Below are 55,964 nucleotides of genomic sequence, written 5' to 3'. Positions count from 1 at the left end.
ATCGTCGAGGCGGGGCCGGCCCACGAACTGCCCGAGCCGGCGTGGTTGCGCGAGCAGTACGCCCGCACCGGGAACCTGCTGCAGTCCGACGACCGGTCCTACCGGTTCGTCATCGGGGCGGTCATGGCGTGCTCCCGTGCGTTCTTCGCCGACGTCGGCGGCTTCGACGAGACGTTCAGCGCGTACGGCGGGGAGGACTGGGAGTGGACGCACCGCGCCTGGCAGGCGGGGGCGGTGCTCGCCCACGTGCCGGAGGCCGTCGCCTGGCATGACGGCCCCGACTGGTCGGGCCGCGACCTCGATCGCGTCCGCGAGGGCAATCGCCAGACGCTGCGTCTCGCCGCCGACATCTCCGTCACCGGATCCGCCGGGCGAGGGCTCCTCCCCGCGACGCCCGACCTCCTCGTGCACCTCGCCGGGGAACATCCCGAGGGCGCCGTCTTCCTCTGCGTGGATGCCGTGCTCGCGGCGTTCCCGCGGGCGCTCGTCGTCCTCGATGCGCCCCCGTCTGCGGCCGCGCTCGCCGCGGATCCGCGCGTGCGGTCGGGGGAGATCCCCGACGCACGGGTGGTGTGGCGAGTGGACCGGCCGGTGCTGGTGGGGGATGCCGAGCCCTTGGCCACCCGCCTTGCGGCCCTCGGCCAGGGCGCGGAGGGGCGGCTGCGGGTCAGGGCCGCCGACGGGACGCCCCTGGGCACCGCCGTCGCCCGTCGGGCCCGTCGCCGCGCCGAGCGGTGGGGCGTCGAGGGCGGGTTCGAGACCGGCGAGATCGTGGCATCCGGTGTTCACGTCCTCCGCGACGAGCCGCACCTCGAAGCGTGGGTGGGCGGCTGGGGCGGGCGCGACCGCTTCGTGTGACGCGGTGTCCAGCCGGTCCGATAAACGCGATCCGTTACGAGAAACGCCGTGGCACCGCGTGTTTCGAGAGGGATCGCGTTTATCGGTGACGGGCCGCGGCAGCGCCGGACGACGGAGCCCTGGGAGAATCGGGGGATGACCGCCACGCTCGTCGCCCAGGGACTCGCCGGGGGCTACGGCCACCGCACGCTGTTCGAGGCCGTCGACCTCACCGTCGCGCCGGGGGACGTCATCGGCGTCGTCGGTGCGAACGGCGCCGGCAAGTCGACGCTGCTGCGGCTTCTCGCGGGTGTCGACGAGCCGCTCGCGGGCACGATCGCGCTCGCCCCGGCCGACGCGTTCGTGGGCTGGCTGCCGCAGGAGCACGAGCGGGTCGGCGGCGAGACCGTCGCGCAGTACATCGCTCGGCGCACCGGCTGCGCCGAGGCGACGAGAGAGATGGATGCCACGGCCGCCGCCCTCAGCGACCCCACCGCCGTGGGAGCAGACGATGCCTACGCCACGGCCCTGGAGCGCTGGCTCGCCAGCGGTGCGGCCGACCTCGACGAGCGGATGCCGGTGGTCCTCGCCGACCTGGGCCTGGACCTGGGCCCCGACGCCCTCATGACGGGACTCTCGGGCGGACAGGCGGCACGCGTGGGCCTCGCGGCGCTCCTGCTGTCGCGCTTCGACATCGCGCTGCTCGACGAGCCCACGAACGACCTCGACCTCGACGGCCTCGAGCGCCTGGAATCCTTCGTCGCCGGCCTCCGCGGCGGGGTCGTGCTCGTGAGTCACGACCGGGAGTTCCTCGCGCGGTCGGTGACCCGTGTCCTCGAACTCGACCTCGCCCAGAACTCCCACCGCCTCTACGGCGGAGGCTACGACGCGTACCTCGAGGAGCGGGCGACCGTGCGGCGCCAGGCCCGCGAGAAGTACGAGGAGTTCGCCGACACCAAGGCCGACCTCGTCGCCCGCGCGCGGACCCAGCGCGAGTGGTCGAGCCAGGGCGTGCGCAACGCGATGAAGAAGTCGCCGGACAACGACAAGATCCGCCGCAAGGCCTCCATGGAGTCGAGCGAGAAGCAGGCGCAGAAGGTCCGGCAGATGGAGAGCCGCATCGCGCGGCTCGACGAGGTCGAGGAGCCGCGCAAGGAGTGGAAGCTCGAGTTCACGATCGGCTCCGCCCCGCGGTCGAGCTCCGTCGTCTCCACGCTGTCGGGTGCGGTGTTTCGGCAGGGGGCGTTCACGCTCGGGCCGGTCTCTCTGCAGGTGAACGCCGGCGAGCGGATCGGCATCACCGGCCCGAACGGTGCCGGGAAGACGACGCTGCTCCGTGGCATCCTGGGCCGTCAGACGCCCGATGAGGGGTCGGCCTCCCTCGGGTCCAGCGTCGCGATCGGCGAGATCGACCAGGCCCGGTCGTTGCTGGTCGGGGCGCGGCCGCTCGCCGAGACGTTCGAGGCGCTCGTGCCGGAGATGACCGCGGCGGACGTGCGCACGCTGCTGGCGAAGTTCGGCCTCAAGGCCGACCACGTCACGCGCCCCGTCGACGGGCTGTCACCGGGCGAGCGCACGCGCGCCGGACTGGCGTTGCTGCAGGCCCGCGGCGTCAACGTTCTGGTGCTCGACGAGCCGACGAACCACCTCGACCTGCCCGCGATCGAGCAGTTGGAACAGGCGCTGGAGTCCTACACCGGCACGCTGCTGCTCGTCACGCACGACCGCCGGATGCTGGATGCCGTCCAGACCGACCGCCACTGGCGCGTCGACGCCGGGCGGGTCGAGGAGCGGTAGCGCGGGGTGGGGGCCGCGATAAACGCTGTGCCTCGCGAGACACCCTGCGCCGCGGCGTTTCTGGGGACGAAGAGCGTTTATCGGTGCGGGGTCGATGCGGTCAGCGCCCCTGGCGCTTCTTGTACGGCTTGGGCTGGCCCTTGACGATCGGCGCCCGACCGGTTCCCTTGGATGCCTTGGCCTTCCCGCCCTGAGCCTTCGGGGCCGCGGTCATCTGCGGAGGGGCGTCGGCGATGCGCGCGTGGGCCTCATCGAGGAGCAGGACACCCGCCGGTGTCAGCGCCGTCGGCGGGGTGCGCGACACGAGCGGCTGTCCGACTTCCTCCTCGAGCTTGTCGATCGTGGTGTACAGCGACGCGAGGGGGATGCCGAGCTTCTCAGCCGCGCGCGGGAAGTGCAGCTCCTCCGCGAGGGCGGCGAACCGGACGAGGTGCGCGAGCTTCATGGCATCCATTCTCCCCTGTCGCGCGCTCTCGGCCCGCGCCAGCGCACACGTTCGGGTCGAGCGCACACCTTCGGGACGGCGCCCGCGTGTGTGTTCGACCCGAACGTGTGCTTTCGGCGGCTGGGCGGGGCGGCCGGCGGGGCGAGGCAGGGCGTTACGCGGCCGCCAGGAACCGGTCCGCGGTGCGCAGCGACAGCGCCATGATCGTCAGCGCGGGGTTCGCGGCCAGCGCCGAGGGGAAGACGCTGTTGTCGCAGATCCACAGGTTCGGGATCTCGTGCGAGCGGCCGTCGCCGTCGACCACGCCGTCGGCGGGGTCGCTCGACATCCGGGCCGTGCCGATCGTGTGGGCGCTCCGCGCGAGCACGAGCGTCTCGCGCGCGCCGGCCGCCTCCATCACCCGCAAGAGGAATGCGGTGGCGTGCGCGGTCATGGCCTTCTCGTTCGGCCCCGCGGTGAAGGTCACCCGGGCACGCGGGATGCCGAACTCGTCGGTCTCGTCGGAGAGCTCCAGCCGGTTGCCGTCCGACGGCAGGCAGTCGCCGTTGATGCCGATGCCCGCCATGTGCTGCGCCTGGTCGAGACGCTGCATGAGCTCGCGTCCCCACAGCCCGCCGCCGCGGGCGAGGGTCGTGGCGAAGGTGAGCGGCATCACGCCGAGGCTCTGCACGAGGTAGCCGCCGGCGAAGTCGGCGTCGTCGGGCCGCAGCATGTCCTCGGTGATGAGCGACGACGGGTAGCCGCGGTGCCCGCGCACCGGCTCGTCGAAGCGCCCCCACACCTGCGTCGCGCCGTGGGCCAGGAAGTTGCGGCCCACCTGCCCGCTGCCGTTCGCGACACCGGTGTGTAGCAGCAGGCGCGGCGTCTCCACGCCGCCTCCCGCGAGGACGAGCGACCGGCACCGCTGGCGCACGTCGACGCCGTCCTGCCGGTACACGACCGCGGCGACGTGTCCGCGCGCATCCAGCTCGATGTCGTGCACCATCGCGCCGGTGCGGATCTCCGCGCCGTGGGCCACGGCGACCGGGAGATAGGTGTTGGCGGTGGTGGCCTTGGCATCCACCCGGCACCCCTGGTGGCACGCACCGCAGTTGACGCACGCGCGGCGTTCGCCGTGATGGTCCTGCAGGCGGGCGCGGGTGAGCACCGCGGCCGGAGCGTCGGCCCACCGGATGCCGAGCGCCTCGCACCCGCGCGCGACGAGGGTCGCGGGCGCATTGCGTGCCGCCGGGCCGTAGGCGTATGCGCGGTCGGGATCCCACGGGTACGGCGTCTGGCCCGAAACGCCGATGTCGCCCTCGACGCGCGCGACGTACGACAGCAGCTCGGCGGGGTCGAGCGGCCAGTCGCGGCCCTCGCCGGTCTCGGTGCGCAGCCGCAGGTCGCGGGCGTCGGGCCGTGGCGTGAACGCGCCCCAGTGCAGGGTCGATCCGCCCACGCCGCGGCCGCTGTTGTTAGGGCCGAAGGCGGTGGCATCCGTCCCGCCGCTCAGCCGCTCGGACATCCAGTTGATCTCGACGGCCTCGGTCTCGTCGGGGGTGAGGTCGTCGAGGGCGAAGTTCCGGCCGGCTTCGAGGGCCACGACCGTCAGCCCGCGGCGCGCGAGCTCGGCCGTCAGGGGGGCTCCGCCGGCTCCGGTCCCGACCACGACGACGTCGACGATGTCGTCGGTCCCGTGCATGCGCATGCCGTCGAGGTTCATGCGGCGTCTCCCGTCGCGATCGTGCCGCCGACGTCGGCGGGCTCCCAGTCCTCGCGCCGCCCGAGGGTCACCTCGACGTAGCCTCGGATCGGCGCGCGGCCGCCCGTGGCGAAGCCGTCGAACCCGGTGCGCGCCATGCTCGCCGGGTGCGCGAGCCACTGCCGCACGAGGTCGACGCGGGCGTCTTCGAGCCAGGCGGCGAGGAGGTCGACGTCCAAGCGGCCGCCGGCGGGGCCGCGCCCCTCGATCGCCGCACCCAGCACCGCTTCGCGTTCGACGGGATCCGTGGGCCACGCGGGCGCCAGCGTGTCGAGCCCGCGGCGGTACGCCTCGGGGTCCGGCGGCAGGCCCTCGGGACGCCATCCGTCGCCCTCGCCACGGGCCAACTGCGCGTCGACGCGCGCGGCGACGTCGATCGCGGGGCCGTCCTGCGGCACGACGACGGCGGCGATCTCGCGAAGGAGCGTGAGCTGCGCGAGGTCGAGCACGCGCGGCGCGTATCCGCGGTCGTCGGGCACCGCCCGGCGGTTCAGGATGCCACGGACCCGGTCGTCCACCCGGTCGCCGGCGATGAGCCGAGCCCAGTCCTCGGGCACGACGGGACCGGCGAGCACCTCGTCGGCGACGAACGCGGCGATGACCTCCGCGGCCTCGGCCGGGCGCTCGAGCGGGATCATGTGTCCGGTATCGGCGAGGCTGTGGAACCGTGCGCGCGGGTACACGTCGGCGAGCAATCCGGGCTGCGCGGCGGCACCGAGGTCGGCATCGTCGTCGCCCGCGAGCACGAGCACCGGCAGGTCGAGCGTGCCCACCTCGGCGCGTGCGTCGACCCGGCTCCCATCCTCGAGCCACGCGCGCCACGCCGTCGGGGACGTGCGGCGGAGGTCGGTGAGCGCGAGGCTCTGCGCGCCGGGGTCGAGGGGCCGCGCCGTGTTCTGGTCGATGAAGGTGTCGGCATCCGGCTCCGTGATGGCTCCGCCCTCGACCCACGAGAGCATGAGCGCGCGCCGCTCCTCGTCCATCGGTTCGGGACGCGGTGGCGAGGGCGCCAGCAGCACCATCCCGGCGAGCCCGGTCAGGGGGGCCTCGCCGCCCAGGACCTTCGCCGCGACGAGCCCCGCGATCTTGCCGCCCATGCTGTGACCGCCCAGGATCCAGCGACCCCGCGCCTTCTCGTTCAGGATGCCGATGACGTGCGCGACCGTGGCCTCCAGCGACGTGTCCGATGCGGTGGTCTCGGAGCCGAAGCCCGGCAGGTCGATCCCCTGCACGTCCACCTGCCCGGCGAGCGCGTCGCCGAGCCGTCGGAACGACCCGGCGCTCGCCCCCAGGGCGTGCAGCACGTACAGGGTCGGGATGGCGTTCGGGCTCGGCATCCCCTCACGCTCCCTCACCCGGGTGGCGGCGATGGGCCGCTTGCGCCCCGAGACGTTTTGCGCAAGACGGCACCGGGCCGGGCACAACTCCTGCAGTTCGGGCAGCGCAGCCCGGTCGCGGGTGTGCAACGCGGCATCCGCCGGAGTTGTGCGGTTGGGTCAGCCCGGACACAACTCCGGCAGATCGCGCGGTGCTGCGTTCGCGGGGCGTGGGCGTGCGGCATCCGCCGGAGTCGTGCCGGACGGCGGATGCCACACGACGGTGTCCCCGCGGATGCCGCGCGACGGCGCTACGGCGTGACCATGCCGCCGTTGACGTTCAGGGTCTCGCCCGAGACGTAGCTGGCCTCCGCCGAGGCGAGGAACACGAACGCCGGTGCGATTTCCGCCGGCTGCCCCGCACGCTGGTGGGTGCTCTCGTCGTCGAACTGCTCCATCTGCTCGTCCGAGACGCCCTGGCTCACCTGCAGCGCCGACCACGTCGGCCCCGGCGCGACGACGTTGACCCGGATGCCGCGCGACGCGAGCTGCTGGGCGAGTCCCTTGGACAGGTTGTTGATCGCGGCCTTCGTCGCGGCGTAGTCCAGCCGGTCGGGGGCGGGGACGTACGCCTCGAGCGAGGCGGTGTTGATGATCGCGGCGCCCTCGGGGAGGTGCGGGAGAGCGGCCTTCGTGATCCAGAACGGCGCGAACACGTTGGTGCGGAAGGTCAGTTCGAACTGCTCGTCAGACAGGTCGTCGACCTTCTCGACCATCACCTGCTTGCCGGCGTTGTTCACCACGATGTCCAGGCCGCCGAGCGCCTCGACCGCCTCCGCGACGAGGGCGCGGCACGCGCCGGGGTCGGTGATGTCGGTCGCGATCGAGACGCCGGTGCGGCCGGCATCCCGGATCTGCTCCAGCACGTGATCGGCGTCGCGCTGCTCGGCGGGGAGATGCACGATGACCACGTCGGCCCCCTCGCGGGCGAAGGCGATCGCCACCGCTCCGCCGATTCCCGAATCGCCGCCCGTGATGAGGGCCTTGCGGCCGGTGAGGCGACCGAGTCCGCGGTAGGTCTTCTCGCCCAGGTCGGGCACCGGTGTCATGTCGGCCTGCACGCCGGGTTCCGGCTGGTGCTGCACAGGCGGTTCCACGCGGGAGTAGCGCGTGACGGGGTTGTCGAAGGTGAACTGGTCGCGATCGGTCATGGGCCCGACGTTAGGCACCCGATCACTCCGGGCGCCCTCCCTTGACGGCAGCGGGCGAAACCTTCAGCGCCCCGCGGCCAGGGAATCGAGCACGCGCGACACCCGCTCGGCCGACTCCCGCCACGAGAACCGGCGCGCGTTGCGGAGCCCCGCCTCGCGCAACCGCGCGCGGAGAGCATCGTCCGCGACGATCCGCGTCAGGGCACCCGCGATCTCGTCGATGTCGTACGGGTCGACGAACAGCGCGGAGTCGCCGAGCACCTCCGGAAGCGAGGCGGCCCGGGCGGCCACGACCGGGCACCCGCACTGCTGCGCCTCGAGCGGGGGGATGCCGAAGCCCTCGTACAGCGACGGGAAGACGAAAGCGAGAGCCCCGCGGTAGAGCGCGGCGAGTTCGTCGTCGTCGACCCGCCCGAGGAAGCGGACGCGCTCGCCGGCATCCGCGTACTCCTGGCGGGCGAACGCGCGCGTCTGGCTGCCGACGACGCGCAACTCGACGTCGGGGTGCGCGGCGGAGAACCGCGCGAAGGCCGCCAGCATCCGCGCGAAGTTCTTGTGCGCGTTGGGTGACGACACGGCCAGCAGGAAGCGGCCGGATGCCACGGGGCCGACGGGCCCGAAGTGCGCGGCGGCGGCGTTCGGAACGACCGTGAATCTCTCGGGCGATGCCGCGAAGTGCGCGGCGATCTCGCCCCGCGAGAAGGCGCTGACGGTGAGCAGTCGGTCGCTCCGGGCGATCAGCCGCGGGACGACGAGGGAGTAGACCGCGCGGAACCGCCGGTTGAAACTCTCCGGATGCCGGAGCCACGTGATGTCGTGGTGGGTCGACACCTGCGGTCGGTACCAGATCGGGCCGGTGCTCGTGAGGTCGAGAAGCACCGCGCCCCGGCCGCGGGCGAACAGGGGCAGGTCGATCTGCTCCCACGCGTGGCCGCGCAGACGCCCGACCCGGACGATGCGGCGCGGGTCCAGCCCCGCCGTGTCGGTGGCATCGCGGGGCGCCGCCAGCACGACATCCGAGCGCAGGGCGAGCAGCTCCCGCGTGATCTCGGCCGCGAAACGTTGGATGCCGGTGACGCTCTGCGTCAGGAACCGGGCGTTGACGACGATCACGGCGTCCGCGTCGCTTCCGCGACGACCGCGAGGCGGTAGAGCGCGAGAGAGTCGCGGCCGAGGGCGTCGTCCGTGAGCGCCCGCCGCGCCCACCCGAGGGCAGCCGCCGACATCCGCTCGCGCAGTCGCGGGTCGTCCAGGAGGCGCGCGGTCGCGGCGATCAGCGCGTCGTCGTCGGTGCACACGAAGCCGGTGACGCCGTCCTCGACGCTGTCGCGGTTGCCCACCACGTCGGACACGACGGCCGGGATGCCCTGCGCCTGCGCCTGGATGAGCGAGAGCGACATCCCTTCCCACAGCGAGGGGAACAGCAGCACGTCCATGCCGTCGATGAGGGCGGTCAGCTCCTCCGGCGACACCCACCCGGTCACGCGTACCGGGGCGTCGCCGAACCAGCGGCGCTCGTCGTCGGCGGACCCGCCGCCGATCCACACGAAGTCGGCGCGCTCGGCGAGAGCCCGCGCGGCAGCGGCGAAGCGCCACGGCGCCTTCTGGTGCACGACCCGCCCGATCATCCCGACCACCGGCCGCCGATCCGCGTCGGCGACCCGCGGTTCGCTCGAAACGGATGCGGAGGGGATGCCGGTCTGCACGAGGTGGGCGCGAGCGGGGCGCAGCGCGCGCTCGGCGATCGCGATCTCCGACGGCGACGTCAGGATGAGGGTCGATCGTCGAGCCAGGAACCTCTCGAGCAGACGGATGCCGCCCCGCGCGGGGGCGGGAAGGTCGAGGCGGAGGAACGCGAACCCGTGGGGAGAGAAGAAGACGCGCTCCGCGCCGAGTCGTCGCCGTAGCGCCAGCCGGACCACGGCCCCGGCGATACTCGAGTGCGCGTGCACCGCATCGACCCGATCCGCCGCGGCGACGGCGGCGCGCCACAGCGCGCGAAGATCACCGAGGCGACTCCCCGTCGACACCCTCCGCAGCACCACGCGGTCGTCGAAGCGCGCACGCAGCGCCTCGTCGCTCGGGGTCTCGGGGCGGGCGGCGAAGACCACCTCGACGTCGGCGCCCTCCGCCGCCTGACGGCGGCTGATGCTGTCGACGAGGCTCAGGACACCGCTTCCCATGGACTCCGTCACGTGCAGAACTCGCGTCATGGGGTCGTCATCCTCGTCCAGGTGTCGGCGATCCCATCGGCGAGGGACAGATCGCGGTCGGGACCGTACTCGCGGTGGAACCGGTCGACGTCGAGCACCACGTGATCGACGAACGTGGCCGGTTGCGGCATCCGGACGACATCGAAGTCCTGCCCGACGACGGCGCGGATGGTGGAGAAGACCTCCGCGACGGAGTGGCCCCTCCCGCTGCCGAGGTTGTAAGCCCGGTGCTCGGGCACCCTCTCGACCATGCGCAGGATCCGGGCGACCAGATCCTCGACGTGGATGTAGTCGCGGATCATCGATCCGTCGCCGACCTGCACCGCGGGCTCACCGCGGCGGATCCGGTCGAGCGTGATCGGGATGATGCCCTGGCCCTTCGCGGGCGTCGCACGCGGGCCGTACGGGTTGGAGATGCGCAGACTGACCGACGCAAGACCGGCGGTGGTGGCGTAGTAGTCGAGGTATCTCTCGATCGTGAGCTTGCCGATCCCGTAGGGCGAGACGGGCAGGAGCGGCGTGTCCTCGGCGAACGTCCGTCGGGCCTGGGGGCCGTAGATGGCACCGCCGCTCGAAGCGAAGAACACCCGCCGCACCCCGGCCGCCGCGCACAGCGAGAGCAGTTCGACGCTGGCGCTGACGTTCGTGCGCAGATCGACGGTCGGCTCTCGGTCGGCGCTGGCCGGGGTCGTGGTCGAGAGGAAGTGGAACACGTAGTCGGCCTCCGCGACCGCCGCCGCGACGTCGCGCGGGTCGAGGAAATCGCCGATCAGCGGCACGACGTCGGGGGATGAGAACGCACGGATGCCGTGGCTGTAACGGTCGAATCCGACGACGTCGTGACCGGCGCCCGCGAGCGCGTCGCAGAGCCGCGAGCCGAGGAAGCCGTTCGCACCGATGACGAGGCATCGCACCATCAGTCACCGCCGGGGGATCGAGGCGTGCGCGGCATGGGATCTTCTCGTCGGATCGGGGGCGGGCGGCTCACCGTCGGCGTACGGCGCCCCACAGGGAGCGGAGGTCGCGGCGCGCCACCAGGGCGAGCGCCGCGCTCACGACGATCGCCCACACGCCACCGGTCGCGAGCAGCTGGGCGAGCGGGTCGAGCGGGGTGAAGAACGACAGATCGATGAGGGATGCCACGCCCGCCGCGATCGCGAAGACGGTGACGGGGCGCCCCGAGGCGGAGAGCAGCGCGACGGAGGACACGCCGGCACGCGGGAGCAGGAGGAAGGCGGCGCCCCAGAGGACGACCTGCCCGATCGACATCGCGACGGTGATCGCGAACGGTCCGAGCCCGGCGGCGGTCACGACGAGCACGATCATGAGAATCCGCCCCGTGGCCTCGCACCACAGCAGCAGGTCGGATCGGCCCGTGGCGACGAACGCCCAGTACTGCGGGTACCCGAGCGTCTGGAAGACGGCTCCGACCGCGAGCACGGGAACGTAGATCGCGGCGTCGTCCCAGCGCCCGCCGAACACGACGTGGATCGCCGGCTCCGCGGTCACGGCGAAGAGGCTGAGATACGCCAGCACGGGGTAGCTCAGCACGGTCTGATACTTGGTCAGTCGCTGCTGGAGCGGTGCGCCGGTGGCATCCACCAGCGACGGGATCACGACTCGCGTGAGCGGCGTGATGAGCTGATCGATCGGGAGATTCACCAGCTGGGTCGCCCGGCTGAAAAGACCGACGGTGCTCTCGTTCGCCACCCTGCCCACCGCGAGCGTGCCCGTGACGCCGGAGACGTAGTTCAGCGCGTGCACCACGAACGTGTGGCCCCCGAAGGTCAGCAACTCCCGCATGTCGACGCCGCGGCGGGGCCATCCCGGGCGCCACGGCGTCAGGATCGCCGTGATCACGAGCGTGAGCCCGGCGGCGATCGTTCCCTGCGACGCGAGGGCGAGCGCGCCACCGCCGAGGGTGGCCAGAATGATCGCGGCGACGAGCCCGGTCAGATCGCCCGCGAGTTCGGCCGCGGCGAGCCGACCGAGGAGTCCCGCGCGGTTCAGTTCGACGCGGAACTGGGCGCTCATCGAGCGCAGCGCGAACGCCGGGGCGAGGAGGGCGAGCACCGGGACGAGGAACGGGTTGCCGTAGACGGCCGCGAACGGCGGGGCCGCGGCGATCACGAGGACGGTGGCGAGGATGCCGATGGCGGTGTTGGTCCAGAAGAGCAGCGTGCGCTGCGCCGCGGACAGCGTCGGGGCGCGCAGCGCCGCCATGCTGAGTCCGAAATCGCCGAGCACGGCCGCGAAGCCCGCCAGCGTGGCGGCGAGCGCCACCACGCCGAACTCGGCGGGGCTGACGAGCCGGGCCAGCACGACCATGCCGAGCAGCTGCGACACGTAGCGCATCCACTGCGCGCCCAGCAGCAGTGCGGCACCGCGACGCCGAGGGGCGACGACAGAGGTCGTGGTCATCGCGCTCCCCGGGAGTTGTACGGTGTCGGCCGTGAGCACGCTAGCCAGTCCCCGCGACCCCGCCGTCGCGTCGCCCGTCCCCCGTGCCGGGTTAGTCGACTCCCTCTTCGCGCGGCGACTCACGGTCCTGCTGCTCGCCGCCTTCTCGCTGCTCGGGCCGCTCGTCGAGACGGTGCTGACCGATCGATCGCATTACAAGGAGGGGAAGACCACGACGAACCCCGTCGTGGCGGCGATCGACGATCTCGGAAGTGCCCTCGTGCCGGCCGTGGCGGCGGCTGCCGTCCTGCTCGTCCTGCTCTTCGCCCGGATGTCGGGCCCGAGCCTGCTCCTGGTCGTGCTGCCGGGGCTGGTGCTCGCGGCAAACGAGTTCGTCCACGGCCGGACACCGACGTTCGGTCTGCTGCTGACCGCGGCGGCAGGGGCGCTCTTGGTGAGCGTGCGGGTGAAACCTGAGGATCTCGTCGTGCTCGGCTACACCGGCGGTGTCGTCGCTGCCGCATCGATCGTGGCGATGTACGCCGCTCCCGCGGTGGTGACCATCTCGGGCGGGACGGGGACGTTCGACAAGTCGCTCACGGGCGCGCCGCTCCTGGCCGGGATCTTCTCGCACTCGAACACCTTCGGCATGTTCCTCGCCCTCTCTCTGCCGTGCATCTTCCTGGTGCGTCGTGCCCTCGCCCGGTGGCCGCTGCTGCTGGTCGTCGGCTGGGCGCTCGCGCTGAGCTCCTCGCGCACGGCGCTCGTGGGAGCGGGCGCCATGCTCGCCGTTGTGGTGCTGAGCCGCCTGCTCCCGCGGGCCGGATTCGTCGCCGTCAGCGTCGTCGGGGCGGTGGTGGCGCTCGTCGCGGTGATCCGCATCCCGTTCACCGAGACCGACCCGGAGGCGTTCACGTACCGCGGTGCGATCTGGATCTACAACCGCGAGGCTCTCGGCGATCACGGACTGTTCGGTCTCGGCGCTCACTGGTACGCCGACAACTACCCCGTGTTGCGCGAGGTGCTCTCCAGCGCGGCCAGTCACGCGCACAACCTCGTCCTCACGACGCTGGTGCAGGGCGGCGTCATCGTCCTGCTGGCCTGGCTCGCCATCGTCGTGTTCGCCCTCTTCGGTGCCGCGGCGGACCCGACCCGGTCGTCCTCGGTCGCGGGGATCGCGTTCGTCGTCGGTCTGCTGGCGATCGGCGCGACCGAGACACCGTTCCCGCTGCTGGGATGGGGGCCGCTCTCGGCATCCGCTCTCGTCCCCCTGGTCGTCTTCGCCACCCGGCGGCAGCTGGACAGGGAGCGGAGCGCTCTCGAGCCGACCGGTCCGGCGACACGCGCCGCTCGCCGGGGTCGCTGGGGCTGACGCGTCAGGGGGACGGCGTGCGGAGGTTGCGAAGACCCCGGCCGAGTCGGCGCCACCGGGCCACGGTGGGGCCCGCATCCGGATCGCCCGCGCGCCGGGCGGATGCCAGAGCGATGTCGTCCGGCGGCCACACGAAGCGCCACAGGACGCGCACGCGTGTGACGAGGGGCTCTCCGCGCAGCGCTCGCCAGTAGGCACGGGCGCGGTTCGGTTCGGCCCGCCACGCCCAATCCCGCGGGGCGTCGTCGCGATGTCGAGCGATCAGTTCGGCGGACACCACCCCCTCGAGCTCTGCCGCGAGGACGGGCACGGCACCGAGCTCGACGGCCCGCGTGCCGCTGCCCGCCGCCGCGCTCAGCAGCGCCGCGGCGGTCGCTGAGGCCGCCGCGGAGCGGGGACCTGCCCCGATCTCGGGTCGGACCTCGTGCACGGCCGCCAGTACCGCGTGGACCTCGGGGCGGGGCACGGCCACGTCGACACCGGCGTAGACCACGCTCTCGGTGCGGCGGGCGACGGCGTCGAACGCCGCGGCGTCGTCGAGGGTGAGGCCCGGCACCCGGCGGTGCACGTCGATCTCGCACCCCCATTCGGCGGGGGTCATCGTCGCGGTGTGGTGCACCGACGTGCCGCGCCACGGATCCGGCTCGCGGCTCCACCCCCAGCTGGTCAGCGCGGCGGCGAGGTCGTCCCACCGACGCGGCTCGCACCACACATCGACATCGCCGGAGTGCTCGCGCTCGCGCAGCCCCTGGTGGTGCAATGCGGGCCCCTTGATGAACACGACGGGGATGCCGTGCCCGGAGGCGAGCCGCGCGGTGAGCGCGTAGGCCAGTTCATGCATCGGCGACGACAATCGCGGGGGGTGCAGGCGATGGATGCGGGCGGGATGCGCCGGGTCGGGAGAGGCGATCGCGAGCGCGGTCATCGCCTCGAGCATGTCGCGTTCGTCGGCGTCCGCCGGGGCGACCGGCCCCGCGGTGACGAGTCGCCGCCACATCCGTGCCCCGTCGCCGGTGAGACAGAACGGCTCGGCCGGCTCGGCGGGCAAGACGAGCACCTCGGCGCCGTCGGGAAACGTCTCGGACGCGGACACATCCAGTGCTCCGAACGCGATCGCGACCCAGCCGTCCGAGGCAGGTGGCGTAGCGCTCATGGGGCCTTTCGGGTGAGGAACAACCCGACCACTCTGGCCTCCCGTGCGCGCGGCACAGACCGTGCGCCCGCCGACGCCGCGTTCGCGCCCCGTTCCTTCACCCGGGTGGTCGCCACGCGCGGACCGCCGTCTCACGACGACGGGTGCGGCGGTTACAGCCCGAGCGTGCGGCTGAGGAACGCGTTGCGGAACACGCCGCGCGGATCGGCATCCCGAGCCGCGGCGACGAAGTCGGCGGCGTGGGGGAGCGTCGCGCGGATCGTCTCGCCGGGCATCGTGAACGCCTTGCCCCAGTGCGGACGAACGTCGAAGGGGGCGAGCGCCGCCTCGACCGTCGGCAGCACCTGGGCCACCCCGGCGTTGTCGTTGCGCCACGTGAAGTGGATCGCGAGCACGTCGCGCTGATACGCCGGGCTCAGCCACAGGTCGTCGGCCGCGACCGTCCGCAGCTCCGTCACGAGCAGGACCGGGTCGATCGTGGATGCCACGGCCCGCACGGCCGCGAGCGCCTCGGTCGCGGCGTCCAGGGGGACGAAGTACTCGGACTGGATCTCGTCGCCGTCGCTCGGCAGAGCCTCGGCGCGGAAGTGCGGCAGGCGCGTGTGCCACGGCCCGGGCGTTCCGCGCTCGGTGGTGTTGCCGACCGTGCGGATGCGTCCGAGGTGCAGGTCGTCGCCGATCGGGCGCCCACCCAGGTCGGTCACGTACCCGGGTTCCGCGTCGGCATCCGTCGACTTGATCCACACGAGGTCGTGGGCGGGGTCGCCCCACGTCGTGAAGACGCTGACGCTGCGGGCGCTCGCGAAGAGGCGTCGCGGGTCGGCCACGATGTCGTCCCACGCGACGCCCGTGTACGCCTCGGCCGTCACGCTGTAGGTCGGGACCGTCCGCAGCTCGACGGCCGTGACCACACCGAAGGCGCCGAGGCCGAGAGCGGCCGCCGGGAACCACGCGTGATCGCGATCGATGTGATGCGTGTGGCCGTCGGCATCCATGATCTCCAGGGCCGTCACGGCGCTGGGGAGGTTGCCGTTCGCCGTGCCGGAGCCGTGGGTGCCGGTCGCGGCCGCCCCCGCGACCGAGATGTGCGGGAGCGAGCCGAGGTTGTGGAGCGCGCGGCCCTCGGCTTCGAGCACGGGCGCGAGCTGTGCGAACGTGACGAGGCCCTCGACGCGGACGCGGTCGCCGTCGATCTCGATCCGGACGGGCATGCCCTCGAGCGAGAGCAGCGTCGCGTCGGTGTCGCCGATGTCGTTGAACGTGTGCCGCGTCGCCTGGACGCGGAGCGACGTCGCTCCGGTGACGGCGGCCGAGAGCTCGTCGAAGTCGGCGGGCAGCAGGGTCTCGGCGGCGCGGTAGCGGTGGTTTCCCGACCAGTTCGTACCGGAGGAGCGGGTGTGGGTCATGGGGTCCATCCTGCCTGCCGCGGGTCCGGCCCGGGCCGGAGGATCACGGCGCGGGGAAGAGCTCCGCCTCGAAGACCGCCTCGGCAGCCCCCACGAGCAGACGGTTCTCGCCCAGCTCGGCGACGCGCAGTCGCAGATCCTCGGCGCACGCGGGCATAGTCTGGGCGCGCACCGCCGCGTCGAGACCTTCGTGATCCACGGCGGCGAGGGTCGCGAGGAAACCGCCGAGCACGATGACGGCGGGGTTCAGAACGTTCGCGGCGTTCGCGAGCGCCGTGGCGAGGATGCGCCGCTGGCGTGCCACCTCGGCCCGGACGCCCGCGTCGTCCGCGGATGCCAGAGCCTCGGCGAGGGCGGTGTCGTCGACGGCGTCGAGGTGCAGGGCGGCGAGGAGGCGGGCGCGGCTCACCTCGTCCTCGAGCACACCGTCGGCGGCGCGGCGGTCGGCGGCATCCACGATCCCGGGACGGTTCTGCCCGAACTCGCCCGCGTACCCGCCGGCCCCGCCGAGGGGCACCCCGCCGACGATGACCGCTCCGCCGATGCCGCTCGCGCCCCCGTTGAGGTAGACGACGTCGTGCGCGCCGCGGGCGGCGCCGAAGAGGTACTCCGCCAGCGCGCCGAGCGCGGCGTCGTTGCCCACGCGAGCCGGCAGACCCGTCTCTTCCATGACGAGGGTGCCGATCGCGGCATCCGTCCACTCCAGGTGCGGGGCGATGCGGACCAGACCGTCGGCGGCGCGGACGGGGCCGGGCACCGCGACGCCCACGCCCACCGTGCGACGCCCGCGGAGGGGGCCGCGGTCCCACGCGGCGAGTCGCTCGCCCACCAGTGCGGCCGTGCGCTCCGGGGTGAGCAGGGCGGTCTGGGGGAGCCGTTCGCGCGCCACCGGGGTGCCGTCGAGGGCGAAGGCGCCGATGTCGAGCGCATCGACCTCGGGGTTGACGCCGATCGCGACGACGCGCGGGTCGGGGGCGACGGTCGGCGAGGGGCGGCCGACGCGTCCCACGGGGTCGGGAGCGCGTTCGACGACGAGACCGTCGCTGACGAGCTCGCCCACCAGATCGGCGATCGTCGAGCGGTTCAGGCCCGTCGCCTCGGTGAGGGCGGCGCGCGAGCGCGGTCCCTCGCGATGGACGGTACGCAGCACGAGCGCGAGGTTGGCGCGGCGCATGCCGTCGCCTCTGCTCGCGGTGACCATCCGACCACTGTGCCACGGCGTCGGGGTCGTTGCTGCGCGGCGCCGCCGTCGCGATGAACGCGATCCACGCCGCGGATCGCGTTCATCGGGGGGACGAAGCCCACGCAGAGCACCCGGTGCCAGAATCGGAGCATGGACCTGTCCGGCATCCCGATCACCACCATCCGTGGCGAACAGACCACCTTCGGTGCCCTCACCGAGGGCAAGGCCGCGCTCGTCGTCAACGTCGCCTCGCGCTGCGGCCTCGCGCCGCAGTACGAAGCGCTCGAGGCGCTGCACAAGAAGTACGCCGACCGCGGTTTCACCGTGATCGGCTTCCCCAGCAACCAGTTCCTGCAGGAACTCAGCGACGAAGAGAAGATCGCGGAGTACTGCTCGGCGACGTGGGGCGTGACCTTCCCGATGTCCGAGAAGGTCAAGGTGAACGGGCGCCACGCCCACCCGCTCTACCAGGAGCTCACCCAGACCGCGGATGCCGAGGGCAAGAAGGGCCGCATCTCGTGGAACTTCGAGAAGTTCGTGGTGTTCCCCGACGGTCGGGTCGTGCGCTTCAGCCCGCGCACCCAGCCCGACGCCCCCGAGGTCGTCGCCGCGATCGAGGACGCGCTGCCGAACTGACGCGCGGCGCGGTGGACGCCGCTTCGCGGTTTCGGTGTCCAAGACACGCGGACCGCACGCCGTGGCATCCGCGTGTCTTGGACACTGAACGGCAACCGCGGCGGGCGCGGCGCCTCGATAGTCTGAGCGCGCACCCGAACCCGAAAGGCGCCCCATGGTCGATGCCGTCGTCCTCGTCTCCGGTGGAGCCGCCGTCACCCCGTACACCGACCCGCGGAACGCCGCGGCGACCGGCCTCGCGGCGGGCAACACGATGACCGCCCTCCGCGCGCACGTCCTCGACCGTGGCATCCGGGTCTTCACGGCTCCCGCCCGCATCGGTGTCGGAGAGGTGCGGGAGGATGCCGGATGGCAGGGCTTCTCCGACGTGCCGGTGGTGCTGCCGGCCGAGCTCACGATCAACGCCGTCGGCCGTGTCGACGACGCCGGCGTCGCGCTCGCCGGGTTCTTGCGGCACCTCGCTGCGGAGGAGGGCGTGGAGAGCGTCGCGCTCGTCGGCCATTCGATGGGCGGGCTGTTCTCGCGCGCCGCGATCCGGGAGCTGGGCGGCGACGGCCCGCGGATCGAGCGCCTCGTGACGCTCGGCACCCCGTGGGACGGGTCGGTGCTCGGCGACCTCCTCGACGGCGAGATATCCGAGGACGACGCGCACGGCGACCCGGCCACGCTGCAGATCTTCGCCGAGGCGCGCCCCTACGCCGACGCGAACTCCCAGGGGGCCGCGGCCGAAGTGTCGCGGCGGTTCCTGCGCGGCTGGAACGACGCGCAGGCGGGGGTGCTGGACGGCATCCCGGTGACCGCGATCGGCGCGGGCTACTTCGCCGCGGCGACCGCGCCGGTCCAGCTCTGGCCGCACGACGGCCTCGTCTCGATGACGAGCGGGCGCGCGGACGAGGTGCCCCTCGGAGTGCTGCCCGAGGTCGAGCGGCACTCGTTCCCCGAGCACGTGCACAGCATTTTCTTCGCGGACGGCTTCGGCCTGCCGTGGGAGCGGGCGCTGACGTGGGACCCCGAGGTGTTCGCGGTCGTGGACGCAGCGCTCGGGCTCTGACGCGGGGCGTCAGGGCGTCGGGGCGACGAACTCGTGAGCCAGGTCGCTCACGGAGGCGATGTGGTCGAAGTCGTGGTCGGCGCTGAGAATGGTCGCGTCGTTGGCTATCGCATACGCGGCGATCAGAATGTCCACCGCGCCCGCAGCGCGTACGCGTCCGGCATTCCACAGAGCGGATTGGATGCCGACGGCGAGTGACTCGTCGGGTGCGCGTTCGAGCGGGAAGCCGAGCGATATCTGCTCGAGGTGGTGCGCATGCTCCTCGGGCGAACGGGCCCTGTGGCAGAACTCCAACACCTGGGGAGGGCACGTGACGAAGAGGTCCGACGATGACCGGGCGACCTTATCGAGCCGCGTCCGGATCGCGGGGTCGCCCGAAGCCAAGCGTGCCCAGACCGAGTTGTCGACCAGGTAGTCCGTCACGGGGCCGGAGCGGTGACGGGTGAGTCCAGTTCGGCCTCGAGGTCGGTGAGGCCGGCGATTCCGGCGATCATCGCGTCCTTCTGCTTCGAGGCGATCAGCCGACGCAGAGCGAGGTCGAGCACCGCGCGGTTGGAAGGCTCACCGGTCAGGATGCGCGCGCGTTCGATGAGTCGGCCGCCGAGGGCTGGACGCCGTGGCATCCCGGGTATATGTTGTGAGAACCAACAAAACCTCGTGCGGCGGCGAACCACCGTGCGCATCCATGCGAAGGAGCAGGAATGCCCACCCCCACCCGTGACGACAAGTTCTCGTTCGGCCTCTGGACCGTCGGCTACAACGGCACCGACCCGTTCGGCGGACCCACCCGCAAGCCCCTCGACGTCGTCCATGTCGTCGAGAAGCTCGCCGAACTCGGCGCCTACGGCCTGACGTTCCACGACGACGACCTGTTCGCCTTCGGCTCCACCGACGCCGAGCGACAGACGCAGATCGACCGCCTGAAGGGCGCGATGGATGCCACGGGCATCATCACCCCGATGGTCACCACCAACCTCTTCTCGGCCCCGGTCTTCAAGGACGGCGGCTTCACCTCCAACGACCGCCAGGTGCGTCGCTTCGCCCTGCGCAAGGTCCTGCGCAACCTCGACCTCGCCGCCGAACTCGGCGCGAAGACGTTCGTCATGTGGGGTGGCCGCGAGGGCGCCGAGTACGACTCCGCGAAGGACATCCGCCAGGCGCTCGAGCGCTACCGCGAGGCCGTCAACCTCCTCGGCGACTACGTCACCGACAAGGGCTACGACATCCGCTTCGCCATCGAGCCGAAGCCGAACGAGCCCCGCGGCGACATCCTGCTGCCGACTCTCGGTCACGCCCTGGCGTTCATCGACTCGCTCGAGCGTCCCGAGCTCGTCGGGCTCAACCCCGAGGTCGGCCACGAGCAGATGGCCGGGTTGAACTTCGCCGCCGGCATCGCGCAGGCGCTCTACCACGGCAAGCTCTACCACATCGACCTCAACGGCCAGCGGGGCATCAAGTACGACCAGGACCTCGTGTTCGGCCATGGCGACCTGCACAACGCCTTCGCGCTCGTCGACCTGCTGGAGAACGGCGGCCCCGGCGGCGGTCCCGCCTACGACGGTCCCCGCCACTTCGACTACAAGCCCTCGCGCACCGAGGACGAGTCGGGCGTCTGGGACTCCGTCTCGGCCAACATGAACACCTACCTGCTGCTCAAGGAGCGCGCCGCGGCCTTCCGCGCCGACCCCGAGGTGCAGGAGGCCCTGGAGGCCGCCAAGGTCCTCGAGCTCGCCCAGCCGACGCTGAACGAGGGCGAGTCGTACGACGACCTGCTCGCCGACCGCTCGGCGTACGAGGACTTCGACACCGACGCGTACCTCGGCGGCAAGGGCTTCGGCTTCGTCCGTCTGCAGCAGCTCGCGACGGAGCACCTACTCGGCGCACGCTGAGTCCGCGGGAGGGGGCGCGTGGGGCGCTCCCGACCCCCGCAGGGCGGGGCCTGGATGCCATGGCATCCAGGCCCCATTCCTCAGCGTTGAGTGTCCAAGACACGCGGATGCGGTCGTGAATGGCCCGCGTGTCTTGGACACTGAACGGTGGTGGGGCGCCGACCCGTCGGGGCGGCGGGAGAACGAGGCGCCGGGCCCGGGCCGGGCGGCGCGAACAGAAGGAGTGAGCATGGCGCTCGTCATGGGCGTCGATTCGTCGACGCAGTCGTGCAAGGTCGTCGTCGTCGACGCCGAGGCCGGTCGCGTGATCCGCGAGGGGCGCGCGACGCATCCGGCGGGAACCTCGGTCGACCCCGAGGCGTGGTGGATCGCGCTGCAGGATGCCATCGCGCAGGCGGGCGGACTCGACGACGTCGCGGCGGTCTCGATCGCGGGACAGCAGCACGGCATGGTCGCCCTCGATGCCGAAGGGCGGGTCATCCGGGACGCTCTGCTGTGGAACGACACCCGGTCGGCGCAGGCCGCGGCCGATCTCATCGCCGAGGTGGGCGCGGAGGCGTACGCCGAACGCACGGGCGTCGTGCCCGTGGCATCCTTCACCGCCACGAAACTCCGCTGGCTGTGGGATGCCGAGCCGGAGAACGCGGCGCGCGTCGCCGCGGTGGCGCTGCCGCACGATTGGCTCACGTGGCGGCTCCGCGGCTTCGGCCCGGGCAACGCCGACTTCGCCGAGCTGACGACCGACCGCTCGGACGCCTCCGGCACCGCGTACTGGGGCGCCGACGGATACGACCGGGAGCTGCTCGTGCGGGCGCTCGGTCACGACGCCGTGCTTCCGCGCGTGCTCGAGCCGTGGGAGAGCGCCGGTACGCTGCCGGGTGGTGCCCACGTCGGGCCCGGCGCCGGCGACAACGCCGGTGCGGCGCTCGGCCTGGGCGCGGGTGTCGGCGACGTGGTGGTCTCGCTCGGCACCTCCGGGACGGTGTTCGCCGTGACCGATCACGTCGTCCGCGACACCTCCGGCGCGGTTGCCGGGTTCGCGGACGCCACGGGCCGGTTCCTCCCGCTCGTCGCGACGCTCAACGCCGCCCGCGTGCTCGACGCGTTCGCGGGGCTCCTCGCCGTCTCGCACGACGAGCTCGGCGCGCTGGCGCTGCAGGCCGAGCCGGGCGCCGACGGCGTCGTGCTCGTGCCGTGGTTCGAGGGCGAGCGAACGCCCAATCTGCCGCACGCTCAGGCCTCGCTGACGGGTTTGACCCTGGCATCCACGACCCGCCCGAATTTCGCCCGCGCGGCGATCGAGGGGATGCTGAGCGGTCTGGCCGTGGGGCTCGAAGCGATCCAGGCGCAGGGTGTCGAGGTGCGGCGCGTGCTGCTCATCGGCGGTGCAGCCGCGAACGAGGCCGTCGCGCGGATCGCCGCGCAGGTGTTCGACGCCGAGATAGTCGTGCCCGCCGCGGGCGAGTATGTTGCGCTGGGCGCCGCGCGCCAGGCCGCGGGTGTGCTCGCGGGTGGTCCGGTGGACTGGACCGTCGCGACGGCCCGGGCCGTCGCCCCGGACTTCCGCCCCGGAATCCGCGCCCGCTACGACGCTATCGCCGCGCTCCGCGCGCGGGAGTGAGGCCGCGCTCCGGCGTTGCCGGCCGCGAGACTGCAGCGGGCTGACATCGTGGTTGCAGCCTGCAGCCGGTTGGTCAGGCGCGTGCAGTCTCGGCTGGCGCGCCCGCGTCGGGTGCAGCCCGCGGCGGCGGCGCGTCGTGCTGCACCCGGACGTACGACGGCTGGCGCGCCGCCCGCACCCACGCGTAGGCCCGGGCACCCGGCAGGGGGCGTCGCACGGCGTCGAAGCGCAGACGGCGGTCGTCCGGATCGGGGTCGAGGCGCAGCTCGACCAGCGCGAAGGGATGCCACGGCCCCCACGGCGTCGCGTGCGAGAGCTCGAGCGTCCAGACGGCGCCGACGTCAGGACCCGTGAGCGCTCGCGGATCCGTGGCGGGTGGGCGCCCCGAGACGGTGCGGGCGCCGAGCATCACCGGACCGTGCGCCCCGCGATACGGCAGCAGGATGCCGAAGCTCGCGCGCTCCGCTCGCCGGCGGGGGAGCAGCGCGAAGCGTCCCGGCACGCCCCACCCGGCCGAGGCGAACTCGATGTCGGAGTCGTCGACCCGCAGCGCGAGCCCCAGGATGTCGGGGAGCGGCGCGGGGAGCCCGACCGACCTCGACACGCGGGCCAGCAGGGGGCGGGGCTCCGCGGGGTCGTCGATGAAGGCGATGCCCGCGGGTGTGGCATCCGGAATCCACCGGATCGTCCCGCTCAGCACCACGCCGCGGCTGTGGATCGGCCGCGGGTGCCGCAGGCGCTGAGCCGCGGCGAACGCGAGCCCGAGGACGCTCCCGATCGTTCCGGAGACGGGCGTGCGCGACGGACGCGGGATGCCGGGGGCCGAGGTCATGCCGCCATCGCACCGTGTCGCCGGGGGCACGCCGAGGGGGTTGCGCGCCGCTACTGTGAGGGACCATGAGCGGCGACGGCGGGGGCAAACGCATCGGGATGCGCGATGTCGCCGACGCCGCGGGCGTCTCGACGCAGACCGTCTCGCGCGTGCTGAACGGCTACCCCGGCATCCGGGATGCCACCCGCGAGCGCGTCCTCGCGGCGGTCGCGGCGCTGGACTACCGCGTCAACAACGCCGCGCGGGCCCTCGGCACTAGCCTCACCCGGACTGTCGGGGTCGTGGCATCCGATGCCGTCCTGCACGGGCCGTCGGCGGGCATCGCGGCGCTGGAACGGGCGGCGCGGACGCGCGGGCGGTGGATCACGACCGCGTACACGGACTCGGACGACCCCGCCGACATCGACGCCGCCGTGCGGCACCTGCTCGACCAGGGGGTCGACGGGATCGTGCTCGTCGCCGCTCACGGAGCCACTCCTCTCGAGGGGTACGACGTGCCGCTGGTGCCGCTGTACGGCGAGTCGGGGATCCGCCAACGCGACGCGGCCGCCCTCGTCGTGGATCATCTCGCCGACCTCGGACATCGCCGCGTCATCGAGGTCGCCGGCCCCGCGGACTGGCGCGAAGCCCTCGCGCGCACGGGCGGTGTCGCCGACGCCGTGGACCGTCGGCGCCTCGAGCAGGTCGGGCGCGTCGAGGGGGACTGGAGCGCCGCCTCCGGTTCCGCCCTTGCGGACGCCGTCGCCCGCGCCGTGCGGGAAGGCGCCACCGCGGTGGCCGTCGCCAACGACCAGATGGCTCTCGGACTCGTGGCCGGGCTCGCCGCGCGCGGCCTGTCGGTTCCGGCCGATGTCTCGGTCGCCGGTTTCGACGACAACCCGGATGCCGCCTTCTACACGCCCGCTCTCACCACGGTGCGCCTCGACGTCGAGGGCGAGGCAGCCGAGGCCGTGGCGCGGGTGCTGGGCGAGGACGCGGCCCCGCCCGCTGACCCGGTTCTGGTGCCGCGGGCGTCGACCGCCGCCCCGCGCTGAGGCGCGGCCGGGTCGGCGCCGGGCACAACTCCGGCGATCGNGGCATCCCCGGTCCGGTTCTGCCGGAGTTGTGTGGGTCACGGATGCTCCCGCTCGAAATCTCCGGAGTTCGGCACGCGCACGCCCCGAGGCAGTGGCATCCGCCCCTCGCCAACGCGCGATGTTACCGGTAACATGAGCAAGCAACCCGCCACCGACAGAGTCGAAGGAGACCCCGCGTGTCCGATGCCGTCACGTTCACGCCCGAGGTGCAGGAGGCGATCGATGCCGTCCGCGCCGACGTCGCGAAACTGCACGCCGAGCTCGTGCGCTACAACCTGATCGTCTGGACCGGCGGCAACGTCTCGGGCCGTGTCCCCGGGGCCGAGCTGTTCGTCATCAAGCCTTCCGGCGTCTCGTACGACGACCTGTCGCCTGCGAACATGATCCTTTGCGACCTCGACGGCAACGCGATCCCCGGCACCCCCGGCTCCGAGCGCAGCCCCTCCAGCGACACCGCGGCGCACGCGTACGTCTACCGCAACATGCCCGAGGTCGGCGGTGTCGTGCACACCCACTCCACCTACGGCGTCGCGTGGGCGGCCCGCGGCGAGGAGATCCCCTGCGTCATCACCGCCATGGCCGACGAGTTCGGCGGCCCCATCCCGGTCGGACCTTTCGCGATCATCGGCGACGACTCGATCGGCCGCGGCATCGTCGAGACCCTCCGCGGACACCGCTCGCGCGGCGTGATCATGCAGAACCACGGTCCCTTCACGATCGGCACGAACGCGAAGGATGCCGTGAAGGCCGCCGTCATGCTCGAGGACGTCGCCCGCACCGTGCACATCGCGCGCGAGGCCGGCCCCCTCATCCCGATCCCGCAGGACAAGATCGACGCCCTCTACAACCGCTACCAGAACGTCTACGGACAGAGCACGGACGACCGCCGATGAACGCGCACATCACCGAAGGTCGGGCGAGTCTCGGCATCGAGCTCGGCTCGACCCGCATCAAGGCGTGCCTGATCGGCCCCGACGCCGAGGTGCTCGCGGTCGGCTCCCACGAGTGGGAGAACGTCTACGCCGACAAGCTGTGGACCTACTCCCTGGATGCCGTGTGGTCGGGGCTCCGCGCCGCGTACGCCGACCTCGTCGCCGACGTGCAGCAGAAGCACGGCGTCACCCCCGAGCGGTACGCCGCGATGGGCGTGTCGGCGATGATGCACGGCTATCTCGCGTTCGACGCCGACGGGGAGCTGCTCGCCCCCTTCCGCACATGGCGAAACACCAACACCGGTGTCGCGGCGGCCGAGCTCACCGAGCTCCTGGGCGTGAACATCCCGCTCCGCTGGTCGATCGCGCACCTGCACCAGGCGGTCGTGGATGCCGAGCCCCACGTGCCCGAGATCCGCTTCCTCACCACGCTGGCCGGGTTCGTCCACTGGAAGCTCACCGGCGAGAAGGTGCTCGGCGTCGGCGACGCGTCGGGGGTGTTCCCGATCGACTCCGCGACCCGCGACTACGACGCCGAGCTGGTCGCGCGCTACGACGGCCTGGCCGCCGGACGCGTCCCCGCGCTCGCCGACCTGCTGCCCGAGGTGCTCGTCGCCGGGGCCGCGGCCGGGGAACTGACGGAGGCCGGTGCGGCCCTGCTCGACCCGACGGGCGCCCTGCGTCCCGGCATCCCGTTCGCACCTCCCGAGGGCGACGCCGGAACCGGCATGGTCGCCACCGGTGCGGTCGCTCCGCGCACGGGCAACGTCAGCGCCGGCACGAGCATCTTCGCGATGGTCGTGCTGGAGCGGCCGTTGACCGAGGTGCACCACGAGCTCGACCTCGTGACGACGCCCTCGGGCGACGCCGTGGCGATGGTGCACTGCAACAACGGTGCGAGCGAACTGGCAGCGTGGGCGAACATGTTCACCGCGTTCTCCGTCGCGGCCGGCACCCCCGCGACCCCGGATGCCACGTACGCGGCGCTCTTCGCCGCGGCGCTGGAGGGCGAGGCCGACGCGGGCGGACTGCTCGCGTACAACCACCTCGCCGGGGAGCCGATCGCGGGGCTCGACGAGGGGCGTCCGCTCGTCGTCCGCACCCCCGACAGCCGCCTGACGCTGCCGAATTTCATGCGCGCGCAGCTCTACGGCGTGTTCGGGACGCTCGCGCTCGGCATGGACGTCCTCCACCGCGAGGGCGTCGGGCTCGACAAGATGTACGCGCACGGCGGCATGTTCCGCACCGCCGGGGTGGCGCAGCGCTTCCTCGCGGCGGCGCTCGACGCCCCCGTCGCGGTCGCCGAGACGGCGTCCGAGGGCGGGGCGTGGGGCATGGCCGTGCTCGCGGCGTACGTCGCCGACGGCGCGGGCCGCGGCCTCGACACGTACCTCGCCGAGGCCGTCTTCGCCGACGCGCCGATCGTCACCGCCGACCCCGACGCGGCCGACGTCGCCGGGTTCACCTCCTACCTCGACCGCTACCGCGCCGGACTCGCCGTCGAGGCGGCCGCCGTGGCATCCCTCTGAACACCCGAAAAGGAACAGTCATGACCCGCACTCCCCTGAAGAACGACCTCGACGGCTACGAGGTCTGGTTCGTCACCGGCAGCCAGAACCTCTACGGCGAAGAGACCCTGCAGCAGGTCGCCGAGCAGTCGCAGGGCGTCGTCGCCGGGCTCGACGGCCTTCCCGTGAAGGTCGTCTGGAAGCCGGTGCTGAAGGACTCCGACAGCATCCGCCGCATGGCCCTCGAGGTCAACGGCCGCGACGATGTCATCGGCGTCATCGCGTGGATGCACACCTTCAGCCCCGCGAAGATGTGGATCGCCGGGCTCGACGCCCTGCAGAAGCCGCTGCTGCACCTCCACACGCAGGCCAACGTCGAGCTGCCGTGGAACGACATCGACTTCGACTTCATGAACCTCAACCAGGCCGCCCACGGCGACCGCGAGTTCGGGTACATCCAGACCCGCCTCGGCGTCGCCCGCAAGACGGTCGTCGGCCACGTGTCGAACCCCGCCGTCCGCCAGCAGATCGAGGACTGGGAGCGCGCCGCCGCCGGCTGGACCGCCGCCCGCACCCTCAAGCTCGCGCGCTTCGGCGACAACATGCGCTTCGTCGCCGTCACCGAGGGCGACAAGACCGAGGCCGAGCTGCGCTTCGGTGTGCAGGTCAACACGTGGGGCGTCAACGAGCTCGTCGAGGCCGTCGAGAAGGCCACGGATGCCGAGATCGACGCGCTCGTGCAGGAGTACATCGACAGCTACGACGTCGTGGACGAGCTGCTCCCCGGCGGCGCGCGCCACCAGTCGCTGCGCGACGGCGCCGCGATCGAGCTGGGCCTCCGCTCGTTCCTGGAGGAGGGCGGCTTCGGCGCCTTCACCACGTCGTTCGAAGACCTGGGCGCGCTGAAGCAGCTCCCGGGTCTCGCGGTGCAGCGCCTCATGGCCGAGGGCTACGGCTTCGGCGCCGAGGGCGACTGGAAGACCGCGATCCTCGTGCGCGTCGCGAACGTCATGGGCGCGGGCCTGGCCGGCGGCGCGTCGCTCATGGAGGACTACACCTACGACCTCGTCCCCGGCAACGAGCGCATCCTCGGCGCCCACATGCTCGAGGTCTCGCCGTCGCTGACGACGAGCAAGCCGCGCCTGGAGATCCACGAGCTCGGCATCGGCGGTAAGGAAGACCCCGTGCGCCTCGTCTTCACCGCCGACCCGGGCCCCGCCCTCGTCGTCGCGCTGAGCGACATGCGCGACCGGTTCCGCCTCACCGCGAACGTCGTGGAGAACGTCGAGGCCCCCGACCTGCCGAAGCTCCCCGTCGGCCGCGCCGTGTGGAAGCCGGCGCCCGACTTCGCGACGTCGGCCGCGTGCTGGCTCGCCGCCGGCGCCGCGCACCACACCGTCATGACGACGGCCGTGGGCATCGAGGTGTTCCGCGACTTCGCCGAGATCGCAAAGACCGAGCTCGTCGTCATCGACGAGGACACCACTGTCCGCGGCTTCCAGAGCGAGCTGCGCTGGAACCAGGCGTACTACCGCCTGGCCCAGGGCATCTGACCCCCGCCGCCCCGGGTGCCCTTCGCCGGCCCCGGGGCGGTGCGGCACGTACGCGTCCCGGTCGTTCGGGGCGCGTCCCGTGGCCCCGGGGCGACAGATGTGGCCCCGGGGCCACGAACCGTGCTCCGGTTCTCCGGCGCACGAAGCGTGCCCCGGATCCGCGTCGGTGGTGGGCCGCCCGCGGATCCGGGGCATTCGTGCGTCCGGAGCGGCGTCGCACATGGCCCCGGGGCGACAGACGTGGCCCCGGGGCCACGTGGGACGCCCCAACGTGCAAGAGCGCTGCGCTACAGCCGCTGACCCAGCGACCACAGGCGGTCGGCGCGACCGGAGATGGCCTCGGACAGCGTGAACGCCTGGCCGTCGGTGAGGGATGCCACGTAGTCCACGATTCCGCGGGAGCGCGCGAGCGTCTCGGCCTCGGCATCCGACGGTCGGCGGTCGGCGGGGAGAGCGGCGTACTGCTCGCGGGCGAGCGCGATGAGCTCGCGGAGGCGACGCGGAGTGCGCGCGCGGTCGAGGTCGTCGTCCAGCCACTCCCCGAGCGCCCGCACCGACCGGGCGAGGATGCGGCTCATGCCGCGCTGCTGGATCGCCAGGTCGGGGCGGCTCAACACGAACCGCTTGTGCACGAACTTCAGCACCTCGACGTGGTGCCACGCCGACGGTGAGAGCGCCACCGGTCCCGAGCGCGGGGTGTCGAGCGGCCGCAGCTGCGCGGACTCCTGGAATCGGCGGATCCACCGATCGGTGAAGGATGCCAGCCTCCGCTCGGCCGTCAGCGACCCGTCGAACGGGCGGGCGAGCAGGTCGGTGACCATCTCGGCATCCACGTCGCTCACCGCGGCGAGGAACGCTTCGTCATCCGCGATCCACGGGTCGTCGCGGCGCATCTTCCGGCGCAGGCGCTCGAGCGCGGCACCGGGCACGAGCTCGGCGCGCACCTCCGCGTCGTCGCGCGAGCGCCACTCGATCACGTCGTCGAGCCAACCGCGGAACTCCGCCGCGATCGGGGCGTGGTCGAGGATGCCGGCGCGGTAGAAGTCGTCGACGTCATGCACCGAGTACGCGATGTCGTCGGCGAGGTCCATGACGGCGCCCTCGATCGTCTGCCGCAGGGGCTCGGCATCCACTCCCTCCCGTGCCCGGTCGAGGTCGTCGAGGTCGAGGTCGTACACGGAGTACTTGTGCACGCGGTAGGCGCCGTCGGGAGCGCGACGGATGCCACGGGGCGGCCCGATCCGCTCGATCTCGGCCGCGGACACCGCCGGCGACCACGGGTACTTCGCCGACGCGGCGCGCACCGCGGCGGTGAGGTTCAGCCCGCGCGGAGCGTTCTCGACGACGTCGAGCGCGGTGAGGATGCGATACGTCTGGGCGTTGCCCTCGAATCCGTCGGACAGGCCCAGCTCGGTCCGGGCCAGCCGGTCGAGTGTCGTCTCGCCGAGGTGCCCGAACGGCGGGTGGCCGAGGTCGTGCGCGTAGGCCGCGGCCTCGACGACGGTGGGGTTGCACACGTCGCGGCCGGCGCGGGTGTTCAGCTGCAGCGCGACGACCCGGGCGATCGCGCTGACCTTGAGCGTGTGCGTGAGGCGGTTGTGCACGGGGGCGCCCGAGATCGACGGCGACACCACCTGCGTCACCGCCGACAAGCGGGAGAAGTACGGCGAGAACTGGATGCGCTCGAGGTCGATCGACCACGGGTCGGTGCCGCTGACGTCGCGTTCGTCGTACACGCGGGAGGCCGGGGAGAGCGTCATCCGTCCACGCTATCCGCCGCCGCGTGCCGCGGCAGAAAGACGAGTGTCCAAGACACGCCGTGACCGCGGGGTCGCGAACGGCGTGTCTTGGACACTCGAGAGGGGTGGGACGAGGGGAGCCCGGGTCAGCCCCGGCGCACCTCGACGCCGACGACGCGGGCGTCCTCGGGCGTCAGCTCGTACGTCGGGCCGGTCAGCCGCAGCGTCACGGTCTCGTCCACGTCGGCACACGACGGGCCGACGCGCAGCTCGACGTCGCCGGGCTCGACGACGCGGCGGAGGGTCCGGTCGCTGTACGCGAGGCGCGAGGCGGGGATCGTGAATCGCACGTCGGCGCTCTCACCCGGCTCGAGCTCCACGCGGGCGTAGGCGACGAGCTGCGCGACGGGGCGCGTCACGCTCGCGACCGCCCGGTGCGCGTACACCTGGACGACGTCGGCACCGCGGTGCTCACCCGTGTTCGTCACGCGCACGCGGGCGCAGAACGCATCGCCCGCGCGGACCTCGACGGGGGAGTCGGATGCCGAGTCGACCTCGAGGCCGGTGCGCGTGAACGTCGTGTACGACAGGCCGAACCCGAACGGCCGGACCGGCGTCGGGTCGGTGCTCGTCACTTCCGTGGCGCCCCCGAGGATCGGGTGCAGGTACGAGTACGGCTGCGCGCCGGCCGACCGGGGGAGCGAGACCGGGAGTCGCCCCGAGGGGCTGGCATCCCCGGCGAGGAGCGCGGCCAGCGCGGGCCCGCCCTCTTCGCCCGGGAAGAACGCCTGCACGACGGCGGCGGGGCCCGACGCCTCGTCCAGCGCCCAGCCGATCGCGTAGGGGCGCCCGGTGAGCAGCACCATCACCACGGGGGTGCCGGTGGCGACGATCTCCTCCACGAGGCGGCGCTGCAGGCCCGGGAGTTCGAGCGAGTCGGCGTCGTTGCCTTCGCCGACGGTGCCGCGTCCGAACAGGCCCGCGCGGTCGCCCACGACGACCACGGCGACCTCGGCGGACCGGGCGATCTCGACCGCGGCGGCGATGCCGCCGGCATCCGTCCCCTCGACCGCGACGCCGTCGGCCTGTACGACATCGGGGAACCGCTGCGCGAGCGCCTCGCGCACGGTCGGGATGTCGAAGCCCATCGGCGTGCCCGGGTGGTGGGCGAGGACGTGGTTCGCGAACGAGTAGCAGCCCATCAGCGCCTCGGCGCTGTCGCCGTTGGGGCCGATCACCGCGATGCGTCCGGGTTCCGCGCTCAGAGGCAGCACCCCGTCGTTGCGCAGCAGTACGGCGCTCTCCAGCGCGAGACGGTAGGCCAGTGCCCGGTGCTCGGCGTCGTCGAGGTCGACGCTCTGCGGGGGCGTGGAGAAATCGGCATCCAGCAGGCCCAGGTCCTCCTTCTCGGCGAGCACGCGCGCGACCGCGCGGTCGACGACGGCCTCGGGAAGATCCCCGGATGCGACGCGCGCCGCGAGGTGCGGATACGCGTCGGCCCCGGGGAGCTCGACGTCGATCCCGGCCTCGATCGCGAGCTGCGCGGCATCGCCGGGCGTCGCGGCGACACCGTGCATCGAGCGGAGGAAGTCCACGGCGAAGTAGTCCGACACGACGGTGCCGTCGAAGCCCCAGCGCCGACGCAGCAGGTCGGTGAGCAGTTCGCTCGACGCGGCGACCGGCACACCGTCGATCTCGGCGTAGGAGTTCATCACCGAGCGCACTCCGCCGTCGCGCACCGCCATCTCGAACGGCGGCAGGAACACGTCCTGCACTTCGCGGGGGCCCGCGTGGACGGGGGCGTGGTTGCGGCCCGCGCGCGAGCCCGAGTACCCGACGAAGTGCTTCAGCGTCGCGTGGACCCCTGCCGACTGCAGACCGCGGACGTACGCGGTGCCGATCGTTGCGACGACGTAGGGGTCCTCGGCGATGCACTCGTCGACCCGGCCCCACCGCGCATCGCGGACCACATCGAGCACGGGCGCCAGGCCCTGGTGCACGCCGACCTCGCGCATGGAGCGCCCGATCGCGGATGCCACGAGCTCGACGGTCTCCGGGTCGAACGAGGCGCCCCACGCGAGCGGCGTCGGGAAGGTCGCGGCCTTCCACGCCGCGAAACCGGTGAGGCACTCCTCGTGGACGAGGGCGGGGATGCCGAGACGCGTCTCGTTCTTGAGGCGGCGCTGTTCGCCCCACAGCCATTCCGCGCGCTCGATCGGGTCGACCGGGCGCGTGCCGTAGACGCGCGTGAGGTGGCCGAGGCCGTGCGCCGTGGCATCCGCGTAATCGGTCGAGGTGACCTTCTCGCCCGACATGGGCGCGACCACCTCGTCGCCCTGGTCGACCCAGTACCCCACGAGCTGCGCGAGCTTCTCGTCGAGGGTCATCTCGGCGACGAGCGCCTGCACCCGCGGCGAGACGCCCGAGGTCAGGGGCATGCCGACGTCGGTCTTCTGGATGGTCATGCGGATCAGCCCTTCACGGCGCCGGTGAGGCCGCCGACGATCCGACGCTCGAACAGGCTGAAGAACACCAGAGCGGGGATCATCGACAGCGAGGTGAACGCGAGAACCCGCGCGGTGTCGACGGAGTACTGCGACGCGAACGCCTGCGTCCCGAGGGGCAGGGTGTACGCCGCTTCGTTGTTGAGAATGAACAGCGGGAGCATGTACGAGTTCCAGCTGTTGACGAAGGCGAGGATGCCGACCGTCACCACCGCGGGGACGGCGAGCGGCAGCACCATGCGCCAGAAGAACCCGAGGCGTCCGAGCCCGTCGATCGAGGCGGCCTCCTGCAGCTCCCGCGGGATCGCGGCGAGGAACGGCGACAGGATGATCACGGTGATCGGCAAAGCGAACGCGATCTGCGGCAGGATGACGCCCGCGAGCGAGTTCATCAGGCCGAGGTTGCGCACGAGGATGTACAGCGGCGTGATGGCCACCGTCATGGGGAACATCAGCCCTGCGGTGAAGAGGGCGTAGAGCGCCCCGCGGCCGCGGAAGCTGTACCGGGAGAGCGCGTACGCCGCCATGAGACCGAGGGCCACCACGAACAGCGTCGTCGCGACGGCGGCGATCGTGGAGTTGGCGACCTGGCCCCAGAACGTGCCGCTCGCCAGCACTTCGGTGTAGTTCTCCCAGTTCCAGCGCGTGGGGAAGCCGGAGGGGTCGACCGTGATCTCGGAGTTGGAGCGGAACCCGCCGAGGATGATGTAGATCACCGGGCCGAGCATCAGGGCGATGAGCACCAGGGCGACGAACCCGACGACCGCCGAGGAGGCGCGGCTGCGTCCGGCCGCGGCGCGGTGCGGCGGCTTCTTCGCCGCCCGGGGGGCGACGAGGGTGGCGGTGGCGGTCATTTGGTGCCTCCCGTGATGGCGCCGGCGGTGTCGCGGCGGAGCACGAAGCGCTGGTAGACCAGGGCGACGGTGAGCGAGATGAGGAACATCACCACGGCCACGGCGCTGCCGTATCCGTAGCTGCCGGCGTTGCGGCCGTTGGCGACCATGTAGGTGGCCATCGTGGAGGTGCCGGCCGTCGAGGCGACGTACTGGCCCCAGATGATCCAGACGAGGTCGAACAGTTGCAGCGACCCGATGATCGACAGGAACGCCCAGATGCGGATCGTCGGCCCCATGAGGGGGAGGACGATGTGGCGCTGGATCTGCCAGTACGAGGCACCGTCGATCGCCGCCGCTTCGGACAGCTCCTCGGGGATGCCCTGGAGGCCGGCGAGGAAGAGGATGACGGCGAAGCCGATGTACTTCCAGGTGATGATGATCAGCAGCGTCCAGATCGCCAGCGCCGGGTCGGAGATCCAGTCGGAGCGGAGGGCGCCGAGCCCGATCTTGTCCAGGGCGCCGTTGAGCGCGCCGCCGGACTGGAGCATGAGGCCCCAGCCGAGGCCGACGACGACCTCGGAGATGACGTAGGGCACGAAGATCAGCACGCGGATGAGCGACTGCAAGCGCATCTTGCGGTTCAGCAGCAGCGCGAGCCCCAGCGCGAGCGGCCCCTGCAGGATGAGGGAGCCGACGACGATGAACGCGTTGTGGCCGAGGGCCTCGTGGAAGGCCGGGTCGGTGAGGATCGTGATGTAGTTGCGGAAGCCGACGAAGTCCGTCGGCGTGCCGAAGCCCGACCAGCTGTAGAAGCCGTAAAAGGCGGCCAGGACGACGGGCAGGATGACGAACGAGACGAACACCACCAGGGCCGGGCCCAGGAGGATCGCGAGTTCGCCGCGGATCTTCCAGTTCTCGCGGCGCCGCCGCACGGGCGACCGCCCGGCCGAGGAGGAGCGCGTGGCGCCCTCCTCGGCCAGGCGACGACCGGCGGCGTCGTCCGACGCGGTGGCGACGGGATGACGCACGGTGGTCATGTCGATCGTCCTCAGGAGCGTGCTGCGGCGGCGTTGACGGCGTCGACGATGCTCTGCGCGTCGCCCTTGCCGGCGAACATGTCGACGACGGCGACGTTGAGCGCGTTGCCGACGTTCTGGCCGTACAGCGTGTCGAGCCACACCGTCACGTAGGGCGCCTCGGAGTACGCCTCGAGCACGGACTGCAGTGCGGGGGTGGTCACCGCGCCCACGGCCTCGGACGAGGCGGGGAGCGTCTGGAACGCGTCGGCGTAGGCTTCCTGGTTCTCCTGGTTGACGATGAAGTTCAGGAAGTCGGTGCACTGCTCGGGAGCGTTGACCCAGCACGAGTACCCGTCGACGCCGCCCATCATGGCGCCGGGCTCGCCGTTACCACCGGGAACCTCGGGGAAGGGGAACCAGCCGAGGTCGGACAGGGGCTGCTGGTCGGGGGTGAGCGAGGCGATCACGCCCGGGTTCCAGGCGCCCATGAGTTCCATACCGGCCTGCCGGTTGGCGAGGAGGCCGGCCGACGAGCCGGCGCCCTGCTGTGCGGCGGTGGTGAGGAAGCCCTCGTTGAACGGCTGCGTCTCGAGGAACGAGGCGAGGTTCTCGCCGGCCTCGAGCCAGCAGGGGTCGTCGAAGCTGCGGCTCTCGGCTGCGGAGTCGAGCACCTCCTTGGCGCACGCGCGAAGGGCGAAGTTGTAGTACCAGTGGGCGGCGGGCCAGGCGTCCTTCGCACCGACGGCGATGGGAGCGACGCCGGTGGCCTTGATCTTCTCGTTGGCCGCTTCGAGCTCGGTGATCGTCGCCGGTGCCGCGGTCACGCCCGCGGCGGTGAGGACGTCCTGCGAGGTGAAGATGCCCGAGGGGAGAACCGCGACCGGCATCCCGTAGTTCTTCCCGTCGATCTCGAACGCCGACAGCGACGAGCCGAGGGCCGTGCGGGCTTCCTCCGTGATCTTGTCGGAGAGGTCCATGACCTGACCGGCCTTGACGATGTCGGCGAGCTTGCCGCCACCGCGCGCCATGAACAGGTCGGGCGCGTCGCCCGAGTTCAGCGCGGTCTGGAGCTTGCCGTCCATCTCCTCGTTCTGAACCGCCTGGATCTCGATGGTGACGCCCGGGTTGGCCTCTTCGAAGGCCGCCGCGGTGTCTTCCCAGTACTGCTTGCCGTCACCCGTGGTGGAGTTGTGCCACAGGGTCAGGGTGACGCTTCCGTCGGCGTTCTCGCCGCCGCCGCCGCCGGCGCAACCGCCGAGGGCCAGGGTGCCGGCGACCGCGAGGGCCGACGCTGCGAGGAGTTTCCTCGTGTTCATGTGATTCCCGTTTCTCTTCGTCGAGGTGCATCCCGTGCGGGATGCTCCGGTTTTCGGCATCGATGCCGGTCGTTCACGTCCGGGTGTGCGGCCCGGGGTTGCAAAAGTGTCACCCGCGGACTCTGGCTCGTCAAACGTTTTCGAAAATGATTTCCACGCTAGGGTCGGATGCCATGAGCCGGCGTGCCACCATCCATGACGTCGCCGCGGCGGCGGGGGTTTCCGTCGCCACGGTGTCCAAGGCCGTCAACGGCCGCTACGGCGTCTCGCCCGAGACCGTCGGCCGTGTCCTCGACGCGGTACGCGACCTCGGCTACGAGTCCAGTCTGGTCGCCAGCAGCATGCGATCTCGCCGGACGGGGGTCATCGGGGTGCTCGTGGCCGACATCGAGCCGTTCTCGGCCGAGATCCTCAAGGGTGTCGGCGGCGCGCTCGCCGACACCGGGTACGACCTTCTCGCGTACACCGGCGCGCGACGCGACGGCGAAGGATGGGAGCGCCGCTCGCTCAGCCGCCTCAGCGGGACTCTCATCGACGCCGCGATCCTCGTCACCCCCACGGTGGTCAACGTCGCGGCCGAGGTGCCGATCGTCGCGATCGACCCGCACACCGGGCGCGCCGATCTGCCCACCGTCGAATCCGACAGCTTCACCGGAGCGCAGCAGGCCGTCCACCACCTGGTCCAGCTCGGACACCGCCGGATCGGCTTCATCGCGGGGCGTCCCGATCTGCGCTCCGCCGTCGCCCGCGCCTCGGGCTACCGCGAGGCGCTGTCGGCCGCCGGCATCCCGTTCGATCCGTCCCTCGTGGGGCAGGGGCACTACGAGCAGGACGTCGCGCGCGAAGCGGCGCAGGCGATGCTCGCCCTGCCCGACCCGCCGACGGCCGTCTTCGCCGCGAACGACCTCTCGGCGCTGTCGATCGTGCGGGTCGCGATCGAGCGCGGACTGCGCGTGCCCGACGATCTCTCGGTCGTCGGTTTCGACGACGTGCCCGAGGCGGCGCGCGCGCAACCGCCGCTGACGACGGTGCGCCAGCCCATGAAGGTCCTCGGGGCCGAGGCCGTGCGCATGGTCCTGGCGCTGCTCGCCGGGGAGGATCTGCCCGAGACGCACGTGCGGCTCGCGACGCGCCTGGTCGCCCGCGGGACGACGGCAGCGCCGCCCGCGCGCTGAGCGTGCGGGCCGGGGCCGTGGGTGCCGAGACTGCAGTGGGCTGACATTTCGGCTGCGGGCTGCAGTGGGTTTGTCAGCCGGGTGCGGTCTCGCGGTCGGGGCCGCCCCGCCAGGCCGCTCCGCACCCCGGCCATCCCCCGCGGTAGGGTCGGCGCGTGACGCGCGTGCTTCTCGCCCCGGACGGCTTCAAGGGATCGATCTCGGCGGCGGCAGCGGCCGCCGCGCTCGCCGCGGGCTGGCGTGCGGTCCGCCCGGGCGACGCGATCGTCGAGCTGCCCATGGCGGACGGCGGCGAAGGAACCCTCGACGCCTTCCTCGCGGCCGTGCGCGGAGCACGACGGATGCCGGTGACCGTCACCGGTCCAGACGGGCGCGGGGTCGCGGCATCCTGGGTCCTTCTTCCCTCGACCGACGACGCCCCGCACGGAACGGGGGTCGTGGAACTCGCATCGACCTCGGGCATCGAACTGCTGGACGGTGCGCTGCGCCCGTTCGACGCCGATACGCGGGGATTCGGTCAGGCGATCGTCGCCGCCCTCGACCACGGTGTCTCGCGCCTCGTCCTCGCGATCGGGTCGAGCGCGTCGACCGACGCGGGCTTCGGGATGCTCGCCGCCCTCGGGGCGAGGATCACGGATGCCGAGGGCGACGACGTCGTACCCGGATTGCGCGGCGTGCAGACCGCCGCGCGCATCGATCGCGACGGACTCCGCGCGCTCCCGACGGGCGGGGCGCTCGTGCTCACGGACGTGCGCAGCCCCTTGACCGGACCGGCCGGCGCGGCCGCGGTCTTCGGGCCGCAGAAGGGGCTCGGCCCCGAGGACGTCACCGCGGCGGATGCCGCGCTCGCGCGTGCGGCGGTGATGCTCGGCACCGACCCGGCTCATCCGGGAACCGGGGCGGCCGGCGGAACCGGCGCCGCGCTGCGGGCCTGGGGCGCGGAGCTGGTTCCCGGAGCGGAACGCGTTGCCGACCTCCTGAGTCTCGCCGAGGCCGTGGGCGGTGCCGACGTGGTCGTCACGGGGGAGGGCTCCTTCGATGCCAGCTCCGCCGCGGGGAAGGCCCCGGCGCGGGTCGCGGCGCGGGCCCGCGCAGAGGGGCGCCGGGTCGGTCTCGTCGCGGGTCGCATCGCGTCGGATGCCGACACCACCGGCTTCGGTGCGGCGGTCGCGCTCGCCGACCTGGCCGGATCCACCGGCGCGGCGCTGGGTGACCCGGGTCGCTGGCTCACCGCCGCGGGCGCGGCGCTCGCGGAGCAGCTCGGCTGAGGGCCTCGAGCCGAGATTTCGCGGGAGACGGGCGGGCCGCGGCCGAGTGGCATCCCGGCTCGGGTACCGTCGATGTGTGTCCAGTCTCTCCAGCAGCAAAGACGACGAGGTCGATCTCCTCATCGACGCCTGGTCGCAGTTGCTGCCCGAGGTCGACCTGACCCCCCTCGACGTCATGTCGCGACTGCGCCGCGCCGCGTTCCACCTGTCGAAGCTCCGCGCTCGCGCCTTCGCCAGTGCCGAGATCGCCGTGTGGGAGTTCGACGTCCTCGCCGTCCTCCGCCGTGCGGGCACCGAGCTCAGCGCCACGCGCCTCATCTCGGCCACGATGATCGGCAGCGCGGCGATGACCAACCGCCTCGACAAGCTCGCCGAGCGCGGGCTCGTCACCCGTCGCCCGAACCCCTCCGACGGCCGGGCGATCCTCGTGGCCATCACGCCCGAGGGCATCGAACGCGTGGATGCCGCTATGACCGAGCTCGTCCGCCTCGAGGCCGAGGCGCTGCGCGATGTCAACCGCGCCGATCAGGCTCTGCTCGCGCGGGTGCTGCGGGTCCTCGCCGCCGGCGAGACCCACGAGGCGTGATCGATCTCGCGACGCGTCCCCTCGTCCTCGACGGAGGTCTGGGCACCCTGCTCGAGGCCCGCGGCAACGACGTGTCGTCGGCGCTCTGGTCGGCTCGCGTGCTGCGCGACGATCCGGACGAGGTGCGCTCCGCGCACGCGGAGTTCGCCGCCGCCGGCGCGGACGTCCTGATCACGGCCTCGTACCAGGTCGGCTTCGGCGGGCAGATTCCGGATGCCGAGGTCGACACGCTCCTGCGGCGGTCGGTGTCGCTCGCGCGGGACGCCGGGGAGGGCCTGGTCGCGGCATCCGTCGGTCCGATCGGCGCCCTCCGGGCCGACGGCAGCGAGTACACCGGTGCCTACGGTCTCGACCTGGCGCAGCTGCGCGCCGGACACCGCCGGCGCCTCGCGGTGCTCGCCGAGGCGGGGGCCGACCTGCTCGCCGTCGAGACCATCCCGTCGGCGCTCGAGGTCGAGGCGCTCGCGCTCGAACTCGCCGATCTCGGCGTCCCCGCGTTCGTGAGCCTGTCCGCCGACAGTGCCGGCTACGCCCGCTCGGGGGCGCTCGCCGCGACCCTGCGCACGGCGGCATCCATCCCGGGGGTCATCGCCGTCGGCGTCAACTGCTGCGCGCCGACGAGCGTCGGTCCGGCTCTCGCCCAGGCCCCGGCCGTTCCGCTCGTCGCCTACCCGAACACCGGCGAGCGATGGGATGCCACGACCCGCACCTGGAGCGGAGGCGTGGGTGTGCTCGCCGAGGCAGCGCCCGCCTGGGTGGCCGCGGGCGCCCGTCTCGTCGGCGGATGCTGTCGCTCGACCCCGGTGGACATCGCCGCGATCGCCGCCGCCGTCCGCTAACGGCCTCCGGGCCGGGCGCACCGCACGGCGCGGCGAGTCGGCCCGGGCGGGTCGTGTCAGGGCGTGTCGATCACCCGGCCCAGCCACTCCGCGAGGAGAGCGCGTTCTCCGGGGGAGAGGGCGGCGAGGCCGGGGGTCAACGCGCGCAATGTCACGGCAGCGACGCGTGCCGGGGCCTCGGTGGGTTCCGACTCCTTCGCCACCGGATCGGTGAGGATGTGGGCCAGGACGGCGTTGAACAACGACTCCGCGATGCGCGGGTCGCGCGCGTCCGCTTCCTGTTCGAGCAGCGCGATGACGGCGCCCGTGCCCGCGGCGTGGATCATCGTCACGGCCTCGGACTCGGAGACGCGAAGAGACCCCGCGGCTGCCACGCGTCGGATGCGCTCCTCGAGCGCCCGGGCTCCGGCGACGATCGCGGGCGAGTCCCGACCTCGTCGAGGGTCGCTCATGATGACGAACAGGTCGGGGTGCTCGAGGCCGAACCGGACCGTCTGATTCCAACTGCGCCGCAGGTCTTCGACCGGATCGGTGGAGCCCGCGTCACGAGACAACTCGGCGGATTTGGCCGCCCCGAAGTCGGCGAGCGCGCGTTCCGCGACGGCGTCGAGGAGGCCTTCCTTGTCGCCGAACAAGCGGTAGATCGTCGGCGCCTGGGCTCCCGCGCGTTCTGCCACCGCCCGGGTCGTGACGCCCGTCGCTCCGTCCTCGCGGAGCAGGTCCGCCGCGGCGGTGAGGATGCGCCGGCGAACGTCGTCGCGGCCCGGAAGGGGTCTCATGCACCGATGATAACGCGGTCTTGTTATCGGCGGTAATCACTGTTAGCTTCGTGCTGTTTCCAGCGATAACAGAACGGATGTCACAATGATCACCATCACCGGCGCCACGGGCGCCCTGAACGGGCGCACCGCCGACCTGCTCCTGGGCGACCTCGATCCCTCCGAGCTCACGGTCGTCGTCCGCGACCCGGCCCGTGCCGCGAGGTTCGCCGAGGCGGGGGTGACGGTGCTCGAGGGGCGATACGAGGACCCCGCGGGCCTTCGCCACGCGTTCGAGGGCGCCGACCGCCTGCTGCTCGTCTCCTCGAGCGACCCCGCTGCCGACGCCGTCGCGCTCCATCGCGGCGCGATCGAGGCCGCCGTCGCGGCGGGGGTGGGACACATCCTCTACACGAGTCACCAGGGTGCGCACGCGGCATCCCCGTTCCCGCCGGCGCGTGACCACGCCGCCACCGAAGAGATCCTCGCCGCCTCGGCGGTGCCCTGGACCTCGCTGCGCAACGGCTTCTACGCGCACAGCCTTCCCTGGCTCCTCGGCCCGTGGCGAGAGACCGGGATGGTGTCGGTGCCGGCCGACGGTCCGGTGTCGTGGACGTCGCGCGACGACGCGGCCGAAGCGGCCGCGGTGCTGCTGCGCTCCGCCGCGTTGCCGACGGGACCTCTGACACTCACCGCGACCGACGCCCCGCTCTTCGCGAGCGTGACCGCCCGGCTCGCGGCCGCGCGGGGACAGGACATCGGGTTCGAGATCGTCGATTCCGAGGACTGGGTGCGCGCGTGGGTCGACGCGGGGCAGCCGGAGGGGCGGGCGCGCTTCTCGCTGGGCGTGTTCCAGGCCGCCGCGCAGGGGTTGTTCGGCGACACCGCGCCGGCGCTGCGCGACCTCCTCGGTCGAGAGCCCGCCTCGGTGAGCGAGGTGGTCGAGTCCCTGGTCGAGCGCGCGGCCTGACGCCCGTCGATCGCCGCCGAGACCGCCGCGAGCACGTGCGGGGAAGGAGATCGCCGCCGCGCGGGGCGGCCGGCGCGGCGGCCCGGGTCAGTGTCGCTCCGTGCGTCCGCGTCGACCGTCGCCGTCCGTCAGGAGGGCGATCTCCTCCGGGCTCCACCCGAAGCTGTTCTGCATCTGTTCGCCGAGCGTCGGCAGCGCCGCGGGCAGCGCCGTCGCCACACCGTTGCGGACATCGACCGCGCGGTCGTCGAGTTCGTGGGCCGCCGCCCGCAATTCGTCCACGAGCGACCGGAGACGGCCGGGCCCGAACGCGCTCGCGACGAGCGGGGCGTCGCCGATCACGACGACGGAGTGCTCGCGGGGCGCACCGTCGGAGTCCCGCGCCGAGGAACGGAGAGACAGGATGATGCCCAGTCCGCAGACCAGGACCGTGGCGATGGCGACCGCGGAACCGATCTCCAGCGAACGGAACACCGCTCCCACCGCTCCCGCCCACCCCGTCGTCGTGCCCACGAGCGCGCGCGCGGCGGAGTAGACCGCGTACAGCGCCATCGCGGCGGCGATCAGTGACGCGGGCCGACGGGGCGCCACCGGTGAACGGGCAGCCGCGAGTGCGCACACGGTGCACACCAGGGCCAGGACGGCGGCCTTGATCACCAGCGATACGTCCTCGCTGGTCGCCGCCGTGCATGCGCCCACCGCGATAGCGGTCACCGCGACCAGCGCGAGGGCCGCCCGGCGGCGGCGAGGGGACAGTCCGCCGAGCGCGACCGCCATCGTGCCGGACGCCAACACCATCGTGGCATCGCCGACGACGAGGGCCAGCCGCGCGCCGTCGTACCGGTGGACCACGTACATCACCGTCGCCCCGATCGAGAAGATCCCCGCCATGACGGCGTACTGGATGAACGTGGTGAACGGCAACGGTGCCGAGGATCGGGGCAAGGCGATGCCGACGACGCCGAAGGCGACACCGATGCACATGACGGCGAGCCCGATGGTCAGCAGCACAATTCCCCCTCGCCGGTGCGGTGGACTGCGGTTTCCGTCACCCTACCGGCGGGTGGTGCGATCGCTCAGGCGAAATCCGCCGCGAGCGCGTTGCGGTGGTATTCGAAGATGATGCTCGTGCGCGTGGATGCCACGCTGTGCCGGGCCGAGAGCTGATCGACGACGAAGCGGCGCACGGCCGACGAGTCGTCGACGGCGATGTGCACGAGGAAGTCGTCGGCGCCGCCGAGGAAGAACAGCTGGATGACGTCGGGGTGGCGTCGGACCTCCTGGGCGAACGCGCGGATGCTCTCGTGCCGCTGGCCGGGACGCAGGGTGACCCCGACGATCGCTTGCAGTCCGCGACCGAGCCGGGCCTGGTCGACCGCGGCGTGGAAGCCGGTGATCAGCCCCCGGTCGAGAAGTGCACGGACGCGGGCGTGGGCGGTGGATGCCGCGACCCCGAGCGCGTCGGCGAGGGCGGCGTTGGTCGTCCGCGCGTCGGCCGAGAGCAGCTCGATGATGCGGACGTCGAGGGGGTGAAGGTCGTCGTCGGGCATCGCAGATCCTTCGGTGACGGGCAGTGAGAAATGGGCCGTGCTTCGAAGATACGGGGGAAATTGGCATCCGGCTCGAAGAATCTGCCGGTTTACGCCGCCGAAACATGCATTTCTGCGATCCTCCTGCCACGACCACTCAGAGGAGAGACCGATGCGCGTCGCCGTACCCACCGAGATCAAGAACAACGAGAACCGCGTCGCGATGACGCCCGCGGGCGTCGACGCTCTGGTCCATCGCGGGCACGAGGTGCTCGTCCAGGCCGGAGCCGGTGAGGGCAGCGGGTTCTCCGATGACCAGTACCGCGCTGCCGGGGCGGAGATCGTCGTGACCGCCGACGACACGTGGGCTCGTGCCGAACTCCTCGTCAAGGTCAAGGAGCCCATCGCCCCCGAGTACGGGTACCTCCGGGCCGACCTCACGCTCTTCACCTACCTGCACCTCGCGGCCGACCGTCCCCTCACCGACGCCCTGATGGCGGCCGGGACGACGGCCGTCGCCTACGAGACCGTGCAGACCGCGGATCGCGCGCTACCGCTCCTGGCGCCCATGAGCGAGGTCGCCGGACGCCTGTCGATCATCGAGGGGGCGCATCACCTGCTGCGGGCCTCGGGCGGTCGCGGTCTGCTTCCCGGCGGTGTGCCCGGAACGCCCAAGGCGAAGGTCGTCGTCATCGGCGGCGGCGTCGCGGGCGAGCACGCCGCGGCGAACGCGCTCGGCCTCGGTGCGCACGTCACCGTCATCGACATCTCAATGCCGAAGCTCCGTCAGCTCGAGGAGCGCTTCGGCGGGGCCATCCAGACGCGCGCGTCGACACGCCTGGAGATCGCCGAGCAGCTCGCCGATGCCGACCTCGTCATCGGCTCGGTGCTGATCCCCGGAGCCGCCGCACCGAAGCTGGTCACGGATGACATGGTGGCCGCGATGAAGTCCGGCTCGGTCCTCGTCGACATCGCGATCGACCAGGGCGGCTGCTTCGAGGGCTCGCGCCCGACCACCCACGACGCACCCACGTTCCGCGTCCACGACTCGCTGTACTACTGCGTCGCGAACATGCCCGGAGCGGTGCCGCACACCTCCACGCGCGCCCTGTCGAACGCCACGCTGCCGTACATCACCCGCATCGCCGATGCGGGCTGGGAGACTGCGGCATCCGCCGATCCGACCCTCGCGAAGGGCCTGAACGTCCGTGCCGGCGTCGTGGTGAACGAGGGCGTGCGGGCCGCGTTCGACCTCTGACGCCGGGTGCGCGCCGGTCCGCCCGTTCAGGCGGCGCGGCAGGCCTCGGCGTACCGAGGTTGAGTGTCCAAGACACGCGGATGCCGGCGTGCGACGTCCGCGTGTTCTGGACACCGAACGGGGGACGGTGACGCGGCGCGGGGCGGCGCGGGGCGTCAGCCGCGGACCCAGGCGTACGTGATCTCGGGGCGCCCGGGCGCGCCGTAGCGGGGCTCGCGGCGCACGCGGCCGACGTCGGCGAGGTGCTCGAGGTAGCGACGGGCGGTGACCCGCGACATGCCCTCGTGCTCGCCGACCTCGGTCGACGACAGCGACCCGGATGCCGTGCGCACACGTTCGGCGACGGCCTGCAGCGTCTCGTCGCTCAGGCCCTTCGGCAGCGTGGGGGCTGCGACGGTGCGCAGCGTCCCGAGGAGCGCGTCGACCTCGGACTGCGTGGCATCGCCGGCCGCTCGGTCCAAGCCATCGACGTACGCGCGGTAGGCCTCGAGACGTTCGCGGAACGCGGCGAACGTGAACGGCTTGATGAGGTACTGCACGACCCCGGACGACACCGCGGCGCGGACGGTCGCGGCATCCCGGACCGCCGTCACCGCGATGATGTCCACGCCTGCGCCCATCGCGCGCACGCGTCGGGCGACGTCCAGGCCGCCGCCGTCGGGCATGGTCATGTCCAGCAGCACGAGGTCGATGGGCCGGGCGGGATCGGCGATCGCGGTGAGCGCGGCGCGGGCGCCCGCGGCCTGGCCGACGACCTCGAACCCGGGGAGGCGGCCCACGTACGCGGCGTGCAGTTCCAGGGCGAGGGCGTCGTCGTCGACGACGAGCACGCGGATCACGCCGGCACCGCCTCGACCGGCGCGGGCAGCACCACGCGCACGGTCGTCGGCGCATCGGTGACGTGGAGCGTCCCGCCGTGCGCCGCGACGATGTCGTGCACGAGCGCGAGACCGACGCCCCGTCCGCCGGGGGCCGCGGCGCGCTTGGTCGACGCGCCGAAGGCGAACGGGTCGCCGAGGGCGGGGTCGAACCCCGGTCCGCTGTCGCTGACCTCGATCACGACGTCGGGACCCCGGCGCGTCAAGGACACCCGCACCCAGCGCGGATCGGCGCCGGCGGTCGCGGCATCCATCGCGTTGTCCACGAGGTTGCCGACCACGGTGACCGCCTCGGCCGCGGCCAGAGGGAGCGCGGGCGTCCGCTCGTCGACGTCGAGGTCGAGGGCGACCCCGTGCTCGGCCGCCTCATCGAGCTTGCCGAGCAGGAGCGCGACGACCACGGCGCCGTCGTTACCCGACACCAGGCGGTCGGCGAGATCCTGACGGTCTTCGGTGGATGCCACGATGAGACGCCGCGCGTCGTCGATCCGGCCGAGTTCGAGCAGCGCCAGTAGCGCGTGCAGCCGGTTGCCGTGCTCGTGCGTCTGCGAGCGGAGCGTGTCGCTGAGCGTGCGGACGCCCTCCAGCTCGCCGAGCAGTGCCTGCAGTTCGGAGCGGTCGCGGAGGGTCATGACCCGCCCGCGTTCGGGTGCGCGGCGTCCGGTCAGATCCCGCGCCTCCTCCTGATTCACCAGCAGCACGCGGTCGCCGGTGGCGACGGTCTCCTCGACCATGCGGCGGCCCGAGACGATCGCGTCGGCCAGGGTGGCATCCATGTCCGTCTCACGCGGGTCGAGGCTCATTTGCCCCTCCGTCGCCGGCGGCAGGCCCAGGAGGTCGGCGGCTTCGTCGTTGTACAGCACGATCCGGCCGGTGCGATCGGTGACGACGAGGCCCTCGCGCAGGGAGTGCAGCACGGTCTCGTAGCTCTCGACGAGCCGGGCGAGCTCGCGCGGGGTGTACGAGCCGGTGACGCGGCGGGCGCTCCGGCGGACGTACAGGGCACCCAGGATGCCGACGCCCACGATGCCGGCGGCAGCGGCGATGATCAGCGGGACGCGCGCGGCGAGGTCCGCCTGCACTTCCCCGAGGGTGACGCCCACCGAGACGAGACCGACGATCTCGCCGGCGTCCGCCCCGCCCTCCCGGATCGGAGCGATCGTGCGGACCGAGGGTCCGAGCGTGCCGTCGTACACCTCGGTGTGCGTGCGGCCGGCGAGCGCCTCCTCCCGCGAGCCCAGGTACTGCTGGCCGATCTCCGACCGGTTGCGGTGGGTCAGCCGGATGCCGTCGGTCGACATGATCGTGACGAACGAGAGGTCGGCGTCGGAGAGGATCGCCTCGACCATCGGTTGCAGGGTGGCCGAGTCGGCGGCGCGGACGAGGTCGGCGACGTCCGGTTCGTGTGCGAGGGTCTCGGCCACCGAGCGGGTGACCTGCTCCGCTTGCCGCTGGCCGGAGTCCGACAGCTGCACCGACATCAACGCCGCCAGCACGACCGCGACCAGCACGACGACGCCCAGCGACACCATCGCCAGCCGTCCGCCCACGCTCAATCGCATGCCACGCCTTTCCGGTCTGCCGTGAACAATACGACCACAAATCGCCCCGGGTGCCGCGGTCGAGGAAAGTCATGGCATTGCCCGGCGGCCCCGCCGGACTCAACGAAGACGTTAGGAAAAGGGGAAGTCGCCGATGTCTCTCTCACTCCGCACCACCCGCGACGGTCGTCCGCGCAGGAAAATCGACCCGAACCACTGGCTGTACATCGCCGTCATCGTCGCCGTGGTGGCGGGCGTGGTCGTCGGCCTGGTCGCCCCGCAGTTCGCCGTCGGTCTCGAACCGGTCGGCAAGGGCTTCGTCAACCTCATCAAGATGATGATCGCCCCGGTCATCTTCTGCACCATCGTCGTCGGGATCGGGTCGATCGCGAAGGCATCCACGGTCGGGCGCATCGGCGGACTGGCGCTGCTGTACTTCATCGTGATGTCGACCTTCGCACTCGGCATCGGCCTGTTCGTGGGCAACATCATCCACCCCGGTGAGGGCCTCAACATCGCCGGCGCCACGTACGAGGCGGCGGCCGAGCCGACGACCACGCAGGACTTCATCCTGGGCATCATTCCCACCACGTTCTTCTCGGCGTTCACGGGCGGCAGCATCCTGCAGGTGCTCTTCATCGCGTTGCTCGTCGGCTTCGCCCTGCAGCGCATGGGCGAGCGCGGCGCCCGGATGGTCGACGCCATCCGCAACTTCCAGGTCCTGGTCTTCCGCATCCTGGGCATGATCCTGTGGCTCGCCCCGATCGGAGCCTTCGGCGCCATCGCCGCGGTCGTGGGCAAGACGGGCTTCGGGGCCGTGATCAGCCTCGGCATCCTGATGGGCGCCTTCTACCTGACCTGCTTCCTGTTCATCGCTGTGGTCCTCGGTGGTCTGCTCTTCGCGGTCACGCGGGTCAACATCTTCTCGCTCATGAAGTACCTCGGCCGCGAGTACCTCCTCATCGTGGGCACCTCGTCGTCGGAGGCCGCGCTTCCGCGCCTCATCGCCAAGATGGAGCACCTCGGCGTCTCGAAGCCCGTCGTCGGCATCACCGTCCCGACCGGTTACTCGTTCAACCTCGACGGCACCGCTATCTACCTCACGATGGCCTCGCTCTTCATCGCCAGCGCCATGGGTGCCCCGATGTCGATCCCGGAGCAGATCGGTCTCCTCGTCTTCATGATCATTGCCTCCAAGGGCGCGGCCGGTGTCACCGGCGCGGGCCTGGCGACCCTGGCCGGCGGCCTGTCGGCCTACCGCCCCGACCTCGTCAACGGCGTCGGCGTCATCGTCGGCATCGACCGGTTCATGTCCGAGGCCCGGGCGGTGACGAACTTCACCGGTAACGCGGTGGCGACGATCCTCATCGGAGCCTGGACGAAGCAGTACGACCGTGAACGCGTCAGCGACGTCCTCGCGGGCCGCATCCCCTTCGACGAGACGCTCCTCACCGGGCACGACCACTCCGCGACGCCCGCGGCGGATGCCAAGGAGCAGGCGTCGCTCGAAGCGGGAACCGGACCCGCGGCCGTCGACACGCAGGCGCTCAACGCTTTCCGTGCCCAGGCGGAGGCGGAGGCGGCGGCCCGGAGCCGTTCGTGAGCGTGACCTCTTCCCCGGCGGGGGTGGCTTCGGCCGCCCCCGCCCCCGCGCGCGTGGACCTCGCCCGCACGTGGCTGTTGCGCTCGCCTCTGGTCGCGGCCGTCGACACCGCGGCCGACGTGCTCGTGCTCGACCTCGAGGACGGACTCCCCTCCGCGCGCAAGGCCGAGGGCCGCGAACGGGCCCGCCGCGCCGCCGAGACCGCGCCGGTGTGGTTGCGCATCAGTGCCGCCGGCACCCCGGACGGCGAGGCCGATCTCGCGCTCGGCCGCGTGCTGGGCGATCGGCTCGCCGGCGTCGTGCTGGCGATGTGCGCCGGACCCGCCGACGTCGCCCACGTCGCGGCATCCCTCCCCGCCGGCGTGCCGATCGTGGCGATGATCGAGTCGGCCGCGGCGCTGCTGTCGGCCCCCGCGATCGCCGCGCACCCCGCGACCCGGCGCCTGGCGTTCGGCACGGGCGACTTCCGCCGCGACACCGGGATGGCAGCCGACCGCATCGCGCTGTCGTGGCCGCGGGCGCAGCTGGTCGTGGCCTCGGCCGCGGCGGGGATCGCTGGGCCTATCGACGGCCCGTGCGGCGCGGTCGAGCAGGCGCGGGATGCCGCCGAGCACGCCGCCGCGATGGGCTTCACCGGCACGCTGGCGTTGAGGGATGCCGCGATCGCGGGCGCGCACCACGGCTTCACGCCGGCGCCGGTCGAGGTGGACGCGGCTCGGGCGTTGCTCACGGCCGTTCCCGACGGCCCCGTCGACGGCTCGTACGCCCCGGCCCTGGCCCGCGCCCGCGCGCTGGTGGCCCGCGCCGAGGCGCTGGCGCGCCTCTGACGCGTCGGTCGCGGCTGCCGAGAACACACGTTCCGCGCGAACGGACACGTTCCGCCCGGTCTGAACGTGTGCGTTCGGCCCGATCGTGTGCGTTCGAGGGTGCTCAGCGCCGACGGAACCAGCGGCGACGGCGCGCCGGCGGCGGGGGTGCGACGGCGGGCGCGGCATCGCGCGCGCGGCGACGGGACGCCCACGCCGCGATCTCGGCATCCACGTCCACCGTCGGCGTGACCACCGGCGGTCCGCCGAGCAACTGCCGACGGGCCTCGATGACGCGGCGGTTGAAGTCTTCGAGCGCCTCGCGGACGTCGCCCTCGCGCGAGATCGCATCCATCCGCTGCGCGAGTTCGGCATGCTCGACTCGCAGAGTCAGTGCGGGCGGCCCCAGCCCCGACAGCTTCTCCGTCTCGATCTTGCGGCGGATCCACCAGTCCGGGTCGTGACCGCCGCCCAGGTCGCGGAGCGGCTTCCCGGCGCCGGGGAGGTCGTCGAACTCACCGCGTCGGATGGCCTGCTGGATCGACGTCTCGACGAACGCGGCCCGCTCGGCGGCCGTCGAGCCGCGCGCGGGCGATTCGGCGGACTCGGGTTCCATTCCGGCATCCCGCATCTGCCGGTCGAGGCGATACCGCTCGGCCGCCTGTCTCGGGTCGTCGCTCATGCCGCCTCCGCCGTGTGCTCGGATCGTTCCAGGCTACGTCGGGGTGTGGCGGGTGGCGTCGCCTCGCCGACGCGGGGCGCGCAACTCCGGCAGATGCCCGCTCGCGAGGTCCGGATGCCGCCGCTCCGGGGATTCTGCAGGAGTTGTGCGGCGCTCCCCGCCGCCGCCCGGGTTCGGTGTCCAAGACACGCGGATGCCGCGCGAGCGCGTCCGCGTGTTCCGGACATTGAACGAGGGCCGCGCCGCGCTACAGCCCGAGCCGCCGCAGCCGGAGCCGCGCCATGTCCTGCGCACGCGGGCCGGAGCCGAGCGCCCGCTCGGTGACCCGCAGGATCAGCCGCGTCGCGGTCTTCACCGGCAGCACGGACCGCCGTACGCCGAGCAGCCGTCGAAGACGCGGGGGAAAGGTCGCCACGGCCGCGGCGAAGAGCACGCGGTAGGCGAGGCCCATCATCCCGGTGAAGGGAGGCTTCCGCAGGAACCGCACGACGTCGTCGACGCGTTCGTCGCGCCGCAGCTCCCCGCGGTCGAGGAAGCCCTCGAGCTCGGCGCGGAGCCCCGCTTCGGTCAGTGGCGGGTCGGGGATCCGCATCAGGCGGCCGGCCGTGGCCCAGTCGGCGACATAGGCGTCCGCGCCGCCGGGGATCGATCCGCCGAAGGCCTGATGGCTGCGCAGAAACGCGTCGGTGAAGGCGATGTGCACCCAGCGCACGAGATCGCCGTCCTCGGCCGTGTAGGCGCGCTCGGTCCCGTCGCCGCCGACGTACGCCCCGCGTACGCGCTGGTGGAAGCGTCCGACGCGGGCGGTCTCGGCATCCGCCTGGGTCTTCGATCCGTACGTGAGCGTGATGACCCAGCGCACGGTGCCGGTGAGGCGTCCGATCGGGTCCTCGCGGTACCGCGACCAGTCGTGCACGCCCGCGAGGGCTCCCGGGTGCAGCGCCTGGAGCAACAGGGCGCGGATGCCGGCGACCAGAGTGCCCATCCCGGCGTGAACGGTCCACGCGGGACCGTTCTCGACGAAGTAGCCGCCGTCATCGCCCTCGGCGATCGCCCGGACGTACGGCGCCATGCCGGTCGGATCGCCGGCGAGGGCGGTGAGGAGCTTGGCGCGCAACCGCGCGACGGGCGCCGGGACCGGGGGTGAGGACGTCACCTCTCCAGCCTGCCATCCCGCCGACGGGGGAGGGTCGGATCAGTGATCGTGGGTGATCACGGGGACGGTGCCGTCGTCCCGCAACAGGACGGCGTTCTGCGTCGCACCCAGGGCCGGGGTGACGACGACGGCGATGACCGCCGCGGCGACCAAGAGCCCGACGACGCTCATCGGCTGAGCCGTCCGCGGGGTCTCGGTCCCACGTCCGCGTCGGCGCACCTCGATGGCCGCAGCCGCTCCGACCGACATCAGCAGAAGCGCGGCCGCAGCGACCGCGAGCACACTCGTGTGCGCGGGGAGGACGAACATGAGGGCAGCCGTCGTCAGAAGCGAGAGCAGCACACCCGACAGCGCCCACCGCGGGGCCACCAGGCGCCCGACCGCGAGGGCGGCTCCGCCCCAGACGAGCGCGGCCACGCCGAGGGCGACCAGCCCCGCTCCGAGGCCGCGCGAGGCGGCCCCGGAGCCCGGTCCGACGATCGCGCCCGCACCGAGGGCGGCCGTGATCAGTCCGGCCCCCCACGCGGACACGGAGGGCCACGACCGCACGAAGGTCGCGGCGTTCACGCTCAGACCGCCGCGGTGCGGGGGACGCTGCGCTCGGTGCCGAGACCGACGCCGAGGAGCACGACGGCGCTCGCGAGGTGCAGGAAGTGGTCGGGAACGTTCAGCGCGAGGATGTTCGCGGGGGTTTCGACCAGGAAGAAGCCGACGATGCCCAGAAGCAGGTAGACGGCGCCGACCGCGATGTTGACGCTCTTGGCGGCACGCACGTTGGCGAGACCAGCGACCAGCAGCGCTGCACCGATGAGGAGGTGCGCGATGTTGTGCAGCGGGTTCACCTCGAAGATGCCGAGCAGCAGTCCGCCGTCGGTGGCGATGAATCCGACGCCGCCGGTGACGGCGAAGCCGAGCAGACCGACGAGCAGGTAGACGGCGCCGAAGACGGTGGCGACGAGACGATTCGGTGACGAGCTCATGATGAACCTCCCAGAGTTCTGACAGCGACCACTCGGCCGCCTTTCACACATCTTCGGAGAGGATGAGAGATTCGGATTGGGCTTTGCGGGGATGGATGCCATGCGGTAGGCGCGCATGCGCACCGCCCGGCGATCACCGCGTCGTGCGGCCGTGGTGGTGAACGCGCGCGGGGACGCACGCCGGATACGACAGAAGGCCCCCGAGTACTCTCCGAGGCCCTCCGCAACGAATCCGACCATACGGAAGCGAACAGGCTGTGACGTGGGGATTGCGCTTCCGCCGCTGTTCACCTAGGTGCGTCTCTGGCACACTCACCGCATGAGGTTCGAGACGACATTGCTCCAGATGGGCAACAACACCGGCATCGAGGTTCCCGCGGAGGTGGTCGAAGGACTCGGCGGCGGCAAACGCGCCGCGGTCACCGTCGACGTCAACGGCCACGTGTACTCGAGCACGTTGGCCGTCATGGGCGGGCGTCAGCTGATCCCGTTCTCTGCCGACAAGCGGGCGGCCACGGGTCTCGCAGGCGGCGACCCGATCACCGTCGAACTGACGCTGGACACCACCGAGCGGACGGTGGAGGTGCCCGACGACCTCGCCGCTGCCCTCGACGCAGCCGGGGCGCGGGCGGCGTTCGACCGGCTCGCCCCGAGCACGCGCAAGGCGCACGCGGGGAGCGTCGCCGAGGCCAAGGCCCCCGAGACGCGGGCCCGTCGCATCGCGAAGATCGTCGCCGCGCTGACCTGACGGCGCACTCGCGCGTCCGGGCCGGACGATAGCCTGGAGCGGGAGGTCGCGTGGGCCGGACGAAGGATGCCATCGCCGAGGGGCTGTCGATCGCGACCGCCGCGGCGCGGCTCACCGTGCGCAACCGCATCCTGGTCGAGACGATCGCCCGCGGGGGGCATTTCGACGGTGACGTGTTCGCGCAGTTCGCTCGCGAGACGCTCCGCGCCCTCGCCGCCGAGCAGGACCAGGCCGCCGACCGCGTGACACAGCAGCGCAAGCGCGCGTGGGGGCGTTTCTCCGACTCGTCGGGCACCCACGATTACCGTGACCGCGACACCCGCAACCTGAGGCGTCGCGCCCGTCAGTCGCGCGGCGTCGCGAAGGAGTTGCGCGACTTCGCCGACGACCCCGTCCGAGTCGACGGCCTCGTCGCGGCGGCACGCGCCGCCGCGTGGGGCGATGTCGAGCAGAACCTGTCGAAGCGCCTCGATGTCGAGGGGATGACGGCGGATGCCGACCCCGACTACGCCACGATGCGCCGCGCCCGCATGGATGCGCTGCGCATGGTCGACCTCGCTCGTCTCGCCTCGCAGGCGAAGAAGCGGGCGAAAGAGCAGGCGGCGGCCGCACCCGTCGAGGGCGCTGAGGCAGCTTTGCCGAAGAAGAAGAAGTCGCCCTCGGCCTGACGGAACGGAGACCTGTGGGCCGTTACCAGGACGCCGGGTGCGCCGCGACGCGGCCGGACGTGTCGGCGAGGGGGACGGACCCGCGGTCCGCAGCCCGTCTCGGTCGGATGTCGAGGGGGGCTGCACACGTCGTGCCGTGGGCTTCGTGATGAGCCTGCCACAGCGCGGCTTTCGCGTGCGACGGTTCGGCGAATGTGCCGATCGGACGCGCTTCGTCATCGAACGCCGACCATGAACCGTCGGTGCCACGACTGGCGTACCCGAAGATGCGCCGCGCGCAGGCGCCGAGGACGAAGTCGTCCTCGATCACCTTCCACGTGACCTCGGGCGTCGCCCGTCGAAAACCGAACATCGGGAGCCCCTTTGCGTACCCGTGAGTGTGCCGAGAGCGTACGCCCCCGTGGGCGGGGAAGGGAGGGACCAAAGTCCCTTTTGCGCGATCCGGCCCAAAGTCCCGCGGTCGGCGTCTCCGGGTGGGACGCGGGTGCCCGGAAATGAGACAAGGCCCGGTCGGATTTCTCCAGACCGGGCCTCTCACTGTCTCAACACAGTGTGCGCCCGAAGGGACTCGAACCCCTAACCTTCTGATCCGTAGTCAGATGCTCTATCCATTGAGCTACGGGCGCAGGGCCTCCGCGCGAAACGGCGCGCAGGCCGTGGTCCAGCATAGACGGCAACGGCGCAGAGGTCTAATCGGCGCGGACGGCACAGGATCTCGGGCGTGGCGTGTGCATGTACGGGCGGTGAAGAGGGCGCGAACGTACGCTGGTTGCATGAGCGCCTACGTCTCGGCGTTCGAGCTGTTCTCCATCGGTGTAGGACCCTCGAGCTCCCACACGGTCGGCCCGCTGCGGGCGGCCGCCGATTTCGCCGCGAGATTGCGCTCCACGCAGGCGCTCGCGAACGTGGCATCCATTTCGTGCGCCCTGTACGGCTCGCTCGGCGCGACCGGGATCGGGCACGGTACCCCCGACGCGGTCGTCGCGGGCCTGCAGGGGCTGGACCCCGAGACGGTGGATCCGGATGCCGTGAGGCGGGCGTGGTCGAACTGGCCGGACGGACAGGTGCTCGCGCTCGCCGGGAGTCATTGCATCCCGTTCTCCAAGGACGACATCGTCTTCGCGCCGCGCAAGCGTCTGCCGGGGCACCCCAACGCGATGACGCTCGCGGCGCGCGCCGCCGACGGCGCGGTCCTCGCCGAGGACACGTACTACTCCATCGGCGGCGGGTTCATCCGGCGCGAGGGCGAGCCGCCGCGGGTCGCCGCCGCGCCGGTGCCCTTCCCGTACACCGATGCCGCAACTCTCCTCGCGCTGTGCGACGAGCACGGCATCACGATCGCCGAGGCCGCACGCCGCAACGAACAGGCGCTGCGCACCGACGCGGAGATCGCCGACGGGCTCGATCGGATCTGGGATGCCATGGCCTCCTGCGTCCACGCCGGGCTGAGCCACGCCGGGGTCCTGCCCGGCATCCTGAAAGTGAAGCGGCGCGCGTCGGTCATCCGCGCGCAGCTGGAGGAGATCGAGGCCGAGGGCCACCGCGAACTGCCGGGGGAGTGGCTCGGGGCGTTCGCGCTGGCGGTGAACGAGGAGAACGCCGCGGGCGGGCGCGTCGTCACCGCCCCCACGAACGGGGCGGCCGGCATCCTTCCCGCCGTTGGGATGTACTGGTGGCGGTTCCTCGCCGATTCGGGGCTGGGGGTCGGCAATGCGGTCACGCCGCACGGCGAGCTCGTCGGGAGTGCCCTGCTCGGCTTCCACGGCCGCGCCGCGACCCCCGACGAAGCCGCCGGGTGGGACGAAGCGCGAGTCGCCGAGGCGAACCGGCGCCGCGGCATCCGTCGCTTCCTCTTGACGGCCGCGGCGCTCGGGTCGCTGTTCAAGAACAACGCCTCGATATCGGGGGCGGAGGGCGGATGCCAAGCCGAGGTCGGCTCGGCGTGCGCCATGGCCGCGGGCGGACTGACCGCCGTCATGGGCGGGACGAACCGGCAGATCGAGAACGCCGCAGAGATCGCGATGGAACACCACCTCGGTCTCACGTGCGACCCGGTGGGTGGGCTCGTCCAGATCCCGTGCATCGAGCGGAACGCGATCGCCGCGTCGACCGCCGTGACGGCGGCCCGCCTCGCGCTGCGCGGCGACGGCACGCACTACGTCTCGCTCGACACCGTGGTCGAGACGATGCGGCAGACCGGCATCGACATGTCGACGAAGTACAAGGAGACCAGCGAAGGCGGCCTCGCGGTCAACGTCATCGAGTGCTGACGCGCGGTCGGACGCGGCGCCGAAGGAGTTCCGTGCAGGCGGCCGCCCCGTCAGCGGGGGTCGCGGAGCTTCGCCGTGAGCGCGTGGAGCTGGGCGAGCTCGGTGTCGTCGAGGCGCGCCATGCGGTCGGCGATCGACGTCGCGTGCGCGGATGCAAGCCGGCGGAACGCCACCGCGCCGGCCTCGGTCGCCGTCACGAGCGAACCACGCCCGTCCTCGGGGTCGGCGCACTTGGTTAGGAGTCCGCGGGCGACCATGCGCTCCACGAGACGCGAGACGCTCGGCTGGCTGATGAGCATGTTCGCCGTCACGTCGCGCAGGCGCGCCGTCATGCCGCGGCGGCGCGTCACCGTGAGGAGCACGTCGTACTCCGCCTGCGACAGCTCGGAGCACTCGAAGTCGGTGCGGAGGTCCTCGAACACCTCGTGCTGCGCACGGAACAGGCTCTCCCAAGCCTGGACGGCGAGGCGACGATCGGTCATGCACTCAGGGTAGAGGTGTCCCTGGGCTTCCCGGCGGTGCCACGTCCATGTCGGTGAATACAGGAAGGGCCGGTCGAAGCGGCATCCGACCGGCCCTCTGCACCAAGAGTGTCCTGCAATCACATGTCGGTATCCGCCACAGCAAAACGGCTACCGTGCGATGACTCTATAACGGTGAGGT

The 55,964-nt window shown here is 72.2% G+C and carries 52 protein-coding genes and 1 tRNA gene (1 of these 53 running past the window's edge); 22 read left to right on the top strand and 31 right to left on the bottom strand.

Features of this window, described 5'->3' with window-relative positions; translation table 11 throughout:
• Both D8Y23_RS00265 and D8Y23_RS00260 read left to right on the top strand, forming a co-directional pair.
• Positions 1-858, top strand: the 3' portion of a protein-coding gene (locus D8Y23_RS00265) for a glycosyltransferase (protein ID WP_240663703.1). It extends 1,464 nt beyond the left edge of the window; only the last 858 of its 2,322 coding nucleotides appear in the window; its start codon lies beyond the left edge, outside the window; its stop codon occupies positions 856-858.
• A gap of 135 nt (positions 859-993) precedes the next feature.
• Positions 994-2,634 (top strand): ABC-F family ATP-binding cassette domain-containing protein, encoded by a 1,641-nt coding sequence (locus D8Y23_RS00260; protein ID WP_128216175.1) that lies wholly within the window; start codon positions 994-996, stop codon positions 2,632-2,634.
• A gap of 100 nt (positions 2,635-2,734) precedes the next feature.
• Here the strand turns inward: D8Y23_RS00260 and D8Y23_RS00255 are convergent, their stop codons facing one another.
• From D8Y23_RS00255 to D8Y23_RS00220, 8 genes are all read right to left on the bottom strand, one after another.
• Positions 2,735-3,079: a helix-turn-helix domain-containing protein gene (locus tag D8Y23_RS00255; RefSeq protein WP_128216174.1), complete on the bottom strand. Its 345-nt coding sequence runs from the start codon at positions 3,077-3,079 to the stop codon at positions 2,735-2,737.
• 154 nt (positions 3,080-3,233) lie between these two features.
• A complete protein-coding gene (locus tag D8Y23_RS00250; RefSeq protein WP_128216173.1) occupies positions 3,234-4,781 on the bottom strand; it encodes a GMC family oxidoreductase in 1,548 nt (515 codons plus the stop codon).
• Positions 4,778-6,157 (bottom strand): alpha/beta fold hydrolase, encoded by a 1,380-nt coding sequence (locus D8Y23_RS00245; RefSeq protein WP_128216172.1) that lies wholly within the window; start codon positions 6,155-6,157, stop codon positions 4,778-4,780. The genes D8Y23_RS00250 and D8Y23_RS00245 overlap by 4 nt, the downstream gene beginning before the upstream one ends.
• Before the next feature lie 290 nt (positions 6,158-6,447).
• Positions 6,448-7,347: an SDR family oxidoreductase gene (locus D8Y23_RS00240; protein ID WP_128216171.1), complete on the bottom strand. Its 900-nt coding sequence runs from the start codon at positions 7,345-7,347 to the stop codon at positions 6,448-6,450.
• 63 nt (positions 7,348-7,410) lie between these two features.
• Positions 7,411-8,460, bottom strand: coding sequence for a glycosyltransferase family 4 protein (locus D8Y23_RS00235; protein WP_128216170.1), 1,050 nt, complete (start codon positions 8,458-8,460; stop codon positions 7,411-7,413).
• Positions 8,457-9,560, bottom strand: a complete 1,104-nt coding sequence (locus D8Y23_RS00230) for a glycosyltransferase (RefSeq protein WP_128216169.1) — start codon at positions 9,558-9,560, stop codon at positions 8,457-8,459. Before D8Y23_RS00230 ends, D8Y23_RS00235 begins: the two co-directional genes overlap by 4 nt.
• Positions 9,557-10,477, bottom strand: coding sequence for an NAD-dependent epimerase/dehydratase family protein (locus tag D8Y23_RS00225; RefSeq protein WP_128216168.1), 921 nt, complete (start codon positions 10,475-10,477; stop codon positions 9,557-9,559). The genes D8Y23_RS00230 and D8Y23_RS00225 overlap by 4 nt, the downstream gene beginning before the upstream one ends.
• Before the next feature lie 67 nt (positions 10,478-10,544).
• Complete coding sequence (locus tag D8Y23_RS00220; RefSeq protein ID WP_128216167.1) at positions 10,545-11,981, bottom strand: lipopolysaccharide biosynthesis protein; 1,437 nt, start codon at positions 11,979-11,981, stop codon at positions 10,545-10,547.
• Between the two features lie 31 nt (positions 11,982-12,012).
• Between D8Y23_RS00220 and D8Y23_RS00215 the strand changes: the two genes are divergently transcribed.
• On the top strand, positions 12,013-13,332 hold the full coding sequence (locus D8Y23_RS00215) for an O-antigen ligase family protein (RefSeq protein WP_128216166.1): 1,320 nt from the start codon (positions 12,013-12,015) through the stop codon (positions 13,330-13,332).
• A 4-nt stretch (positions 13,333-13,336) separates the two neighbouring features.
• On the opposite strand, the gene D8Y23_RS00210 is transcribed toward D8Y23_RS00215, so the two are convergent.
• The 3 genes from D8Y23_RS00210 to D8Y23_RS00200 all read right to left on the bottom strand — a co-directional run bounded on the left by D8Y23_RS00210 (position 13,337) and on the right by D8Y23_RS00200 (position 17,092).
• The gene (locus tag D8Y23_RS00210) at positions 13,337-14,485 is read right to left on the bottom strand and encodes a nucleotidyltransferase family protein (RefSeq protein ID WP_128216165.1); all 1,149 of its coding nucleotides are present in this window, start codon (positions 14,483-14,485) and stop codon (positions 13,337-13,339) included.
• A gap of 152 nt (positions 14,486-14,637) precedes the next feature.
• The gene (locus tag D8Y23_RS00205; protein WP_164878082.1) at positions 14,638-15,891 is read right to left on the bottom strand and encodes a D-arabinono-1,4-lactone oxidase; all 1,254 of its coding nucleotides are present in this window, start codon (positions 15,889-15,891) and stop codon (positions 14,638-14,640) included.
• A 43-nt stretch (positions 15,892-15,934) separates the two neighbouring features.
• Entirely contained in the window at positions 15,935-17,092 is a 1,158-nt protein-coding gene (locus D8Y23_RS00200) for an ROK family transcriptional regulator (protein ID WP_128216163.1), read from the bottom strand.
• A 132-nt stretch (positions 17,093-17,224) separates the two neighbouring features.
• Between D8Y23_RS00200 and D8Y23_RS00195 the strand changes: the two genes are divergently transcribed.
• Entirely contained in the window at positions 17,225-17,710 is a 486-nt protein-coding gene (locus tag D8Y23_RS00195; protein ID WP_128216162.1) for a glutathione peroxidase, read from the top strand.
• A 154-nt stretch (positions 17,711-17,864) separates the two neighbouring features.
• Complete coding sequence (locus tag D8Y23_RS00190; RefSeq protein ID WP_128216161.1) at positions 17,865-18,761, top strand: esterase/lipase family protein; 897 nt, start codon at positions 17,865-17,867, stop codon at positions 18,759-18,761.
• Positions 18,762-18,770: 9 nt separating this feature from the next.
• On the opposite strand, the gene D8Y23_RS00185 is transcribed toward D8Y23_RS00190, so the two are convergent.
• Positions 18,771-19,184 carry a PIN domain-containing protein gene (locus D8Y23_RS00185; RefSeq protein WP_128216160.1) on the bottom strand — a complete coding sequence of 138 codons (414 nt, stop codon included), beginning with the start codon at positions 19,182-19,184 and terminating at the stop codon, positions 18,771-18,773.
• Positions 19,181-19,384 (bottom strand): DUF2191 domain-containing protein, encoded by a 204-nt coding sequence (locus D8Y23_RS00180; protein ID WP_128216159.1) that lies wholly within the window; start codon positions 19,382-19,384, stop codon positions 19,181-19,183. The genes D8Y23_RS00185 and D8Y23_RS00180 overlap by 4 nt, the downstream gene beginning before the upstream one ends.
• Before the next feature lie 78 nt (positions 19,385-19,462).
• Between D8Y23_RS00180 and xylA the strand changes: the two genes are divergently transcribed.
• Both xylA and xylB read left to right on the top strand, forming a co-directional pair.
• Positions 19,463-20,650: a xylose isomerase gene (xylA, locus tag D8Y23_RS00175; protein WP_128216158.1), complete on the top strand. Its 1,188-nt coding sequence runs from the start codon at positions 19,463-19,465 to the stop codon at positions 20,648-20,650.
• Between the two features lie 229 nt (positions 20,651-20,879).
• Positions 20,880-22,271, top strand: coding sequence for a xylulokinase (xylB, locus tag D8Y23_RS00170; RefSeq protein ID WP_128216157.1), 1,392 nt, complete (start codon positions 20,880-20,882; stop codon positions 22,269-22,271).
• 73 nt (positions 22,272-22,344) lie between these two features.
• On the opposite strand, the gene D8Y23_RS00165 is transcribed toward xylB, so the two are convergent.
• Entirely contained in the window at positions 22,345-23,103 is a 759-nt protein-coding gene (locus D8Y23_RS00165; RefSeq protein WP_128216156.1) for a hypothetical protein, read from the bottom strand.
• 65 nt (positions 23,104-23,168) lie between these two features.
• Here D8Y23_RS00165 and D8Y23_RS00160 point away from each other — a divergent pair, with 65 nt between their 5' ends.
• The 4 genes from D8Y23_RS00160 to araA all read left to right on the top strand — a co-directional run bounded on the left by D8Y23_RS00160 (position 23,169) and on the right by araA (position 28,172).
• Positions 23,169-24,137 (top strand): LacI family DNA-binding transcriptional regulator, encoded by a 969-nt coding sequence (locus D8Y23_RS00160; RefSeq protein WP_128216155.1) that lies wholly within the window; start codon positions 23,169-23,171, stop codon positions 24,135-24,137.
• Between the two features lie 218 nt (positions 24,138-24,355).
• The gene (locus D8Y23_RS00155) at positions 24,356-25,072 is read left to right on the top strand and encodes an L-ribulose-5-phosphate 4-epimerase (RefSeq protein ID WP_128216154.1); all 717 of its coding nucleotides are present in this window, start codon (positions 24,356-24,358) and stop codon (positions 25,070-25,072) included.
• Positions 25,069-26,640, top strand: coding sequence for a xylulokinase (locus D8Y23_RS00150; protein ID WP_128216153.1), 1,572 nt, complete (start codon positions 25,069-25,071; stop codon positions 26,638-26,640). The genes D8Y23_RS00155 and D8Y23_RS00150 overlap by 4 nt, the downstream gene beginning before the upstream one ends.
• A 20-nt stretch (positions 26,641-26,660) precedes the next feature.
• Positions 26,661-28,172, top strand: a complete 1,512-nt coding sequence (gene araA / locus D8Y23_RS00145; RefSeq protein WP_128216152.1) for an L-arabinose isomerase — start codon at positions 26,661-26,663, stop codon at positions 28,170-28,172.
• A 287-nt stretch (positions 28,173-28,459) separates the two neighbouring features.
• Here the strand turns inward: araA and D8Y23_RS00140 are convergent, their stop codons facing one another.
• The 5 genes from D8Y23_RS00140 to D8Y23_RS00120 form a co-directional block, all read right to left on the bottom strand.
• Positions 28,460-29,932, bottom strand: a complete 1,473-nt coding sequence (locus D8Y23_RS00140) for a deoxyguanosinetriphosphate triphosphohydrolase family protein (protein ID WP_128216151.1) — start codon at positions 29,930-29,932, stop codon at positions 28,460-28,462.
• Positions 29,933-30,057: 125 nt separating this feature from the next.
• Positions 30,058-32,376: a beta-glucosidase gene (locus tag D8Y23_RS00135; protein WP_205796667.1), complete on the bottom strand. Its 2,319-nt coding sequence runs from the start codon at positions 32,374-32,376 to the stop codon at positions 30,058-30,060.
• 5 nt (positions 32,377-32,381) lie between these two features.
• Positions 32,382-33,269: a carbohydrate ABC transporter permease gene (locus tag D8Y23_RS00130; protein ID WP_128216150.1), complete on the bottom strand. Its 888-nt coding sequence runs from the start codon at positions 33,267-33,269 to the stop codon at positions 32,382-32,384.
• Positions 33,266-34,288 (bottom strand): carbohydrate ABC transporter permease, encoded by a 1,023-nt coding sequence (locus tag D8Y23_RS00125; RefSeq protein ID WP_128216149.1) that lies wholly within the window; start codon positions 34,286-34,288, stop codon positions 33,266-33,268. The genes D8Y23_RS00130 and D8Y23_RS00125 overlap by 4 nt, the downstream gene beginning before the upstream one ends.
• An 11-nt stretch (positions 34,289-34,299) precedes the next feature.
• A complete protein-coding gene (locus D8Y23_RS00120) occupies positions 34,300-35,586 on the bottom strand; it encodes an ABC transporter substrate-binding protein (protein ID WP_128216148.1) in 1,287 nt (428 codons plus the stop codon).
• Positions 35,587-35,759: 173 nt separating this feature from the next.
• Between D8Y23_RS00120 and D8Y23_RS00115 the strand changes: the two genes are divergently transcribed.
• The 4 genes from D8Y23_RS00115 (at position 35,760) to mmuM (ending at position 39,454) form a co-directional block, all read left to right on the top strand.
• On the top strand, positions 35,760-36,761 hold the full coding sequence (locus tag D8Y23_RS00115) for a LacI family DNA-binding transcriptional regulator (RefSeq protein ID WP_128216147.1): 1,002 nt from the start codon (positions 35,760-35,762) through the stop codon (positions 36,759-36,761).
• A 155-nt stretch (positions 36,762-36,916) separates the two neighbouring features.
• A complete protein-coding gene (locus D8Y23_RS00110) occupies positions 36,917-38,029 on the top strand; it encodes a glycerate kinase (protein ID WP_128216146.1) in 1,113 nt (370 codons plus the stop codon).
• A 76-nt stretch (positions 38,030-38,105) separates the two neighbouring features.
• Positions 38,106-38,615, top strand: a complete 510-nt coding sequence (locus D8Y23_RS00105) for a MarR family winged helix-turn-helix transcriptional regulator (RefSeq protein ID WP_128216145.1) — start codon at positions 38,106-38,108, stop codon at positions 38,613-38,615.
• Positions 38,612-39,454, top strand: a complete 843-nt coding sequence (mmuM, locus tag D8Y23_RS00100; RefSeq protein WP_128216144.1) for a homocysteine S-methyltransferase — start codon at positions 38,612-38,614, stop codon at positions 39,452-39,454. Before D8Y23_RS00105 ends, mmuM begins: the two co-directional genes overlap by 4 nt.
• A 56-nt stretch (positions 39,455-39,510) precedes the next feature.
• Here mmuM and D8Y23_RS00095 read toward each other — a convergent pair whose 3' ends face one another.
• Complete coding sequence (locus D8Y23_RS00095) at positions 39,511-40,233, bottom strand: TetR/AcrR family transcriptional regulator (protein WP_128216143.1); 723 nt, start codon at positions 40,231-40,233, stop codon at positions 39,511-39,513.
• 85 nt (positions 40,234-40,318) lie between these two features.
• On the opposite strand from D8Y23_RS00095, the gene D8Y23_RS00090 reads away from it, so the two are divergent.
• Positions 40,319-41,182: an NAD(P)H-binding protein gene (locus D8Y23_RS00090; RefSeq protein WP_128216142.1), complete on the top strand. Its 864-nt coding sequence runs from the start codon at positions 40,319-40,321 to the stop codon at positions 41,180-41,182.
• 87 nt (positions 41,183-41,269) lie between these two features.
• Here D8Y23_RS00090 and D8Y23_RS00085 read toward each other — a convergent pair whose 3' ends face one another.
• Together D8Y23_RS00085 and D8Y23_RS00080 are read right to left on the bottom strand one after the other, a co-directional pair.
• Complete coding sequence (locus D8Y23_RS00085) at positions 41,270-42,193, bottom strand: hypothetical protein (RefSeq protein WP_128216141.1); 924 nt, start codon at positions 42,191-42,193, stop codon at positions 41,270-41,272.
• A gap of 65 nt (positions 42,194-42,258) precedes the next feature.
• Positions 42,259-42,732, bottom strand: coding sequence for an Lrp/AsnC family transcriptional regulator (locus tag D8Y23_RS00080; protein ID WP_128216140.1), 474 nt, complete (start codon positions 42,730-42,732; stop codon positions 42,259-42,261).
• A gap of 151 nt (positions 42,733-42,883) precedes the next feature.
• On the opposite strand from D8Y23_RS00080, the gene ald reads away from it, so the two are divergent.
• Positions 42,884-43,969, top strand: coding sequence for an alanine dehydrogenase (gene ald / locus D8Y23_RS00075; RefSeq protein ID WP_128216139.1), 1,086 nt, complete (start codon positions 42,884-42,886; stop codon positions 43,967-43,969).
• A gap of 155 nt (positions 43,970-44,124) precedes the next feature.
• On the opposite strand, the gene D8Y23_RS00070 is transcribed toward ald, so the two are convergent.
• Positions 44,125-44,808, bottom strand: coding sequence for a response regulator (locus tag D8Y23_RS00070; RefSeq protein WP_128216138.1), 684 nt, complete (start codon positions 44,806-44,808; stop codon positions 44,125-44,127).
• Positions 44,805-46,409 (bottom strand): sensor histidine kinase, encoded by a 1,605-nt coding sequence (locus tag D8Y23_RS00065; protein WP_128216137.1) that lies wholly within the window; start codon positions 46,407-46,409, stop codon positions 44,805-44,807. Before D8Y23_RS00065 ends, D8Y23_RS00070 begins: the two co-directional genes overlap by 4 nt.
• A gap of 133 nt (positions 46,410-46,542) precedes the next feature.
• Here D8Y23_RS00065 and D8Y23_RS00060 point away from each other — a divergent pair, with 133 nt between their 5' ends.
• Positions 46,543-47,991: a cation:dicarboxylate symporter family transporter gene (locus D8Y23_RS00060; protein WP_128216136.1), complete on the top strand. Its 1,449-nt coding sequence runs from the start codon at positions 46,543-46,545 to the stop codon at positions 47,989-47,991.
• The gene (locus D8Y23_RS00055) at positions 47,988-48,818 is read left to right on the top strand and encodes an aldolase/citrate lyase family protein (RefSeq protein ID WP_128216135.1); all 831 of its coding nucleotides are present in this window, start codon (positions 47,988-47,990) and stop codon (positions 48,816-48,818) included. Before D8Y23_RS00060 ends, D8Y23_RS00055 begins: the two co-directional genes overlap by 4 nt.
• A gap of 103 nt (positions 48,819-48,921) precedes the next feature.
• On the opposite strand, the gene D8Y23_RS00050 is transcribed toward D8Y23_RS00055, so the two are convergent.
• The 4 genes from D8Y23_RS00050 to D8Y23_RS00035 all read right to left on the bottom strand — a co-directional run bounded on the left by D8Y23_RS00050 (position 48,922) and on the right by D8Y23_RS00035 (position 51,615).
• Positions 48,922-49,479: a DUF1992 domain-containing protein gene (locus D8Y23_RS00050; protein WP_128216134.1), complete on the bottom strand. Its 558-nt coding sequence runs from the start codon at positions 49,477-49,479 to the stop codon at positions 48,922-48,924.
• A gap of 247 nt (positions 49,480-49,726) precedes the next feature.
• Positions 49,727-50,551: an oxygenase MpaB family protein gene (locus D8Y23_RS00045; protein ID WP_428844458.1), complete on the bottom strand. Its 825-nt coding sequence runs from the start codon at positions 50,549-50,551 to the stop codon at positions 49,727-49,729.
• A 123-nt stretch (positions 50,552-50,674) separates the two neighbouring features.
• Entirely contained in the window at positions 50,675-51,202 is a 528-nt protein-coding gene (locus tag D8Y23_RS00040; protein ID WP_128216132.1) for a hypothetical protein, read from the bottom strand.
• Between the two features lie 2 nt (positions 51,203-51,204).
• Positions 51,205-51,615 carry a DUF4383 domain-containing protein gene (locus D8Y23_RS00035; RefSeq protein ID WP_128216131.1) on the bottom strand — a complete coding sequence of 137 codons (411 nt, stop codon included), beginning with the start codon at positions 51,613-51,615 and terminating at the stop codon, positions 51,205-51,207.
• 319 nt (positions 51,616-51,934) lie between these two features.
• On the opposite strand from D8Y23_RS00035, the gene D8Y23_RS00030 reads away from it, so the two are divergent.
• A complete protein-coding gene (locus D8Y23_RS00030) occupies positions 51,935-52,363 on the top strand; it encodes a YdeI/OmpD-associated family protein (RefSeq protein WP_128216130.1) in 429 nt (142 codons plus the stop codon).
• A gap of 50 nt (positions 52,364-52,413) precedes the next feature.
• Entirely contained in the window at positions 52,414-53,031 is a 618-nt protein-coding gene (locus D8Y23_RS00025; protein ID WP_128216129.1) for an asparagine synthase, read from the top strand.
• A gap of 22 nt (positions 53,032-53,053) precedes the next feature.
• On the opposite strand, the gene D8Y23_RS00020 is transcribed toward D8Y23_RS00025, so the two are convergent.
• Positions 53,054-53,383: a hypothetical protein gene (locus tag D8Y23_RS00020; RefSeq protein ID WP_128216128.1), complete on the bottom strand. Its 330-nt coding sequence runs from the start codon at positions 53,381-53,383 to the stop codon at positions 53,054-53,056.
• A 201-nt stretch (positions 53,384-53,584) separates the two neighbouring features.
• Positions 53,585-53,657: transfer RNA gene (locus D8Y23_RS00015), tRNA-Arg, on the bottom strand.
• A 147-nt stretch (positions 53,658-53,804) separates the two neighbouring features.
• Here D8Y23_RS00015 and D8Y23_RS00010 point away from each other — a divergent pair.
• Positions 53,805-55,301 (top strand): L-serine ammonia-lyase, iron-sulfur-dependent, subunit alpha, encoded by a 1,497-nt coding sequence (locus D8Y23_RS00010; RefSeq protein WP_164878081.1) that lies wholly within the window; start codon positions 53,805-53,807, stop codon positions 55,299-55,301.
• A gap of 50 nt (positions 55,302-55,351) precedes the next feature.
• Here D8Y23_RS00010 and D8Y23_RS00005 read toward each other — a convergent pair whose 3' ends face one another.
• On the bottom strand, positions 55,352-55,783 hold the full coding sequence (locus tag D8Y23_RS00005) for a MarR family winged helix-turn-helix transcriptional regulator (protein ID WP_128216126.1): 432 nt from the start codon (positions 55,781-55,783) through the stop codon (positions 55,352-55,354).
• Positions 55,784-55,964 lie beyond the last annotated feature (181 nt).

This window comes from Microbacterium enclense (assembly GCF_004022425.1).
Classification (GTDB): Bacteria; Actinomycetota; Actinomycetes; order Actinomycetales; family Microbacteriaceae; genus Microbacterium; species Microbacterium enclense_A.
Note: the sequence above shows the minus strand (reverse complement) of the source record. Positions and strands in the feature narration are given on the sequence as shown.

What these genes read in the sequence shown, in the direction of transcription:
- D8Y23_RS00230 (WP_128216169.1), bottom strand. Translation starts at nt 9,560, where the DNA reads ATGACGCGAGTTCTGCACGTGACGGAGTCCATGGGAAGCGGTGTCCTG.
- D8Y23_RS00245 (WP_128216172.1), bottom strand. Translation starts at nt 6,157, where the DNA reads ATGCCGAGCCCGAACGCCATCCCGACCCTGTACGTGCTGCACGCCCTG.
- xylB (WP_128216157.1), top strand. Translation starts at nt 20,880, where the DNA reads ATGGCGCTCGTCATGGGCGTCGATTCGTCGACGCAGTCGTGCAAGGTC.
- D8Y23_RS00120 (WP_128216148.1), bottom strand. Translation starts at nt 35,586, where the DNA reads ATGAACACGAGGAAACTCCTCGCAGCGTCGGCCCTCGCGGTCGCCGGC.
- D8Y23_RS00250 (WP_128216173.1), bottom strand. Translation starts at nt 4,781, where the DNA reads ATGAACCTCGACGGCATGCGCATGCACGGGACCGACGACATCGTCGAC.
- D8Y23_RS00135 (WP_205796667.1), bottom strand. Translation starts at nt 32,376, where the DNA reads ATGACCATCCAGAAGACCGACGTCGGCATGCCCCTGACCTCGGGCGTC.
- D8Y23_RS00125 (WP_128216149.1), bottom strand. Translation starts at nt 34,288, where the DNA reads ATGACCACCGTGCGTCATCCCGTCGCCACCGCGTCGGACGACGCCGCC.
- araA (WP_128216152.1), top strand. Translation starts at nt 26,661, where the DNA reads ATGACCCGCACTCCCCTGAAGAACGACCTCGACGGCTACGAGGTCTGG.
- D8Y23_RS00065 (WP_128216137.1), bottom strand. Translation starts at nt 46,409, where the DNA reads ATGCGATTGAGCGTGGGCGGACGGCTGGCGATGGTGTCGCTGGGCGTC.
- D8Y23_RS00030 (WP_128216130.1), top strand. Translation starts at nt 51,935, where the DNA reads ATGAGGTTCGAGACGACATTGCTCCAGATGGGCAACAACACCGGCATC.
- D8Y23_RS00140 (WP_128216151.1), bottom strand. Translation starts at nt 29,932, where the DNA reads ATGACGCTCTCCCCGGCCTCCCGCGTGTACGACGAACGCGACGTCAGC.
- D8Y23_RS00115 (WP_128216147.1), top strand. Translation starts at nt 35,760, where the DNA reads ATGAGCCGGCGTGCCACCATCCATGACGTCGCCGCGGCGGCGGGGGTT.
- D8Y23_RS00005 (WP_128216126.1), bottom strand. Translation starts at nt 55,783, where the DNA reads ATGACCGATCGTCGCCTCGCCGTCCAGGCTTGGGAGAGCCTGTTCCGT.
- D8Y23_RS00060 (WP_128216136.1), top strand. Translation starts at nt 46,543, where the DNA reads ATGTCTCTCTCACTCCGCACCACCCGCGACGGTCGTCCGCGCAGGAAA.
- D8Y23_RS00090 (WP_128216142.1), top strand. Translation starts at nt 40,319, where the DNA reads ATGATCACCATCACCGGCGCCACGGGCGCCCTGAACGGGCGCACCGCC.
- D8Y23_RS00200 (WP_128216163.1), bottom strand. Translation starts at nt 17,092, where the DNA reads ATGGTCACCGCGAGCAGAGGCGACGGCATGCGCCGCGCCAACCTCGCG.
- D8Y23_RS00165 (WP_128216156.1), bottom strand. Translation starts at nt 23,103, where the DNA reads ATGACCTCGGCCCCCGGCATCCCGCGTCCGTCGCGCACGCCCGTCTCC.
- xylA (WP_128216158.1), top strand. Translation starts at nt 19,463, where the DNA reads ATGCCCACCCCCACCCGTGACGACAAGTTCTCGTTCGGCCTCTGGACC.
- D8Y23_RS00010 (WP_164878081.1), top strand. Translation starts at nt 53,805, where the DNA reads ATGAGCGCCTACGTCTCGGCGTTCGAGCTGTTCTCCATCGGTGTAGGA.
- D8Y23_RS00220 (WP_128216167.1), bottom strand. Translation starts at nt 11,981, where the DNA reads ATGACCACGACCTCTGTCGTCGCCCCTCGGCGTCGCGGTGCCGCACTG.
- D8Y23_RS00020 (WP_128216128.1), bottom strand. Translation starts at nt 53,383, where the DNA reads ATGTTCGGTTTTCGACGGGCGACGCCCGAGGTCACGTGGAAGGTGATC.
- D8Y23_RS00130 (WP_128216150.1), bottom strand. Translation starts at nt 33,269, where the DNA reads ATGACCGCCACCGCCACCCTCGTCGCCCCCCGGGCGGCGAAGAAGCCG.
- D8Y23_RS00080 (WP_128216140.1), bottom strand. Translation starts at nt 42,732, where the DNA reads ATGCCCGACGACGACCTTCACCCCCTCGACGTCCGCATCATCGAGCTG.
- D8Y23_RS00095 (WP_128216143.1), bottom strand. Translation starts at nt 40,233, where the DNA reads ATGAGACCCCTTCCGGGCCGCGACGACGTTCGCCGGCGCATCCTCACC.
- D8Y23_RS00180 (WP_128216159.1), bottom strand. Translation starts at nt 19,384, where the DNA reads ATGCCACGGCGTCCAGCCCTCGGCGGCCGACTCATCGAACGCGCGCGC.
- D8Y23_RS00260 (WP_128216175.1), top strand. Translation starts at nt 994, where the DNA reads ATGACCGCCACGCTCGTCGCCCAGGGACTCGCCGGGGGCTACGGCCAC.
- D8Y23_RS00255 (WP_128216174.1), bottom strand. Translation starts at nt 3,079, where the DNA reads ATGAAGCTCGCGCACCTCGTCCGGTTCGCCGCCCTCGCGGAGGAGCTG.
- D8Y23_RS00225 (WP_128216168.1), bottom strand. Translation starts at nt 10,477, where the DNA reads ATGGTGCGATGCCTCGTCATCGGTGCGAACGGCTTCCTCGGCTCGCGG.
- D8Y23_RS00205 (WP_164878082.1), bottom strand. Translation starts at nt 15,891, where the DNA reads ATGACCCACACCCGCTCCTCCGGTACGAACTGGTCGGGAAACCACCGC.
- D8Y23_RS00160 (WP_128216155.1), top strand. Translation starts at nt 23,169, where the DNA reads ATGAGCGGCGACGGCGGGGGCAAACGCATCGGGATGCGCGATGTCGCC.
- D8Y23_RS00210 (WP_128216165.1), bottom strand. Translation starts at nt 14,485, where the DNA reads ATGAGCGCTACGCCACCTGCCTCGGACGGCTGGGTCGCGATCGCGTTC.
- D8Y23_RS00195 (WP_128216162.1), top strand. Translation starts at nt 17,225, where the DNA reads ATGGACCTGTCCGGCATCCCGATCACCACCATCCGTGGCGAACAGACC.
- D8Y23_RS00150 (WP_128216153.1), top strand. Translation starts at nt 25,069, where the DNA reads ATGAACGCGCACATCACCGAAGGTCGGGCGAGTCTCGGCATCGAGCTC.
- D8Y23_RS00050 (WP_128216134.1), bottom strand. Translation starts at nt 49,479, where the DNA reads ATGAGCGACGACCCGAGACAGGCGGCCGAGCGGTATCGCCTCGACCGG.
- ald (WP_128216139.1), top strand. Translation starts at nt 42,884, where the DNA reads ATGCGCGTCGCCGTACCCACCGAGATCAAGAACAACGAGAACCGCGTC.
- D8Y23_RS00240 (WP_128216171.1), bottom strand. Translation starts at nt 7,347, where the DNA reads ATGACCGATCGCGACCAGTTCACCTTCGACAACCCCGTCACGCGCTAC.
- D8Y23_RS00035 (WP_128216131.1), bottom strand. Translation starts at nt 51,615, where the DNA reads ATGAGCTCGTCACCGAATCGTCTCGTCGCCACCGTCTTCGGCGCCGTC.
- D8Y23_RS00045 (WP_428844458.1), bottom strand. Translation starts at nt 50,551, where the DNA reads ATGGCGCCGTACGTCCGGGCGATCGCCGAGGGCGATGACGGCGGCTAC.
- D8Y23_RS00190 (WP_128216161.1), top strand. Translation starts at nt 17,865, where the DNA reads ATGGTCGATGCCGTCGTCCTCGTCTCCGGTGGAGCCGCCGTCACCCCG.